The 57,671-nt window shown below is 42.0% G+C and carries 51 protein-coding genes and 1 tRNA gene (1 of these 52 cut by a window edge); 31 read left to right on the plus strand and 21 right to left on the minus strand.

Going from position 1 to position 57,671, the window contains the following annotated elements:
- Positions 1-128: 128 nt before the first annotated feature.
- The 3 genes from VR862_RS02580 to VR862_RS02590 all read right to left on the minus strand — a co-directional run bounded on the left by VR862_RS02580 (position 129) and on the right by VR862_RS02590 (position 4,585).
- Complete coding sequence (locus VR862_RS02580; protein ID WP_324719381.1) at positions 129-3,113, minus strand: histidine kinase; 2,985 nt, start codon at positions 3,111-3,113, stop codon at positions 129-131.
- On the minus strand, positions 3,091-3,843 hold the full coding sequence (locus VR862_RS02585; protein WP_324719382.1) for a LytR/AlgR family response regulator transcription factor: 753 nt from the start codon (positions 3,841-3,843) through the stop codon (positions 3,091-3,093). The genes VR862_RS02580 and VR862_RS02585 overlap by 23 nt, the downstream gene beginning before the upstream one ends.
- A 283-nt stretch (positions 3,844-4,126) precedes the next feature.
- Positions 4,127-4,585: a CBS domain-containing protein gene (locus tag VR862_RS02590; protein ID WP_324719383.1), complete on the minus strand. Its 459-nt coding sequence runs from the start codon at positions 4,583-4,585 to the stop codon at positions 4,127-4,129.
- A gap of 167 nt (positions 4,586-4,752) precedes the next feature.
- Between VR862_RS02590 and VR862_RS02595 the strand changes: the two genes are divergently transcribed.
- Positions 4,753-5,781 (plus strand): M28 family metallopeptidase, encoded by a 1,029-nt coding sequence (locus tag VR862_RS02595; RefSeq protein WP_324719384.1) that lies wholly within the window; start codon positions 4,753-4,755, stop codon positions 5,779-5,781.
- A gap of 225 nt (positions 5,782-6,006) precedes the next feature.
- On the opposite strand, the gene VR862_RS02600 is transcribed toward VR862_RS02595, so the two are convergent.
- The 3 genes from VR862_RS02600 to VR862_RS02610 all read right to left on the minus strand — a co-directional run bounded on the left by VR862_RS02600 (position 6,007) and on the right by VR862_RS02610 (position 8,654).
- Positions 6,007-6,082, minus strand: a tRNA-His gene (locus VR862_RS02600).
- Between the two features lie 62 nt (positions 6,083-6,144).
- Positions 6,145-6,861, minus strand: a complete 717-nt coding sequence (gene bshB1 / locus VR862_RS02605; protein WP_324719385.1) for a bacillithiol biosynthesis deacetylase BshB1 — start codon at positions 6,859-6,861, stop codon at positions 6,145-6,147.
- 620 nt (positions 6,862-7,481) lie between these two features.
- Positions 7,482-8,654 carry a trans-sulfuration enzyme family protein gene (locus VR862_RS02610; protein WP_324719386.1) on the minus strand — a complete coding sequence of 391 codons (1,173 nt, stop codon included), beginning with the start codon at positions 8,652-8,654 and terminating at the stop codon, positions 7,482-7,484.
- Between the two features lie 129 nt (positions 8,655-8,783).
- On the opposite strand from VR862_RS02610, the gene hutI reads away from it, so the two are divergent.
- The 9 genes from hutI to VR862_RS02655 all read left to right on the plus strand — a co-directional run bounded on the left by hutI (position 8,784) and on the right by VR862_RS02655 (position 17,984).
- Positions 8,784-10,019, plus strand: a complete 1,236-nt coding sequence (gene hutI, locus VR862_RS02615) for an imidazolonepropionase (protein ID WP_324719637.1) — start codon at positions 8,784-8,786, stop codon at positions 10,017-10,019.
- Complete coding sequence (locus VR862_RS02620; RefSeq protein WP_324719387.1) at positions 10,020-11,015, plus strand: formimidoylglutamase; 996 nt, start codon at positions 10,020-10,022, stop codon at positions 11,013-11,015.
- Positions 11,008-11,355 (plus strand): DUF1622 domain-containing protein, encoded by a 348-nt coding sequence (locus tag VR862_RS02625; protein ID WP_324719388.1) that lies wholly within the window; start codon positions 11,008-11,010, stop codon positions 11,353-11,355. The genes VR862_RS02620 and VR862_RS02625 overlap by 8 nt, the downstream gene beginning before the upstream one ends.
- A 5-nt stretch (positions 11,356-11,360) precedes the next feature.
- Positions 11,361-11,819, plus strand: coding sequence for a GNAT family N-acetyltransferase (locus VR862_RS02630; protein WP_324719389.1), 459 nt, complete (start codon positions 11,361-11,363; stop codon positions 11,817-11,819).
- 64 nt (positions 11,820-11,883) lie between these two features.
- Positions 11,884-12,687: an MBL fold metallo-hydrolase gene (locus VR862_RS02635; RefSeq protein ID WP_324719390.1), complete on the plus strand. Its 804-nt coding sequence runs from the start codon at positions 11,884-11,886 to the stop codon at positions 12,685-12,687.
- Positions 12,688-12,745: 58 nt separating this feature from the next.
- A complete protein-coding gene (locus VR862_RS02640) occupies positions 12,746-14,062 on the plus strand; it encodes a DUF2254 domain-containing protein (protein WP_324719391.1) in 1,317 nt (438 codons plus the stop codon).
- Between the two features lie 221 nt (positions 14,063-14,283).
- Positions 14,284-17,349: a ligand-binding sensor domain-containing protein gene (locus tag VR862_RS02645; RefSeq protein WP_324719392.1), complete on the plus strand. Its 3,066-nt coding sequence runs from the start codon at positions 14,284-14,286 to the stop codon at positions 17,347-17,349.
- 39 nt (positions 17,350-17,388) lie between these two features.
- Positions 17,389-17,673, plus strand: coding sequence for a response regulator (locus tag VR862_RS02650; RefSeq protein ID WP_324719393.1), 285 nt, complete (start codon positions 17,389-17,391; stop codon positions 17,671-17,673).
- Entirely contained in the window at positions 17,652-17,984 is a 333-nt protein-coding gene (locus VR862_RS02655) for a response regulator transcription factor (protein ID WP_324719394.1), read from the plus strand. The genes VR862_RS02650 and VR862_RS02655 overlap by 22 nt, the downstream gene beginning before the upstream one ends.
- 85 nt (positions 17,985-18,069) lie before the next feature.
- On the opposite strand, the gene ettA is transcribed toward VR862_RS02655, so the two are convergent.
- Complete coding sequence (gene ettA / locus VR862_RS02660; RefSeq protein WP_324719395.1) at positions 18,070-19,758, minus strand: energy-dependent translational throttle protein EttA; 1,689 nt, start codon at positions 19,756-19,758, stop codon at positions 18,070-18,072.
- Positions 19,759-19,871: 113 nt separating this feature from the next.
- On the minus strand, positions 19,872-20,351 hold the full coding sequence (locus VR862_RS02665) for a DinB family protein (RefSeq protein WP_324719396.1): 480 nt from the start codon (positions 20,349-20,351) through the stop codon (positions 19,872-19,874).
- 87 nt (positions 20,352-20,438) lie between these two features.
- Here VR862_RS02665 and VR862_RS02670 point away from each other — a divergent pair, with 87 nt between their 5' ends.
- A complete protein-coding gene (locus VR862_RS02670) occupies positions 20,439-21,104 on the plus strand; it encodes a hypothetical protein (RefSeq protein ID WP_324719397.1) in 666 nt (221 codons plus the stop codon).
- An 86-nt stretch (positions 21,105-21,190) separates the two neighbouring features.
- Here VR862_RS02670 and VR862_RS02675 read toward each other — a convergent pair whose 3' ends face one another.
- Positions 21,191-21,370 carry a CAL67264 family membrane protein gene (locus VR862_RS02675; RefSeq protein ID WP_324719398.1) on the minus strand — a complete coding sequence of 60 codons (180 nt, stop codon included), beginning with the start codon at positions 21,368-21,370 and terminating at the stop codon, positions 21,191-21,193.
- A 223-nt stretch (positions 21,371-21,593) separates the two neighbouring features.
- On the opposite strand from VR862_RS02675, the gene VR862_RS02680 reads away from it, so the two are divergent.
- The 4 genes from VR862_RS02680 (at position 21,594) to VR862_RS02695 (ending at position 26,294) form a co-directional block, all read left to right on the plus strand.
- The gene (locus VR862_RS02680; RefSeq protein ID WP_324719399.1) at positions 21,594-23,222 is read left to right on the plus strand and encodes an acyl-CoA carboxylase subunit beta; all 1,629 of its coding nucleotides are present in this window, start codon (positions 21,594-21,596) and stop codon (positions 23,220-23,222) included.
- 3 nt (positions 23,223-23,225) lie between these two features.
- Positions 23,226-24,131: a hypothetical protein gene (locus tag VR862_RS02685; RefSeq protein ID WP_324719400.1), complete on the plus strand. Its 906-nt coding sequence runs from the start codon at positions 23,226-23,228 to the stop codon at positions 24,129-24,131.
- A gap of 5 nt (positions 24,132-24,136) precedes the next feature.
- Positions 24,137-25,774: a M1 family metallopeptidase gene (locus tag VR862_RS02690; protein WP_324719401.1), complete on the plus strand. Its 1,638-nt coding sequence runs from the start codon at positions 24,137-24,139 to the stop codon at positions 25,772-25,774.
- Positions 25,775-25,871: 97 nt separating this feature from the next.
- A complete protein-coding gene (locus tag VR862_RS02695) occupies positions 25,872-26,294 on the plus strand; it encodes a DoxX family protein (protein WP_324719402.1) in 423 nt (140 codons plus the stop codon).
- A gap of 1 nt (position 26,295) precedes the next feature.
- Here VR862_RS02695 and VR862_RS02700 read toward each other — a convergent pair whose 3' ends face one another.
- The 6 genes from VR862_RS02700 to holA all read right to left on the minus strand — a co-directional run bounded on the left by VR862_RS02700 (position 26,296) and on the right by holA (position 32,189).
- The gene (locus tag VR862_RS02700; RefSeq protein ID WP_324719403.1) at positions 26,296-27,396 is read right to left on the minus strand and encodes an AMP-binding protein; all 1,101 of its coding nucleotides are present in this window, start codon (positions 27,394-27,396) and stop codon (positions 26,296-26,298) included.
- A 55-nt stretch (positions 27,397-27,451) separates the two neighbouring features.
- Positions 27,452-28,402, minus strand: coding sequence for a CPBP family intramembrane glutamic endopeptidase (locus VR862_RS02705; RefSeq protein ID WP_324719404.1), 951 nt, complete (start codon positions 28,400-28,402; stop codon positions 27,452-27,454).
- Positions 28,403-28,410: 8 nt separating this feature from the next.
- Positions 28,411-29,445, minus strand: coding sequence for an o-succinylbenzoate synthase (locus VR862_RS02710; protein WP_324719405.1), 1,035 nt, complete (start codon positions 29,443-29,445; stop codon positions 28,411-28,413).
- An 85-nt stretch (positions 29,446-29,530) separates the two neighbouring features.
- Positions 29,531-30,211: a metal-dependent hydrolase gene (locus VR862_RS02715; protein WP_324719406.1), complete on the minus strand. Its 681-nt coding sequence runs from the start codon at positions 30,209-30,211 to the stop codon at positions 29,531-29,533.
- A gap of 70 nt (positions 30,212-30,281) precedes the next feature.
- Positions 30,282-31,184 carry a 1,4-dihydroxy-2-naphthoate octaprenyltransferase gene (menA, locus tag VR862_RS02720; RefSeq protein WP_324719407.1) on the minus strand — a complete coding sequence of 301 codons (903 nt, stop codon included), beginning with the start codon at positions 31,182-31,184 and terminating at the stop codon, positions 30,282-30,284.
- On the minus strand, positions 31,185-32,189 hold the full coding sequence (gene holA, locus VR862_RS02725) for a DNA polymerase III subunit delta (RefSeq protein ID WP_324719408.1): 1,005 nt from the start codon (positions 32,187-32,189) through the stop codon (positions 31,185-31,187). It lies immediately after the preceding gene.
- A gap of 63 nt (positions 32,190-32,252) precedes the next feature.
- Between holA and VR862_RS02730 the strand changes: the two genes are divergently transcribed.
- The 4 genes from VR862_RS02730 to VR862_RS02745 all read left to right on the plus strand — a co-directional run bounded on the left by VR862_RS02730 (position 32,253) and on the right by VR862_RS02745 (position 35,962).
- On the plus strand, positions 32,253-32,696 hold the full coding sequence (locus VR862_RS02730; protein WP_324719409.1) for a type I restriction enzyme HsdR N-terminal domain-containing protein: 444 nt from the start codon (positions 32,253-32,255) through the stop codon (positions 32,694-32,696).
- A 59-nt stretch (positions 32,697-32,755) separates the two neighbouring features.
- The gene (locus tag VR862_RS02735; RefSeq protein ID WP_324719410.1) at positions 32,756-33,745 is read left to right on the plus strand and encodes a glycosyltransferase family 2 protein; all 990 of its coding nucleotides are present in this window, start codon (positions 32,756-32,758) and stop codon (positions 33,743-33,745) included.
- A 95-nt stretch (positions 33,746-33,840) separates the two neighbouring features.
- A complete protein-coding gene (locus VR862_RS02740) occupies positions 33,841-34,674 on the plus strand; it encodes an OmpA/MotB family protein (RefSeq protein WP_324719411.1) in 834 nt (277 codons plus the stop codon).
- A gap of 175 nt (positions 34,675-34,849) precedes the next feature.
- Positions 34,850-35,962: a M48 family metalloprotease gene (locus VR862_RS02745; protein WP_324719412.1), complete on the plus strand. Its 1,113-nt coding sequence runs from the start codon at positions 34,850-34,852 to the stop codon at positions 35,960-35,962.
- Here VR862_RS02745 and VR862_RS02750 read toward each other — a convergent pair.
- From VR862_RS02750 to VR862_RS02760, 3 genes are all read right to left on the minus strand, one after another.
- Positions 35,948-36,568: an L-threonylcarbamoyladenylate synthase gene (locus VR862_RS02750; RefSeq protein ID WP_324719413.1), complete on the minus strand. Its 621-nt coding sequence runs from the start codon at positions 36,566-36,568 to the stop codon at positions 35,948-35,950. The genes VR862_RS02745 and VR862_RS02750 overlap by 15 nt on opposite strands.
- A gap of 71 nt (positions 36,569-36,639) precedes the next feature.
- Positions 36,640-36,852 carry a hypervirulence associated TUDOR domain-containing protein gene (locus VR862_RS02755; protein ID WP_324719414.1) on the minus strand — a complete coding sequence of 71 codons (213 nt, stop codon included), beginning with the start codon at positions 36,850-36,852 and terminating at the stop codon, positions 36,640-36,642.
- 62 nt (positions 36,853-36,914) lie between these two features.
- A complete protein-coding gene (locus VR862_RS02760; protein WP_324719415.1) occupies positions 36,915-39,239 on the minus strand; it encodes an ATP-dependent helicase in 2,325 nt (774 codons plus the stop codon).
- A 181-nt stretch (positions 39,240-39,420) separates the two neighbouring features.
- Here VR862_RS02760 and VR862_RS02765 point away from each other — a divergent pair, with 181 nt between their 5' ends.
- Entirely contained in the window at positions 39,421-41,040 is a 1,620-nt protein-coding gene (locus VR862_RS02765) for an FMN-binding glutamate synthase family protein (protein WP_324719416.1), read from the plus strand.
- A 7-nt stretch (positions 41,041-41,047) separates the two neighbouring features.
- Positions 41,048-41,569, plus strand: a complete 522-nt coding sequence (locus tag VR862_RS02770) for a DUF7935 family protein (RefSeq protein WP_324719417.1) — start codon at positions 41,048-41,050, stop codon at positions 41,567-41,569.
- A 115-nt stretch (positions 41,570-41,684) separates the two neighbouring features.
- Here VR862_RS02770 and VR862_RS02775 read toward each other — a convergent pair whose 3' ends face one another.
- On the minus strand, positions 41,685-43,712 hold the full coding sequence (locus VR862_RS02775; protein ID WP_324719418.1) for a M1 family metallopeptidase: 2,028 nt from the start codon (positions 43,710-43,712) through the stop codon (positions 41,685-41,687).
- Between the two features lie 76 nt (positions 43,713-43,788).
- Here VR862_RS02775 and recG point away from each other — a divergent pair, with 76 nt between their 5' ends.
- The 6 genes from recG (at position 43,789) to pheT (ending at position 52,422) form a co-directional block, all read left to right on the plus strand.
- Positions 43,789-45,894: an ATP-dependent DNA helicase RecG gene (gene recG, locus VR862_RS02780; RefSeq protein WP_324719419.1), complete on the plus strand. Its 2,106-nt coding sequence runs from the start codon at positions 43,789-43,791 to the stop codon at positions 45,892-45,894.
- A gap of 209 nt (positions 45,895-46,103) precedes the next feature.
- Positions 46,104-46,478, plus strand: a complete 375-nt coding sequence (locus tag VR862_RS02785; RefSeq protein WP_324719420.1) for a hypothetical protein — start codon at positions 46,104-46,106, stop codon at positions 46,476-46,478.
- 580 nt (positions 46,479-47,058) lie between these two features.
- Positions 47,059-47,976, plus strand: a complete 918-nt coding sequence (locus VR862_RS02790; RefSeq protein ID WP_324719421.1) for a hypothetical protein — start codon at positions 47,059-47,061, stop codon at positions 47,974-47,976.
- Positions 47,977-48,459: 483 nt separating this feature from the next.
- Positions 48,460-49,272 carry a hypothetical protein gene (locus tag VR862_RS02795; protein WP_324719422.1) on the plus strand — a complete coding sequence of 271 codons (813 nt, stop codon included), beginning with the start codon at positions 48,460-48,462 and terminating at the stop codon, positions 49,270-49,272.
- 138 nt (positions 49,273-49,410) lie between these two features.
- Positions 49,411-49,890, plus strand: coding sequence for a hypothetical protein (locus VR862_RS02800; protein WP_324719423.1), 480 nt, complete (start codon positions 49,411-49,413; stop codon positions 49,888-49,890).
- Positions 49,891-49,998: 108 nt separating this feature from the next.
- The gene (gene pheT, locus VR862_RS02805; RefSeq protein WP_324719424.1) at positions 49,999-52,422 is read left to right on the plus strand and encodes a phenylalanine--tRNA ligase subunit beta; all 2,424 of its coding nucleotides are present in this window, start codon (positions 49,999-50,001) and stop codon (positions 52,420-52,422) included.
- Positions 52,423-52,476: 54 nt separating this feature from the next.
- On the opposite strand, the gene VR862_RS02810 is transcribed toward pheT, so the two are convergent.
- A complete protein-coding gene (locus tag VR862_RS02810; protein ID WP_324719426.1) occupies positions 52,477-53,064 on the minus strand; it encodes a DUF4136 domain-containing protein in 588 nt (195 codons plus the stop codon).
- 194 nt (positions 53,065-53,258) lie between these two features.
- Between VR862_RS02810 and VR862_RS02815 the strand changes: the two genes are divergently transcribed.
- The 3 genes from VR862_RS02815 to VR862_RS02825 all read left to right on the plus strand — a co-directional run bounded on the left by VR862_RS02815 (position 53,259) and on the right by VR862_RS02825 (position 54,497).
- Complete coding sequence (locus tag VR862_RS02815) at positions 53,259-53,984, plus strand: hypothetical protein (RefSeq protein ID WP_324719427.1); 726 nt, start codon at positions 53,259-53,261, stop codon at positions 53,982-53,984.
- A 76-nt stretch (positions 53,985-54,060) separates the two neighbouring features.
- Entirely contained in the window at positions 54,061-54,297 is a 237-nt protein-coding gene (locus VR862_RS02820; protein ID WP_324719428.1) for a putative signal transducing protein, read from the plus strand.
- 5 nt (positions 54,298-54,302) lie between these two features.
- Positions 54,303-54,497, plus strand: coding sequence for a hypothetical protein (locus VR862_RS02825; protein WP_324719429.1), 195 nt, complete (start codon positions 54,303-54,305; stop codon positions 54,495-54,497).
- Between the two features lie 80 nt (positions 54,498-54,577).
- Here VR862_RS02825 and VR862_RS02830 read toward each other — a convergent pair whose 3' ends face one another.
- Positions 54,578-56,203, minus strand: a complete 1,626-nt coding sequence (locus VR862_RS02830; protein ID WP_324719430.1) for an ABC-F family ATP-binding cassette domain-containing protein — start codon at positions 56,201-56,203, stop codon at positions 54,578-54,580.
- Between the two features lie 187 nt (positions 56,204-56,390).
- Between VR862_RS02830 and VR862_RS02835 the strand changes: the two genes are divergently transcribed.
- Positions 56,391-57,671 carry the 5' portion of a TlpA family protein disulfide reductase gene (locus tag VR862_RS02835; RefSeq protein ID WP_324719431.1) on the plus strand. 132 nt of this gene lie beyond the right edge of the window, so only the first 1,281 of its 1,413 coding nucleotides appear in the window; its start codon is at positions 56,391-56,393; its stop codon lies beyond the right edge, outside the window.

Consider the following 57,671-nt stretch of genomic DNA (forward strand, 5'->3'; position numbering starts at 1 on the left):
ACGTAAATTTTACAAGCAGCTCATTTCAGATTTAAGCTGCCACTTTCTCTAATTTCCATCAAAATTAAATTAAATGGGAGCATCTACAACTGCCATTTAGTTAACGTGCGGAATTTCCAAGTAAACGTTTAAACCTGTAATCTTAGAACAAGGGTGGTGCCTTTACCCTTAACTGCACTTATACGTACTGTCTTCTCCAGGTCGTACCCCAACAAGGTGAGGCGCTCTTTAACCAGTTTTATGCCTTTGGAGTTGTGTAGTTTATTAGAAGTGTCGGCTTGGAACCCAACTCCGTTATCTTTGATTTTGCATTCCAGAATATCTCCCGGCAACAGCTTAAAAGATATTTCTAAGGTGGGATCTTCAATATTATTTGGGAATGCATGAACAAAAACATTTTCTACAAAGGTCTGTAACAACATCGTAGGGATTTCAACTTCATAAACATCCAGCTCCTTATCAATGTCGAAAATAACCTTCACCGCATTATTGAACCTGGTATTTTCTACCCGGGTATAGGACTGCAAATATTCGATTTCTTCAATAAGCAAAATGGTTGGCCGGGTACAATGGTCCAGGTTTAGCCTGATCAACTTGGCGAAATCCCCAAGAAAAAGGTTAGCATTATCAATATCACTGTCTAAAATGTAGTTCTGAATGGAATTCATGGCATTGAAAATGAAGTGCGGATTCATTTGTGCGAGCAGGGCTTCCATCTTAGTCTCTTCAAAACGCTTTTGAATTATCCTTTTTTGTGCTTCGAAGCGTTTGTTTTGCCTTATCTGGATCTTGTAAACACTAAATACCACAAGCAATATGGCACACAGGATCAACAGGAAGAACCACCAGGTTTTCCAAAAAGGCTGAAGTATTGACAACCTCAATAGTGGCTGTGTATAACTTAAGCCGGTGCTTTGATCCAGTACTCTTACAGTGATCTCATAATCATTGGGTGTCAAAAAAGGTAAAAAGATCTCAGGCTTATCGGTGGGAAGGCTCCAATTGTCCTTTTCATTTAGCTTGTATTGATACTTTAACTTATTTGGAAAAGGATGTGAGTTTGTGCCAAACCTCAAAAGCACGGTGTTTTGGTTATGAGCCAGTTCTAATTCCTCTTGTTCGGATCTTTGCTGTGAGAGAAGTTCATTGTTGTTGATAAAGATCTCTTTGATCTCTAAGTCCTCAACCAAATTGCATTCCTTGAACAAGCTTTTAAGATCCAGGCTGTAGTATCCATTATTACTACCAATGTTTAAATGGTCCCCATTGACCTCTGCACCATGTAATGGTTGTTTAAGCCCTTGTTCCTCATCCAGGAATATTTTCCTGTCATCTTTGAATAAGGTCAGACCTTTTTCTGTTCCCACTATGAGATTTCCCCGGTATTCCTTTAGAAATGAAATGGTGTTTCCCTGTATGTTGGCCCGTGGAATTTTTTGCAAAAGCTTAAACTCGGGGTCATCTTTAAGGATGAAAACATCTCCGAATTCACTAGATACCGCCAGGTCTTCTCCCAGGGTGGTCATATGCCTTAATTTCTTTTCTTCCCAGGAATCGTCGACCACATAAGATTTGAACTTGTCATTCTCCCAGACATAGAGTCCGGAAAAAACCGACAGGAAATAGGTTTTGTCATTCTTCTGTAAAGAATTCACAACCATTGTTGGTGTCGAGGGATCTTCCGGATGGAAACTGGTATAGCTGAAAGAATCCAGATCATTATAGATCCTTACTCCCCCATACGGATTGGTTTCTATAAGCTTTCCGGTTGGGGTAAAATTGATTTCTTCTGAATGTACGGGCAGGTAACGCAGCAATTCGCCTGAATTATTAATTGCAAAAATTCCTATGTTGGTGTTCACCCAGAATACATTTCCGAAGACTTTTATATCATAAAATCCTATGTTTTCTGCCTTTGTTGAATAATCCAGTTCGTAAAAATGATCCTCATGTCGGGGTAAGGGCAGTTTCGTTTTTCTAACATAGTTCTCCTGCCATTTCTTTAGTTGTTGCAGGGATATCTTTTTTTCGTTGCTCCCAGCCTTTAAACTGATGCCATCGCTAAGTAGCACGGCAGAACTATTTTCAGTTCTGGCAAATCCAAGGACGTTGATCCCGTCTATTTCATTGAATTTGATCTGAGGGTCAAGCACGACCTCAAACAGTCCGGCATCTTTGGTGCCAACGTACAATCTTTCAAAGGTGGGGTTATAGGCAAGGCAAAGAACTTCCCTGCTCGGGATGTCGAATTGAGATGCCCTGGAGATCATCTTATTGTCTTTTATTTCAAAAATCCCCCCGTTAGTATCATAGATTCCCCAGGCCCCCGCAAAAATCCTGTTGTCACTCGTTTTGATATAATTCCAGATTATGGAAGTTCCGAGCCTTTTTTCTGAATCGGAATTACCTTTATCAACAAATTCAGCCAGGGAATTTTTGCTGAAGAATCCTTTATTACTACTGTAGATACTATCCTTCTCGACCAATACAGAATAAATAGGAACTTTGTCATTTACCCTGACCAGTATTGGCCGGTCATTTTCAAAAGAGATCTTAAAGACTCCTGAAATATATGAGGCTACATAAACCTGATTCTGGTAGATGAAAAAATCCTGAATTCTGAAAAGTTCATTCCCGGCAGAATATTTTAAGGAGTGGACTTTAAAAGAATTAATGTCGACCACAGAAATACCGTCACTGGTTCCCACGAACATTTTGTTACCTCTTGAGAACAGGCTTGTAATTTCGTTATGAACTAAACCATCAATTCCGGAAATCACTTTGAAGTCGCGGCCGTTAAAAATGCTGATCCCGGCGCCGTAACTCCCAAACCACAAATTCTTGTTGCTGTCTTCTGCAATGGCCCAACAGCTGTTCAAGGCTAAGCCATCCTCTTCAAAAAAGTATTTGAAGTCATCGTTCTCTTTTTTAACCACCCCATTTTCAGTTCCGATCCATAGAACATTATTGCTGTCAACCAGTAACGATCTCACAGCATTATTCGGCAGTTCATTGGCTGCAGTGTAGTTCTTAACGGGATAATTTTGAGAAAACGCTGAATTAAACCATAAAAAGAAGAAGCAGCAAAATTTAATGACTTTGTAAAATGGCATTTATGAATTCTTCTTCTTTTCGAAAAGAAACAGGAAGTCTCTCCCCATTGGTTAACTCTACTTCCTTGTTGGCCTTATGGTATCTTGTAACGTAGTTCAAGTTGATGACGTAGCTCTTATGTATTCTTTGGAAAGAATTTCCAGGGAGAATTTCTTCCACATATTTCAGGGTTTTGGAAGCTGTTTTAGTGATGCCGTCAATCTTCTTAATGCAACAATAATTACTTTCAGCCCTGCAATATAAGATTTGATTTGCATGGATAAGCTCAAATCCTTCTACTGTGGGAAAGGCTATCTTACTTACGTTCTGATCGTTTACATTGAGATTTTCAAGTAAAAGGGATAGTTTCTTTTGAGCTGAATTTCCGTCAGTTTTGGCCTCAAATCTCTTAATGGCATCAGCAAGTTCCAGACTGTTTATCGGCTTCAGCAGGTAATCCAGTGCACTGCGCTTAATGGCCTTAATTGCGAATTGATTATAAGCAGTGGTAAAGATCACTTCAAAGTTGACAACATCAAAATGCCTGAATAGTTCAAAGCCGTTCTTCTCGGGCATCTGAATGTCCAGAAAAACAAGCTCCGGTTCATATCTTTTAATTGCAAGTACCCCCGAGTCGACTGAACTGCATTTGTCCACAATCCAAAATTTATTAGGAAAGTACCTGTTCAGCGTTTTCTCAAGTAAACTTTGCGCGTTTACCTCGTCGTCAATGATCAGTGCTTTTATCATAGTATAAAACTACAATTAAAAAGAAAAATCGCGATCCTCTTTGCAAAGAAAAACCCGCAGCTTTCAATGCGGGGGAATGGCTTTGATCAAAATCTCATTTTATTGAGAGAGCTTAGCCTTACAAAAAATCGGATGAATGACACATCCTGAAGAAATTTCCTACTGCACCTGTTAAATAGAGGTTAAACAACTACAGCAGGTATTTATCTGTAGGAAGAAATGGCTTAACTTGACAAAAAGGAAATTCGCCTGCAAAGGCACCACAGGTGAGAAGAGTCTCCCCCTACATAACTCTTCTCACTTTTTTCTTCTCCAGATCTTCATTTTGTTCCTGAAGAAAGAACCGGATAACATCTGTTGTGGTAACGATACCTGTAAGGCAGTCATTATCAACCACAGGCAAGGCATGGAATTCGTGCTTAAGGAATAGCTCTGCTGCTTCGGCAACCGTATGTTGTGAAGTGATACAGACCACCTTTTTGGTCATGACCTGTTCTACCGAGAACATATTATAAACAGTTGTTTCCACGTCCTCTCCGTCTGCATCAACGGCATCGGCAAAGGAGATCCGAAGGAGATCGTTGAGACTCACCATTCCTACAATTCGCTCATTATCGACAACAGGCAAATGCCTTATGTGATTTTTTTTCATAATGGACTCAGCAGTCGAAAGATCATTGGAAAGGGATAGTCTCAAAATATTCTTTGTCATGATCTGGGATACAGGAACATCATTTTTCATAAGACCAGGTATTATATCATTCACTTAAAAATACGATAAATTGCTCTCAAATGCTATCGCCTCAGCATAATTCTTTAGAAAAATTCCCGCCTCAACTCCCCGGGCCAAATTAAATTCTAAGGAAATCTCTTATCTTGCCACTCTTATTAAAAAACCTAAAACTTAATATGAAAAAAGTATTGTTATTTTCTCTTGCTGTAAGTTTGCTGGCTTGTAAGGCACAGCAGCCGCGGGATATCTCTGAGGCTAATCCAATGGAGTACGCCAAAACCATCACTGCTCAAGAACTAAAGGACCACCTCTACACCTTTGCAAGTGATGAATTTGAAGGAAGGGAAACCGGCGAACCGGGGCAAAAAATGGCGGCCGAATATCTCAAAAAAGAATATAAAAGCCTGGACATTGCTTCTCCCTTGGGAGGAGATGATTACTTCCAGGAAGTCCCCGGCAGTTTTTTCACCCGAGGAAAAGTGAATGATACCGAAAATGTTCTTGCCTTCATTCAGGGCAGTAGCATGCCACAGGAAGTTCTGGTGATCTCATCTCATTATGATCATGTGGGGATAGATGATGAAGGAAACATCTACAATGGTGCCGACGACGATGGATCGGGTACAGTGGCGATCCTTGAAATAGCCGAAGCTTTCAAAAAGGCACAGGAAGATGGCTATACTCCAAAACGTTCGATCCTGTTCCTGAATGTAACCGGGGAAGAAAAAGGTCTTGTTGGTTCCCGCTTTTACACCGAAAATCCTGTTTTCCCTCTAGCAAATACTGTAGCTAATCTCAATATCGACATGATTGGCCGCATAGGAAATGATATGGAAAGTGCAGGAGATTACGTTTACCTTATTGGCAGCGATAAATTAAGCACCGAACTTCATGAACTAAGTGAAAATGTAAATGAAAAGTACCTGAACCTCAATTTGGATTACACCTATAATGATGAGAATGATCCTAACAGGTTTTACTATCGAAGTGACCACTACAATTTCGCAAAACATGATATCCCGATCATTTTCTACTTCAACGGAGTTCATGAAGATTATCACCGTCCCACCGACACTCCAGATAAGATCGAATACGACCTACTGGCTAAACGGGCACAACTGGTGTTCCTTACGGCCTGGGAAGTTGCAAATCGTGACGCCCGACCTTTTGTAGATAAACCCACTCTTTCTGCAAAAACTGAATAGGTAAAAACAGCATTTTTTAAAAGACCTCACTGGTTTCAGAAACCTGTGAGGTCTTTTTTATTAAATACCTGAAACAAAAAAAGCTCCTTGTTTTCACAAGAAGCTTTCCGGGTGGAAGACCGGGTTCCCTTCGACTGCGCTCAGGACAGGCTTCTCACCCTCTTCATTCTTAAAAAGAATTTTCAGAAACAAAAAAAAGCTCCCTGTTTTCACAAGAAGCTTTCCGGGTGGAAGACCGGGTTCGAACCGGCGACCTCTGGAACCACAATCCAGCGCTCTAACCAGCTGAGCTACAACCACCATTTTAATCGGACGCAAATGTAGTATAAATCCTTTCTTTTACAAAAGAAAAAAATCGAATTTTTACAGAAGATCGAACAGCGAATCTACCGCCACGTGACGGTTCACGTTAAATCCTTCGGCGTATTCCACGTTGATTAGACGACCTAAATCCCTGGCTCTGTAGGTGATGCTGTCAAAGAAATTACTGCTGGAAATGGGAGTTTCGGGTTCTTTACTGTTCTCATCCCAGAATTGAGATTGATATGCTTTTACAGATTCCATTTTTTTATCCATGAATCCGGTGACATCCACCACCACATCTGGTTCAAGATTTTTCCATTGTATGTAGTGAAAAACGTTCTTAGGGCGCCAGGCCTTTTGAGAATTTCCGTTGTAGATGGTCTCAATTTTCCTTAGTCCGCTTAGGAAGCAGGCATCGGCCACCAGTTTGGCACCTTTGCCGTGGTCAATATGCCTGTCATCGATTGCGTTACAAAGCACGAGTTCCGGTCTGTATTTTCTAATGATTTTAATGATCTCCAGTTGATGAGCCACGTTGTTTACAAAGAATCCGTCGCTGAATTCCAGGTTCTCCCGCATTGAAAGCCCCAGGATCTTTGCAGCATCTTCCGCCTCTTTGTCTCTAATTTCGGCTGTACCACGGGTTCCCAGTTCACCTCTTGTAAGATCCAGAACCCCGACTTTTTTACCGCGGGAGATCTCTTTTGCAAGAGTTGCAGAGCAACTGAGTTCAACATCATCGGGATGGGCACCAATGGCCAATATGTCTAATTTCATTTTTTATTAATTTCTCTTCTGTGGTTTAGAAAACCCACAAATACCTGATTATTTTTTTAATTTTCTGTAGTCTTGGCTCTTGTCTCTTGATTCTTGTCTCTATTTTGAGCCACGGATTCACTGATAATTTCCTATTACATTCTTCTTTAAACTTATGCCGCTCCTCCGGAGCTCATTATGCGACTCATTTATTATGCTACCGACATGTCGCTCCTCCGGAGCTTCTCACCTTTGTGCTATATGTTGCTACCTATCTATCGCTCCTCCGGAGCTTGATTCTAAATATTTTGTACAATGATCATAACAACCTGGTCACTATATTGATCCGCGGAAATAAATTATTCCCATAAACCTGAACACTGATCACCGACCACTGAACACTTGTCTTGGCTCTTGTCCCTACCGACATGTCGCTCCTCCGGAGCTTTTCACCTTTATGCTATATGTTGCTACCCACCTGTCGCTCCTCCGGAGCTTGTTTTCAAAGGGACTAAACAGTAGGGAGTTTCGACCTAAATTACAATCCTTATAAATTTATCCCTGAACACTGATCACCGACCACTGCCCACTAGCCTCAAGTCTTCTACCAACTATGAACTATCAACTATAAACTACAAACCCTACAGCCTCACATCCAGCATATCTTTCCTTGTTTCCTCAAGTGCCTGTTCTATATCGGCAATTAGATCCTCAGGTTCTTCGATACCTACAGAGAACCTCATAAGGTTATCGCTTATGCCCTGCTCTGCCCTTTCTTCAGGGGTTAAAAGTGCATGGGAGGTTTTGGCAGGTGAAAGGATTGTGGATTCAACTCCGGCTAAACTCATGGAAGGTTTTATAAGCTTTAGATACTTCATAAATGCCTCGGAATCCAGCTCATTAAGCTCGAAAGACAACATGCCCCCAAAACCCTGCATTTGCTTTTTCGCCAGCTCATGACCTTCATGGGAAGGCAATCCCGGATAATAAACTTTCTTTACCAGTTCATTTCCTTCCAGAAATTCGGCTAATTTCTGAGCATTCTCATTCTGTGCCCTTACCCGCAATCCCATAGTTTTCAAGCTGCGTTCTAAAAGCCAGACAGTATAATCGCTGAGGCTTCCGCCAAAATTCTTTGCAAGCTGAAAGATCCTGTCGATATATTCTTCAGAAGAGATCACAGTTCCCGCAAGGATATCGCTGTGCCCGCCCATATATTTTGTAGCGGAATGGATAACGACATCTATTCCAAAGTCAATTGGGTTCTGGTTTACAGGAGAAGCAAAAGTATTGTCTATCATACTCACGAGGCCGTGCTTCCTGGCCAGGCCGGCAACGGCTTCAAGGTCGGTAATGGTAAGCAACGGATTTGAGGGAGTTTCAATATAAATCACTTTCGTCTGGTCGCAGATCTCAGCTTCAAAAGCTTCCGCAGAAAGATCTTTTGCAAAGGAATATTCGATCCCAAACTTCTCAAATTCCTCGACCACTAAATTACTTGTGCCCCCGTATAAAGTTCGCTGTAACACCACGTGATCTCCCTTGTGTAGAAAGGCAAAAAGCGCAGTACTTACGGCAGCCATTCCGCTACCGAAAATAAGAGCAGCCTCCCCGTGTTCCAGTGCAGCCATCTTCTTCGCCAGGGCGTGCTGGTTTGGGGTATTAAAATATCGGGGATAGCGTTTTACCTCCACATCTTCATAAGCGTAAGATGTAGACATAAAAAGTGGTGAAACCGCACCGCGAAACTGTTCATCCTTTAGCTCTCCCACATGGGTGCAAATAGTATTTAGACCTGGTTTTTTATGAGTCATAATTGTTGGAAAAAATTCTTTCCTAAGGTAAAAATAATTACTGAAAAAGAAGGGATCCCAAAAATGCCATTTTTGGAAGGTATCGTCGGCAGGCCCTGCAAATTCTCGGCACTTTTCTATCTTTACGATATGAAACTTATCTTTAAAAACATAAAGCAGCTCATACAGGTGCGGGAGGAGACACTTAAGCCTCTCAAGGGCAGTGAGATGAAAGAACTTCCCTTGATCGACAATGCCTGGTTACTCGTGGAGGATGGGAAAATTGCCGACTTCGGAAAGATGTCCCAAATCCCCACTTTTGAAGGAGTAGCTGAAGTAGATGCCTCGGGTAAATTCCTGTTGCCGGGCTGGATCGATTCGCATACCCACCTTGTCTACGCCGGAAATCGCGAACAGGAATTCATTGACCGCATTAACGGACTCACCTATGAAGAGATAGCCGAAAAGGGCGGAGGAATAGTGAATTCGGCTAAAAAGCTGCAGGAAACTTCTGAAGATGATCTCTACGTGCAATCGGCCAAACGTTTGGAGGAGGTGATGAAGATGGGAACCACGGCAATCGAGATCAAATCGGGATATGGATTAACCACCGAAGCCGAGCTAAAGATGTTAAAGGTGATAAGGAAGCTGCGGGACAATTATGATCTTCCTGTAAAAGCGACCTTTTTGGGAGCACATGCAATTCCGCCGGAATATAAAAATGACAAAGAAGGTTACCTTAACCTGCTTATTAACGAAATGATGCCAAAGATCGCCGGGGAAGGACTGGCAGAATATGTGGATATTTTCTGTGAAAAAGGCTATTTCAGCGTTGAGGATACCCACAGGGTCTTGGAAGCAGGAAAGAAAAATGGTTTGACTCCAAAGATCCATGTGAACCAGTTCAATGCCATTGGCGGAATAAAAGCTGCTGTGGAGCACAACGCCCTTTCTGTAGATCATCTTGAAGTGATGCAGCCCGAAGATCTTGAAGTCTTGAAGAACAGTGACACCATGCCTGTTGCCCTTCCCTCCTGCTCTCTTTTCCTGAGCATTCCCTATACACCGGCCCGCGATATCATTGACGCCGGATTACCACTGGCACTGGCTACCGACTACAACCCGGGAAGCACTCCCAATGGAAATATGAACCTTGTGATCTCCCTTGCCTGCATAAAAATGAAGATGAATCCCGAAGAGGCTATTAACGCTGCTACTATTAATGCGGCCTATGCAATGGGAATTCTTGACACCCACGGCAGTATCACGAAAGGTAAGGCCGCAAACCTCATCCTCACCGATGCTATCCCTTCCTACGGATTTCTGCCCTATTCCTTTGGCGCCAATCATATCAACTCGGTTTATGTTAACGGAAAAAAGATTTAAATGAGTCAGCTGAAGTTTTATTCCGAAAGACAGATCTCCAAACTGCTTTCCATCAGGCCGGGAGAAACAAAGCTGGGAGATAAAATTCAGGTTGCAGCAAGAATTGAGGATCTTCAAAAATCCGAAGCCGAATTCGTCATTTTTGGTATCCCTGAAGATATCGGAGTGCGGGCGAACTACGGCAAACCCGGAACTTCAACTGCCTGGACCGAATTTTTGAAGTCTTTTCTCAACGTGCAGGAAAACCTGTTCAATTCAGGTACAAATATTTTGCTGCTCGGGGAAGTGAATACTTCAGCATTGATGCAAAAAGCGGGAAATATTGATGTTTCAGATCCCAATTACGTACAAAAGCTGGGAAATCTTGTGGAGCTATTAGATTCCGCAGTAAGTGAACTGGTCAAAAAGGTGATCCTGGCAGGAAAATTTCCTGTAATCATAGGCGGAGGCCACAATAACGCCTTCGGAAATATCAAAGGAGCTTCAGAAGCAACAGGACATTCCATAAATGTGCTGAACATCGATGCTCATACAGACCTAAGACAGCTCGAACACCGGCACAGTGGGAACGGCTTTAGTTATGCCTTCAAAAATGGCTTTTTAGAGAGGTATTCTGTTTTTGGTTTGCATAAGAACTATACTCCGCAGTATATTTTTGAGGAAATGCATGCTTCCGAAGCCTTTAAGTACAGCCTTTTTGAGGAGCTTTTGAAGCATAACCGGAAAGATACTTTTAGAGACCACCTGAATTTTGTAAATGGAAAGAAATTCGGGCTCGAACTGGATTGTGATGCCATTGCAAATTTTCCAAGCAGCGCAGTTTCACCTTCGGGTTTTACACTGGAAGAGACCCGGACACTGATAAGGGAGGCGGCGAAAGAGAAAAATTGTTGTTATCTTCACGTCTGTGAGGCTATAGCTACTGTTGATTTCCCTACCGGTAAAGCCTTAAGCTATTTGGTGACAGATTTTCTAAATGAGAGAAAGCATGCATGAAACAGTACAATATTACGTAGATATTGCAGCTCTGATCATTGAGGTTACAGGAGTTTTAGTAATGATCATCGGGCCACTTTTCGCGCTGTACAGATATTTTTTTGACAGGCATGAGGACGGCAGCTCTTATCGCACTTTTAGACATGATCTCGGAAAAGCTATTCTTTTAGGACTGGAATTTTTAGTAGCGGCTGACATTATAGCTTCAGTGAGTACCTCCCCTACTATGGACCGTGTACTGGTTCTTGGCCTTATTGTTTTAATCAGAACTTTTTTAAGCCTTTCTTTGCAGGTAGAACTGGAGGGCAAGTGGCCCTGGCAGAGAGATGAAATTGGTTAGTTAAAATGAAAATTATTTCCTTTAATCCTAAATACGCGGATAAATTTAGGGACCTCAACATTGAATGGCTGGAAAAATATTTTTGGGTCGAGCCTCATGATGAAGAAGTCTTAGGTAAACCCGAAAAATATATCATTGAGCCCGGAGGGACGATCTTTTTTGTTCTTGAAAATAAAAAGGTCATTGGAACAGTTGCTTTAATGAAGATCGAAGATGGCATTTTTGAATTAACAAAAATGGCCGTAGTACCTGCGGCACAGGGGAAAAATGTTGGTCAGCAGTTAATGCAACACACTCTTGACTACGCCCGGAGCAAAGGCTGGAAAAAGCTGATCATTTTTTCCAATCGCAAACTGGAGAACGCAATTCATATCTACAAGAAGTACGGATTTCGGGAAATCCCCATAGGAGAAAACAATCCATACGCCCGGGGCGACATAAAAATGGAGCTTCCCCTTTCTTAAAGTACTATTAAATCTATGGTGAAAAGTTTCATTTTTAGTTAGTTTTAGTTCAAACTGAATAATTATGAAACGAATACTACTGATTTTTCTAATTTCTGCCGTTAGCTTTTCCTGTAAAGACGAGAACAGGGAAATCCCTGAAGTAACAGGCGAAGACGTGATGGAGGGAGAAACTGCAGCCACTGAGGAACCTGCGGAAATTGAGGTCAATCCTATCTCTCATGCCACAGCGGTGATTAACTGGGGGGAAACCGTTATTTATGTTGATCCTGTTGGGGGTGCTGAAGCTTTTTCGGCAATGGAAAGGCCAGATATGGTCCTCATCACCGATATCCACGGAGACCATTTGAGTGCCGAAACCTTAGGCGCACTTAACTTACAGAATATCCCGGTGATCGCACCACAAGCAGTAAAAGATGAGTTGCCCGATTCTCTGGCAACAAAGATCACTGTCATGAACAACGGAGAGATGCGGGATCAAAACGGGATCTCTATTGAAGCTATTCCCATGTACAACCTTCGAGACGAAGCCAAACAATTCCACCCAAAAGGCCGTGGCAATGGATATGTTCTCGAAAATGACGGACAACGCCTTTATATCGCAGGAGATACCGAAGACATTCCTGAAATGCGTAACCTTCAGGATATCGACATAGCACTGGTGCCAATGAATTTACCCTATACAATGCCTGTTGATGCCGCTGCAGATGCAGTTATTGAATTTGCGCCCGATAAGGTTTATCCTTACCACTTTAGAGGCCAGGACGGGAAAGCCGATGTGGAACGATTTAAACAGCTGGTCAATGAAGGCGATCAGGAAGTGGAAGTAGTAATGGCGAACTGGTATCCTGAAGACTCAGATCAATAGTTGCCAAAAATGACATTTTTGACCCCGCTCTTTGCGGGGTTTTATTTATCTCAATTCGATGAAGTCCCTATTCTCCGGTTTTTACTCTTTTTACCATAAGATTAAAGGCAAAATAGCTTTTTATCCTTCTCTCTTTGCACTATCAGGATTGTTATTTGCTTTCCTGATGATGTTCCTGGAAGACAGGGGAATTTCAGATTATTTGTCAGAAAACATTCCGGTGCTGGTGGTAAGCAATGGAGATACCGCTCATGTTATCCTTAGCGCCTGTATCACCGGCCTTATTTCCATGATGGTCTTTAGCTTTTCCATGGTGATGGTTTTGCTCAACCAGGCTTCCACAAATTATTCACCAAGACTGCTGCCGGGTTTGATCTCCGACCATAAACACCAGATCATCCTGGGGATCTACCTCTCAAGTATTCTCTATTGCATCTTTATTCTATTCTATATTCAACCAACCGGTGCTGAATATGAAGTCCCCGGCTTTTCGGTCCTGTTGGGCGTTCTTGCAACAGTTATTTGCATATACGCTTTCATCTATTTCATTCATACCATTTCACAAAGCATACAGATCACCTTTATTCTGGATGATATCTATTTATCGGCAAAGAAAAGACTCCACCAGGTACTTGAATGGGATGAAAATGCTCCCGACTCTTTTCCTGAAACTTCCGGCTGGTATGAATATTACAACAAGGACAGCGGTTACTTCAGAGACATCAACAGGGATAAGCTTCTCGAGTTTTGCAAAGACAAAAAATCCATGATCGATATCCTGCCGGTGAGAGGAATGTTTGCACTTCAGGGAATTCCTTTATTCCGGAGCAAAAAGGCTCTGACAGAACAGGAAATACAGAAGGTCTTCACCTATTTCCACTTTTCCCGGGAGGAACTGGTAAGTACTAACTATGTTCTGGCTTTCAAGCAGATCGCTGAAGTCCTGGCTAAAGCCATGTCACCCGGAATAAATGATCCCGGGACAGCCATGAACGCCATTGATTATTTAACAGAACTTCTTAGAATTAGAATGCGGTTAAGCGACCATAGTTTTATTTGTGAAAATGGAAAGGCGTATGCACAGGAACGGGTAGTGAAATTCGATGAACTGTTATATAACCTCATAGCCTCCATTCGTACCTACTGTAAAAATGATATTGTAGTGGTTCAAAAGATTGGACAGATGTTTGACTATTTGCAAAAACAAGAAGCTAAAGAAAGTTCTTACTACCAAACCCTCAAAACGGAGGCAGAAAGATTATTATATGATGCTCACCATTCCCTGGATAACAAAAGTGACCAGGATGTCATAAGGAGAATGGCAAATAATCTGGGGGTTGAGCTAAAATTTGGACAGGGTGATGTAAATGAATAAATTACGCGGCTATTCCACTCCTGCCCCACCTGCACTCTTACACACTTTTATTTCTCCTTAATCTTTACGGAAAAGCATAAAAAAAGCTCAGACAAGGAAGGTTTCGTAAAATTGTTTTTTCCGGAAAAACCTTAATTATTTCCTAAAATTTTCATCTGAAATAATTAGTTTTAGCCAAGAATTCAGTTTAAAACGACAGTAAGCAGGACATCAGGCCCGGTATGTTTAGACCTTTCCTTTTCTTTCTATTCAGCTTTATTTTCTCCTTCGGAATAGCTCAAACTCCAGAATTTCCTGTACCTGATACTTTGAGAGTTTCAAATGTTGCTCAAAAGCAGGGGCTTTCACAGCTCAACGTCCTGCAGTTTGATTTCGACGAAAATGGCTATCTATGGGCCGGTACCGAGGACGGACTCAACCGGTTCAACGGATATACCATGGAAACCTTTTCTCAGAACAGTGTAAATGGCACAGGACTGACAGATGACCACATCCGCGGACTTTTCTATGCCAATGATACCCTGTGGCTGGGCACAAACACCCATTCCCTGCAGGCCTATATTCCTTCAGAAGATAAATTCATTCACTACAAGGAGCATCCAAAGATCGCTGCAGATGCTTCCCTGAGCTATGCCCATGGAATTTATGAGGTAAATGACAGGTACCTACTGTTGAGCACCTTAAAGAACTGTATACTTATCGACAGAAGTTCAGGCGAAATCCACACAATTCCCTTACCCAAACCTTCTGTCAACGATTATGTACTGAGTCTTGTTTATCACTCAGAAAATGAAATTTGGCTGGGGACGTATTTCAATGGAGTTCTTCGGCTAAATCTTGAAAATAAGAGCATTGAAGACATGGAAAGCTTCAACGGTCTTGATGGAAATCCAATATATACTTTCCAGGAAACATCTCAAAAAGAAATATTGATCGGCACGCAGGAAGGCCTGTTTTTGTATTCCCTTCTTTCCGAAGAATTAGAACCTGTTAAGATCAACGATCAAAAGACGGGAATCAGAAGTTTTTATGACTGGAACGAGGATTATTTCCTGCTGGGCTGTACAAGCGGCCTGGGCTTTTTGAATAAGGAAACCTATGAATTCAAAAAAGTGATTCTTGCAGGATATGATAAAGAAATTTATTCACCTGTCGAAGTGCTTGATATTAAACAGGATTCTACTCATGGAGTCTGGATGTCTTCCCAGGGAAAAGGTTTGTTCTATTACCACCCTGCCAGACAAAAATTTACTCCAAAAAGAATTGATCTGAAAAATGAGCCTGAAAAAGAATACATCAGTATATTCAACTTTTTGAGAGAGGATGATACCCTGTGGATGACCACCACCATTGGCTATGTCAAGCACGATCTCAGGGAAAATACGTATAAGCTATACCGGACAGATCGTTTGGGCTACACCCTGGTCAAAGATATGCAGGACCAAATATGGGGTGGCGGCTTTAATCAGGGGCTTGAGAAATATGACCGGTCAAAGGATATGTTTATAGAGGTTACTCTCCAAACCGGCATAAGCGACAGGGACGTGGCAGAGATCATCCCACTGAGTAAGGACAGTTTATGGGTAAGCACCTGGTCTTCGGGGATCTACTCGGTAAATCCCGGGACTTTTCAATCCCATCCTGTTCAAATTAACGGAAATGAACTGCACCGTACCCGCGCTTCCTTTATCGATAGGGATGGAACAATTTGGCTGGGAGCCGATGACGGTCTCTATCATGTTAAGGCCCGGGAGACCATCAAGTATGAACATGATCCCGACAAAGAAAATTCTCTTAGTAATAACCGGGTCTTTAGTATCACCCGCGATGAAAAGAATAATCTTTGGATTGGAACAGCCAAAGGTCTTAACCGGCTCGACCTTAAGAGTGGTAGAATAACCCGTTACATGGAACAGGCAGGTTTACCCAATGACTTTATCTACGGGGTACTTACCGACAACAACAATGACGTTTGGGTAAGCACTAACAAAGGACTTTCAAAACTCAACACAGCTACCGGCACCTTTACAAATTTTACTGAACAGGACGGGCTGCAGAATGATGAATTCAATGGAAAGGCGGCTTATAAGGACAGCCTGGATTATCTCTATTTTGGAGGTATGAACGGATTTAATATTTTTCACGCAGATAGCATTCCGGTCAATGAATATGTGGGTAAAACCATAATTGAAAAGGTGGAGCTCTTTGGAAATCCAATTGACCGCAATATTATCTATACCGATACACTTTCTTTTGATCATGATGAGAATGTAATTACTTTCAACTATTCCTCCCTCAATTATCTTCTTCCGGAAAAAAACAGGTACCAATTCAAAATGCTTGGTTTTGACAAAGACTGGCGCCCTGTTACCAAAGAGAGAAGTACCACCTATACCAACTTAAATCCCGGCACCTATACCTTCATGGTCAAGGGCAGCAATAATGATCTCAAATGGGGAGCACCAGATTCTTTGGTACTTACCATTCGCGCTCCCTGGTATGAAAGCACCTTTTTTAGAATTTTCCTGGTGTTAGCATTGTTACTGTTGATTACCAGCTTTTTTCTTTTTCGCTACAATCAGAAGAAAAAGGAAAACATCCGCCTGCAAAAAATGGTGGATGGTAGAACTGCAGAGCTCAAGAGGTCCAATGATGACCTTAGTGCGGCTATGAACCTTGCAAAAGAGCAAAAGGAGAACATAGGGTTTCTAATGCAGGAACTCAACCACGGGGTAAAGAACAACCTGCAATTGATCGCCAGTCTGCTGGATATTCAAAAGGAAAGCATAACAGATAAGCTGGCAAAAAATAATCTGGAAGCTGCCCAAAACAGGTTATTTACAATAGCGACCATCCACGATTTGTTGAGTGAAAAAAGGCCGGGAGAAAACTTTAAACTTGACCTTTTCATTTCTATCCTTGCCAGGGAACTGGTTCACTTTATGGATGCACAGGTCGTTCTCAATTTCGATCTAAAGCCACTGGATGTTCACAAAAAATGTGTTACCCCTTTGGGAATAATCATAAATGAATTGGTCACTAACACTCTTAAGCATGCTTTTCCTGAAAATCAAACCCACAAAGAGATCAACATTTCCCTGCAAAAAGTAGGTGCTCTGGCTATATTAAAGTACAGCGACAATGGAATCGGCATGCCGGAAGATCTACAAAACAGGGAAAGTACGCTGGGTTTAAGCCTTATAAAAAATCTTGCACAACAGCTAAAGGGAGATATGGAAATTAAAAATGCAGATGGTACTTGTATAATAATTCAATTTCAATGTTAGTAGATAAGTTTTTTATAACTTAAAGCAGAATCTTTTTTTATGAACAGGATCCTATTGGTTGAAGATGAAATAATTATTGCTGAAAGTCTAAGGCTTTTTTTGAAAAAGAACTCCTATGAAGCTACTATAGCTACTAATGGAGAAAAAGCTATTCAAAATCTGAAGGACCTTGCTTTTGACGGAGTAATTTGTGACATCAACCTGCAGGAGAAAATGAATGGGATAGAGATCATTCAACAATTCCATGACCTGGAAAACATGGGCCTGTTATCTTCCTCACGGCTTACTCAAACCCGCAGGTCATGGAAAACGCAGAAGCCGTAACTCCTTATGCTTATATTATCAAACCTTTCAATAACCAGCAATTACTTACCACTCTTAATCTGGCGATAAAAAACAGGGCAAACTTTTCCCCGCCTCCGGCAAATAATCAACTAACAGAACAGCTAAGTCAGCGGGAGATCCAGATCCTTCAACTGCTTGCTACCGGAAAGACCAATAAAGATGTTGGGAAAGAACTTTACATCTCTAAATTCACTGTAGACACCCATGTAAAGAACATTAAAGAAAAGCTCAATCTAAACAAAAAAGGAGAGCTCATAAGATTTGTGCTTGCTAATCGTCTTGAGTCTTAGATCTTTTTTCTTCTTAAAAAAAAAATCCATTAGAAGCTGAAAGATTTCAGCCTCTAACGGATTCTTCAATTTATCTTTATCAGGTTTATCTAACCAGTTTCTTGTACTTGATCCTTTTTGGAGCCACATCTCCAAGACGTTTTTTCCTGTTCTCTTCGTATTCAGAGAAGCTACCTTCAAAGAAATAGACTTCAGAATTTCCTTCAAAGGCCAGAATGTGCGTACAAACCCTGTCCATAAACCAACGGTCGTGGGAAATAATTACTGCACAGCCGGCAAAATTCTCCAGACCTTCCTCCAGGGCACGTAGCGTGTTCACATCCAGGTCGTTAGTAGGCTCATCCAGCAGCAGCACGTTTCCTTCTTCCTTTAAGGTCATCGCAAGGTGGAGTCTGTTTCTCTCCCCTCCCGAAAGCTTGCTCACTTTTTTATTTTGCTCACTTCCGCTGAAGTTGAACCTGCTTAAGTATGCCCTGGAATTCACTTGCCTGCCACCCATCATGATTAACTCCTGCTCATCACTGAAATTCTGCCAGATAGTTTTCTCAGGATCAATGTTGGTGTGACTTTGATCAACGTAGGCAATCTTTGCAGTATCCCCTACCTCAAATGTTCCTTTATCTGGCTGCTCCTCTCCCATGATCATTTTGAAAATAGTGGTCTTACCTGCTCCGTTAGGCCCAATGATACCCACAATTCCTGCCTGGGGAAGTTTGAAGTTGAGATCATCATACAACAACTTGTCTCCAAAAGCCTTGCTTACTCCCTGTGCCTCAATTACGTTCGTACCAAGACGTGGCCCGTTGGGGATATAGATCTCCAGCTGCTCGTCCATTTGCTTCTGGTCCTGGCTAAGGAGCTTGTCGTAGTTATTAAGACGTGCTTTTTGTTTCGCCTGTCTTCCTTTGGGAGCCATTCTGGACCATTCAAGCTCTCGCTCTAAAGTCTTCTGGCGTTTGCTGGCCTGCTTTTGCTCAAGTGCCAGTCTTTTTGCCTTTTGATCGAGCCATGACGAGTAGTTCCCTTTCCATGGAATTCCTTCTCCCCTGTCGAGTTCCAGGATCCAGCCGGCAACATTATCGAGGAAATAACGGTCGTGAGTTACGGCGATCACAGTTCCTTTATATTGCTGAAGGTGTTGCTCCAGCCAAAGAACAGATTCTGCATCCAGGTGGTTGGTAGGCTCATCCAAAAGTAGCACATCGGGCTCCTGAAGCAGAAGTCGGCAAAGCGCCACTCTTCTTCTTTCACCTCCCGAAAGGACTCCAATCTTCTTATCGGGCTCGGGAGTTCTAAGAGCATCCATGGCTATCTCCAGCTTGGTATCCAGTTCCCAGGCATTACTTGCATCGATCTTATCCTGAAGCGCAGCCTGCTTGTCCATAAGCTTCTGCATCTTATCGGGATCTTCGTAAACTTCCGGAAGCCCGAACATGTCGTTGATCTTGTTGTACTCTTCAAGAATAGCAACAGTTTCGGCTGCACCTTCCTTAACTACTTCCAGCACCGTCTTATCATCATCCAACTTTGGCTCCTGTTCGAGATATCCCACAGAATATCCCGGAGCGAAAACCACATCGCCCTGGTAATTCTTTTCTTCCCCGGCAATAATACGCAGCAAGGTGGATTTACCCGAACCGTTCAATCCAAGGATCCCGATCTTTGCCCCGTAAAAGAAACTTAGGTAAATATTCTTAAGTACCGGCGTATTTGCTCCCTGATACGTCTTTGTGACGCCCGACATGGAGAAAATCACTTTCTTATCATCTGCCATAAAATGCTGTTTTTCAATTTGTTTTCTAAAGATTATAAAATCTTCTTCTTATTCCACTTAAGAGACAAATATCACAATTTTAGAATTGATTCTATTGCTGCTTCCAAATAATTTCAGGAGGAATAAAGTCCGAGGTGCCTCAGGATGATCAAAAGCTGCCCGCTGTGATAGGAAGTATGTTCAATGACCAGCAGAATTTCCCTGAAAAGAGTATGTTTCTCGCTGGAAGGAACTTTATCATTGAGACCGGCTTCTTCAGAATTAATAAGTTGCCTTAGTTTTTGACGATCTTCAAAAAAGGCATTTTTGAGAGCTTTCCATTCCGCCGCATCTCGTGGTCCCTGTTGTTGAGACCAATATTCCGCCGGCCAGTGTGGTGCGCTATAATCTACTTCTGTACAATAGCTCAAAATGTCCCGCTGGGTGTACCAGATGTGATAAAAAAGTTCATAAAATGAATATGGAAGATCATGTGGCCTAACGGAGAGTTGATCGAATGGTATAAGGTTTAGCATTTCATCAACAGTCAGGAAAGCTTCCCCTCCAAAAAGGTGCTTTGAGAGCGTCTTCTTCAAACCGAATTCTGCAGGCATAACCACTTTTTCTCAAAAATACCTAATTGTGGGGATTGCTAAGTAATTTAGAAACAGATAAATTACTGCTTCATTTGATAGGATATAATGATCAAATTAAAAATTACCTTTTCCGGTTTTGTTCTCCTGGCCTTTTTTTCAATGCAGACAGTTTTTGCCCAGGAAACTATAGAGCCTGTTGAAGAGAGAGATTACAAGGTGAGACCGGTACGGCTGGGACTTAAATTAGGATTTCCCAATGTTATAGGAGGAAATATTGAATATGTCACTCCTTTGTTTAACGACAGGCTGGCGGTAAATGTAGATTACTCCAATATTAGATCTGACTGGTTCCTGGCTGAAGAAGACGACGACACCGAAACTACCGAACTTAATTTCTCGTACCTGGAAGGGGGGCTGAACTACTATTTCTTCAAGGCAGGAAAAGGCTTGTACGGAGGGTTGAGTTACGGCAGGTTCAAATTCGAAGGACAAACCTCTGTTGAAAAGGACGGGCAGGAAGGGATAGGAGAAATAGATTACTCCCATAGTTCGATAGGTATTAAATTAGGAGCAAAGATCGGTGGCCTGTTCTACCTGAGACCGGAAATTGGCTATGCATTCGATTCTATGCCTGAAACAGTAGATTACACAGCCAATTATGAAGATGGAACCTCTGAAAGAGAGACCTACGATTTGGTTGAAGAATTAGCCGTGCCAGATATCTTCTTCAAAGGATTCATGGCCAATATAGGTATTGGCTTTGCATTTTAGATTATTTGGATAACCAGGAGAGGGGGTGAAAAATGTTTTACCCCCTCTTTAATTTATGTGGTATGCTGCCCTTAAAATGGCTGTTATTAAACTCTACCCTTTAATGCATTAAAGGCCCAGGACATCACAAAAAAACCTATTCCCACGGTAGAAAAGCCTATTGCGTAATCCTGATATTTAAGCACTCCTAAAAGAACCAGGGCAATACCTATTAATAATGTGCAAAAAGATGCCCATGCAAAAATTGAATTTTTGTTCATTCCCATAATACCAGCAAGTAATTTAGTTAATGCAGTTATTGCTAACAGGCGGTAAAAGTAATAATGTGTAGCAACCGCTTCTATGACAAAGATCGCATTTTAATATGTTTTTATAAAGATTTTTAGTTCAGGGCTTTTTGTATTTTAGCAACCATTGAAAAATCTGCAATTTTTGAAATACTTGAAAAAACCAGATTTGAGATCATAAACCGACTATTTTACTGTATCAATGGATATTGAATTCAACAAGAACGAAGACCACAACAAACTATTAGTTTCAGATTTAAAACAACGCCTCAAACAGGTAAAACTCGGAGGCGGAGAAAAAAAGATCGCCAAACATCACGCTAAAGGAAAGATGACTGCCCGGGAACGGGTAGATTATTTGCTGGATGATGAATCCGATTCGATTGAAATCGGAGCTTTTGCAGGAGAAGGAATGTACAAAGAGCATGGAGGGTGCCCTGGTGGCGGAGTCGTTGTAAAGATTGGGAAGATCTCCGGTCAACAGTGTATTGTAGTCGCTAATGATGCTACGGTTAAAGCAGGTGCATGGTTCCCAATAACAGCAAAAAAGAACCTTCGGGCGCAGGAAATAGCTATAGAAAACAAACTTCCTATTATTTACCTGGTAGATTCGGCGGGAGTTTATCTGCCAATGCAGGATGAGATCTTCCCCGATAAGGAACATTTTGGGAGGATCTTTAGAAATAATGCCGTAATGAGTAGCATGGGAATCACCCAAATTTCAGCGGTTATGGGAAGCTGTGTAGCGGGGGGAGCTTACCTTCCAATCATGAGCGATGAAGCCCTGATAGTAGAAAAAACCGGAAGTATCTTTCTTGCAGGAAGCTATCTTGTAAAAGCTGCTATAGGAGAATCAATAGACAATGAAACCCTGGGAGGAGCTACTACTCACAGTGAAATTAGCGGTGTGACCGACTATAAAGCTAAAGACGACAAAGATGCACTCGACACCATCAAAGGCTTGATGGATAAGATTGGCAGCTATGAGAAAGCAGGCTATAACAGGAAACAACCTAAGAAACCTGCCAAAGATCCAAAAGAGATCTATGGTATTCTCCCAAAGCTGCGTCATGAGCAGTATGATATGCGTGAAATCATAGCAAGGCTGGTGGATGATTCAGAATTCCAGGAATATAAGGAAGGATACGGGCAAACCATTATAACAGCTTATGCCAGGATTGACGGCTGGGCGGTTGGAATCGTTGCCAATCAGCGCAAGATCGTCAAAAATGCCAAAAAAGAGATGCAGTTTGGCGGCGTGATCTATTCAGACTCTGCCGATAAAGCTACCCGCTTTATAGCCAACTGCAACCAAAAGAAAATTCCGCTGGTGTTCCTTCAGGATGTGACAGGATTTATGGTAGGCAGTAAAAGTGAACACGGTGGCATTATAAAAGATGGTGCAAAAATGGTTAATGCGGTGAGCAATTCGGTAGTACCAAAATTCACAGTGATCATTGGAAACTCGTATGGCGCAGGTAACTACGCTATGTGCGGAAAAGCTTATGATCCCCGACTCATTTTCGCCTGGCCTAGTGCCGAGCTGGCAGTAATGGGTGGAACTCAGGCTGCAAAAGTGCTCGCTCAAATCGAGACTGCAGCTATGGAAAAGAAAGGTGAAAAGGTCGACGCCGAAAAAGAGAAAAAAGTATTTGAAGAAATAAAAGCGAGGTATGACCGCCAAACTTCAGCCTATTACGCCGCAGCCCATCTATGGACAGATGCTGTAATAGATCCCCTGGAGACAAGAAAATGGATCTCGACAGGGATCGAAGCGGCAGATCACGCTCCAATTGAAAAAGATTTTAACCTGGGAGTGATCCAAACCTGATCTATGAAATTCCTGTGCATCACTGTCGTCTGCGTTCTTTTTAGTCTTTCCGGCTTTAGCCAGAACATACCTGAAGGGATGGAGAACAGAAAAATAAAGAGGTACATCCCAATAGAACATATTAGGGAAAAAGGGCTGATCCTGACAAAACAAGATTCTCTCAACTTCCATTTTCGTGACAGGGATACGCTCGTACTGGTTTCCCCTGCTCTTGAATTTCATTTTCCTGAAGGTATACGGGTACAGATAAAACCACAGGATTCTCTCTTCATTGAAAAATACAAGGAGACGGTTTATGGACCCCGGACCAGAAGGGATAGAAATAAACAAAGCCTTAAGATCTGGAGGAATGGGATCCGGTTATATTTTGATCCTTCTGTTCCAAAAAGGCATCAAAAGGAATTACTAAAGTTCGCTGAAGATCTGGACTCCAGGGTGGACTCTCTGACCATTAGCAAAGTGAGGAAAAGAGAAGATGCGAATTACCTGGTCTTCTACAGGAATAGTGACGAAGACTTCGACCTGGACCCCAGAATATCGGATAAAAGATCGGGCTACTATCTCAACTGGTCTAAAAATAAGGATATAACGAGAGGCTCCCTTAAAATCAACACATACGCTTACGAAGATAAAGAGGCAGTCCTTAAAGATCTTAAAATGCGGTTTTTTGAGACCCTTGGTTATTTTAAATATGCCGGGAAACTGCCCTGTGGAAGCCTGTTATCTGCCTGCAGGGGTGAAAAAGAACTATCCGAAGAAGATCTCGAAATTCTGAAATATCACTACTCCTATCAAAACTGTTATGGGATAGGTTTAAAAGCATTTGAAGCTCAACATGAACACCGCCGGCAAAGATTTGCCGAATATCCTTACATTATGATGTATGTTTCTCATCCCATTGAACAGTGATCTTTATGAAAAATAGTATTCTTCTTTTAATATTCCTTTCCTGTAGCACATTAGCTGCCCAGGTAGTCACCAGCAATCGCCTGTTCACTGAAGCAGATACCCTTAGAGGTTCTTTGCGAGCAGAAAGAGCTTACGATGTATTTAAATATAACCTTCAGGTAAAGGTTGAACCCGAGGAACGGTATATATCTGGCTTCAACGGCATAACTTTTAAAGCTGAAAAAGATCTGCCTGTAATGCAGGTAGACCTCTTTGCGAACATGAGGGTTGATTCTATAATTTTCCGCGGAAAGAGAATGGATTTTAAGCGGCGTCACAATGCGGTTTTCATAGATCTGGAGCCCGTGGTTAAGCAGAATGAGAAAGATTCCATCAGGTTCTTTTATTCCGGAAACCCTATTGTTGCCAAAAATGCACCCTGGGATGGAGGTTTTGTTTTTGACAAGGACCGGCAGGGAAACCATTGGATCGCAGTGGCCGTTCAGGGAACCGGAGCCAGCCTCTGGTACCCTAATAAGGACCATCAAAGCGATGAACCCGAGGAAGCTCTTATAGGCATTGCTGTACCTAATGATCTCATGAACGTATCCAATGGCCGTTTTGTAGGCAAAGAGATCCTCGACGATGGCTTTACCCGCTGGAACTGGAAAGTGAGCAATCCCATCAATAATTATAATATTGTGGTCAATATTGGGAACTATGTTCATTTTGACGACCAGTTCCGCCATCTGGATCTGGATTATTATGTGCTGCCTTACAATCTAGAAAAGGCTAAAGAGCAATTTGAAGAGGTGAAGTTCATGATGAACTGTTTTTATGAGAAATTCGGAGCTTATCCCTTTGAAAGTGATGGATTCAAACTGGTCGAAACTCCTTACCTGGGCATGGAGCACCAAAGTGCAGTTGCATATGGCAACCAGTTCCAAAAAGGGTATCTGGGAAGGGATCTCAGCGGGACAGGTGTGGGTCTAAAGTGGGATTTTATCATAATCCATGAAACGGGTCACGAATGGTTTGGGAACAGCATAACAGCAAAAGATATTGCCGATATGTGGATCCACGAAGGTTTTACTTCATATTCTGAAGCTGTTTACATAGAGTGCAGGTGGGGGAAAGAAGAAGCCCTGAAATACATACAGGGAATAAGAAACAACATAGCCAATACCAAAAAGATCATCGGTACATACGGGGTCAATAGTGAAGGTTCGGGAGATATGTACTATAAGGGATCCAACCTCCTCAATAACATAAGAAGCATTTATAATGACGATGAGCTATGGTGGAAAACACTTAAAGATTACACAGAAACTTATCGTCACAAGACCATTACAACAAAAACTACTGAAGATTTCTTCAATGCTGCCATAGATTATGACCTGCAGCCTGTCTTTGATCAATATCTGCGTCATGCTGCTTTACCCGAACTACAATTCAAAAAAGAAGGAAAAAATGTTCAATACAGGTGGCAAGCTGATGTTGCGGGATTTGATATGCCCGTTGACATCGTGATCAACGGAAAGGAGATCAGGATACATCCTACTCAAAAATGGCAAAAACTCGAACAGAGAGTAGAGTTAGTCGACGCAATTGAAGTTAAAGAAGCGGAGTTCTACATCAGGCGCAAAAACCTGAAGGAGGTTTAAAAGGTTCATCTATAAGATCTTGACTCATTTATTCTGAGAATAATTCTGGCGTAATTTATTAATTTTCAGTAAATTATAGCTTCAAACATTTGGAGTTATGATGACGATCAAATCCTTAAACAAATGGGCCAATGCGCATACATATTATCCGCTTGACCTGCTGAGAATTGCTTTAGGAGTTTTCTTCTTCTTAAAAGGAATTCAGTTCATTTCACAAACCCACATGCTTACAGAACTCATTGGGCCTCTTAAAGGCTATGGTGGTGTAATGCTGGCAATTCATTACATAGCGCCTGTTCATTTGGTGGGTGGATTGCTCATTGCTTTTGGTTTGCTCACCCGCTGGGCACTGGTAGCACAAATACCAATTTTACTGGGCGCGATCCTGATTAATTTTGTAGGGCTAATGAACTGGGGCAACCTGTTGCTTGCACTGGTAATTCTTGCCGTGAGTGTGTTCTTTATCTTTTACGGTTCCGGAAAACATTCAGTGGATTATTACCTCAAAATGAAGATGTAACCTAGATCATTCTACTCTTCAAGGTGTTGGCGCGATGAATTTTTCCGTTGGGGGTTTCTTCAAATTTCTCAACGAAGTAGATCTTTTTGGGTACTTCAAATTTACCAAGTTTTCGGCATGCCTTGATCTCCCGTTCAAGATTGTGGAGTGCAACTTCAGAAAATTCGCTTTCCACCATCAATATCAACTTTTCACCCAGGGCAGGATCTGGTAAAGAAGTGACAAAGAACCTGTGCGCAATTATTGGAGCCAGTTTAGCTTCAATTTCTTCGGGATGTAGCTTCACACCTCCTGAATTTATAATGTTGTCGATCCTTCCTTTCCAAATAAAACTCTTTTCTGAAACCAGGTCTACAACATCATTAGTGACCAGGATTTCATCTGAAAGTTGTGGTGCATCAATCACCAAACAGCTTCTATCATCCACATCGATCTTTACATTAGGCAATGTTGTAAAAGGCACGGGCTCTTCCCCGCTCTTTTTAGCCGGGTTGATACGGCGCGCGGCTATATGAGAAACGGTTTCGGTCATGCCGTAGGTTTCATAGACCTCTGTACCTATCCCCTGCACCAGGTTGCGAAGATTGGCAGATACCGCTCCACCACCTACGATGAGCTTCTTTATGAGATGTAAACGACTGAGGGAATTATCCAGTTGAAAAGGGGTCATTGCACAAAAGTCATAGATCTTGAAAATACGATCCAGCGGATTTGCTTTTGGAAGTTCCAGATCCAGCTTCCAGCCCAGGAGCATTGCGCGTACCAGCATCATTTTACCTGCAATGAAATTCACCGGGAGACAGTGCAGTGCGGTGATCCCCTGGCCCAGGTCAAAATACTTAGCGGTTGCCCTGGCACTGTTGATCATTTGCTGCTTCTTGATATGAATTCTTTTTGGTGGCCCGGTAGATCCAGATGTTCTGACTTCTACATAATCTTTATCATTAAGCCAGTCCAGCAAAAAATTTCCTGCCTGGCCTTCATACGGCTCTCCTTCCTTGATAAGGCTATAAGCTACCGCAGCCAGATCTTCATTGTTGTAGAATAAACCATTAAGCCTGAATTCGGGATGTGTTTCAGGTAAACTGAACTTATCTTGCATAACTTTAATAAAGTTTAACGCTTAAGACTTAAAGTTAACAAATTGTACAGGAATATTAAATTTCTTCAGAATACTTTAAGGTTTGAGGCGGCGGCGGACTTACTTTTCCAAACAATTTTTCGCGCCAGTTACTCCACTTGTAGGTCCTGGCCATCAAAAAGAGAAATATAGGGTACACCACAAAAATGGGAAGGAGAATATCCAATCCCGCAGAAGGTTCTGAAACATCTTTAAGGACAGAGTTAGTTTCAAAGGCGGTCCAGTCTGCTGTTATTAATAAAGCTCCTACAAGGTTATTACCGGCATGAAATCCTAACGCAAGTTCAAGCCCCTCATCCATAAGGGTCATGATCCCGAGGAGCAGACCTGTTCCTATATAGTAGACCATGATGATATAACCCAGTTTTTCAACTTCAGGATTCCACAAGTGCAGGCTTCCAAAGATCACCGAGGTCACTATTAACGGCACCCACCTGTTCCCGGCAAGAACTCCGATCCCCTGCATCAAATAACCTCTGAAGAGATATTCTTCAAAGCTCGTTTGTAACGGCACCATAATGAAGGCAATGGCAGCAAGAATAAGGAAAGGTATCATCTGGAAGTTCCACAGAAAATCTTCTGGACGTAAATTATAGTCTATTACCGTCGTCACTATGGTGAATACAGCAATAATACTGAAGCCAAACAAGAAGCGGCCCCAGTCTACCTTTTTCCGGGTTGTGGTTGCCTCCTTTATCTTTTGCTCATGTAGGAACCTTATAACAAACAGAAGTGCGGCAAGTCCCACTGCAAAAGACAGTAGAAGCAAAAAGAACGAGAGGTTGGAGTCCAGGACCTGCATCATTTCTGCCTGGGTAAGGTTTAAAATTTCAGGCCCTGCTTCAAAGAAAAGAGCTGCCATAAAGGGCAAAGCCCCAAATAACTGCCAGGCCAGGAAAATAATTACCAGGCCAATAACATATCGCCACCATTCGGTTTTTGCATTGTAGGCTTGCTTAATGAACATGATATAATCTATAGGTTAAAATTCCATTTTTGAGAAGGATTGTACCGCAACTCTCCCTTTGATACCTGCAGGGGAGATTCAAAGTTATTGGTGTACAGACCTCCTGTTCCCAGCCCCTGTGGCATAGGATTGTCTAAAGTGTAGGTGAATTGTGCAATAGCATTCAATCCCACATTACTTTCCAATGCACTTGTGATCCACCAGTGCGTCTCCCGCTTTTCCAGCAGATCTATCCATTCCTGCGTCCCCTTCATTCCACCAATTAAGCTGGGTTTAAAAATCAGGTATTGAGGTTCTATTGTTTGTAAGAGCTTTTTCTTTTCTGTTACATCGGTCACGCCTATTAGTTCTTCATCAAGAGCTATTGGCAGTGGAGAAGCCTTGCACAGCCGGGCCATTTCTTCTGCCTGGCCTTGTTTTATGGGTTGTTCTATACTGTGGAGATCCAATTCGCTCAACCGCTTCAGTTTCTCGAGAGCTTCAGCCGGAGAGAAAGCGCCGTTGGCATCCACTCTTATCTCTATTTCTTCTGAAGTAAATTCCCGGCGAATATATTTCAGAAGATCAATTTCAGTTTCAAAATCAATGGCTCCGATCTTCAGCTTGATACATCTAAAGCCACCTTCGATCTTTTGAATGATCTGTTCTTTCATGAACTGCTCCTCTCCCATCCAAACGAGTCCGTTTATAGATATAGCCGCTTCGCCCCGGGTAAAGTCTGAAGGAAACAGCACAAAGGGATCATTTGCAGCAAGCGACCTGAAGGCCATTTCCAGCCCAAACTGAATGCTGGGAAATTCTCGTAACTCCTCCCACAGCTTTTCTTCCCCCAAAGCAATATTTTCACAAACCCACTTCAGCTTTTCTTCATAATCCGGCCGGTCGTCAAAGCTAAGGCTTCTTAAGATACCGCATTCTCCAATTCCTGTCTTCCCATCTCTTTCCAAAATCAAGAACCAGGTTTCCTTTTGAGTAAGAACGCCCCGGGAGGTTCCGCTGGGGCGCTTAAAGTTGAGAATATACTTGCTGTATCGGGCGTTCATGCAGGGAATTGTAATGGTAAATACTAAATAAAAAAATAGAAAGTCTTAAAAAGGACAATGTTAGCTACTAACTATCAAATAAATATTATAGCTCAATACTTTCTCCTGCTTCCAGCAACATAAGATCTTTTCCTTTTTCGTAGAATTTTCGCTTTGCCTCCTCATGATCTATTTCAATATATCCAAAAGTGTCGTAGTGACAACCAAGCACTTTATCGCATTCTACAAAATCACTCGCCACAATAGCGTCATCCACTCCCATAGTAAAGTTGTCCCCTATAGGGAGAATAGCAAGATCCAGCTTTGTGTGCATGGGGATAAGTTTCATATCCATTGTTAGGGCAGTATCTCCCGCAATGTAAATATTTTTGTGTTCCCCTTCAATTACAAATCCGCCGGGTTGCCCGCCGTAGCTTCCATCGGGAAATGAACTGGTATGAATGGCATTCACATATTTTACGGTTCCAAAATCAAAGCTCCATTTCCCACCATGATTTAATGGATGTACCTCCAGCCCTTTGCTTTCGTAATGAGATGTGATCTCATAGTTACTTATGATCACAGCTCCCGTTCTTTTAGCTATTGCCTCTGCGTCCAGAGTATGGTCCTGGTGAGCATGGGTGAGCAGGATGTAGTCTGCCTTTAGGTCCTCAATATTCACCTTGTCCTTTACCTTATCATTTCCTGTAATGAAAGGATCTATTAACAGGGTTATTCCTTTGACTTCAATTGAAAAAGTACTGTGTGCGTATTGCGTAATTTTCATGATGTGGTATTTTCAAAACAAATTACAAAATCTACCAAAAATTACCTTCCGAAAAAGGCATTTTTGGGACCTATAATACCTGACCTAAGGAAAAGAGAAGCGCCAAAAGAAAGGTTCCCAGGGCAAGTTTCTTTAATTCGGGATCCAGCAGAACGGGATTTTTATTTTCCATTACCCTCTTTAAATGCATCAAAAGCGGATAAAATGCCACCAGATAAAAAATGTCATCAATCCCCGTAAAAGAAAAGGCCGAAAACATTATGATACAGGTAAAGGCTGCCAGCAACAGAAAATAATGATATTGTTTGGCATTTTTGACACCCATCTTCACAACAAGTGTATTCTTGCCGGCCTTAGCATCGGCTGCACAATCGCGCATGTTGTTCAGGTTGAGAACTCCTGCACTTAAGAACCCGATGGTCGCGGCAGGCAGCAACACCCTCCAATCCCATTCCAGGGAATAAAGAAAATAGCAACCGTAAACGCCTACCATTCCAAAAAATACAAAGACAAAGACATCACCCAGGCCGCGATAGCCATAGGCAGAATCTCCTACTGTATATTTCACGGCAGCGGCAATGGCAGCAATACCCAGAAGCAGGAAGATAATTCCATAAAAAAGACTTCGGGTTCCAAAGGCGATATAAATAAGAGTAACCGCAAAGATGAAGGTAAGTATTCCCGTCGTCACCATGCCGTAGTACATCTCTTTGCGGCTTATCAATCCGCTTTGCAAGGTGCGTTCAGGACCTACCCGCTCTTCATTATCTGTTCCTTTTACAAAATCCCCATAATCGTTTGCGAAATTTGACAGGATCTGTAAACCTAAAGTTGTCGCGAGAGCAAGAGCAAAGATCACAGCATTGAACTCCCCCTGAGCCACAGCTATGGAGCTGCCCACCAGGATCCCCGAAATGGAAAGCGGAAGTGTTCTTAATCTTGCTGCACTTACCCAGCTGTCAATATTTGCCATTTAATTCATTATTTTAAACAGGAGCTCCTTTAATAGATCTCCCTGTGGAACATTTGCAGCCCCTACTCCTTTTCCTTTCACATCTGTATCTCTCAAAAATGAGATAATACTGCTCACTTTTTTCATATTGTAATTACGGGCAGCTGTCACGTAATCTTTAACAAAGAACTTATTCACCTTCAGGGTTCTTGCCACATTGAGTTCAGATCTATCTGTAAGGGCATGGTATTGCTGTAGCTGAGAAAAGAAGCTGAAGAGCAGCCCCACCGTCACCACCATAGGATGATCCTTTTCATTTTGTGAGAAGTAATTGATTATTCGGTGTGCCTTTAGCGTATCCTTCATCCCAATTGCCTTACGCAGCTCAAAAATGTTGAAATCCTTACTTATCCCAATGTTTTCTTCAATGAGTTCTGGAGTGATGATAGTTCCCTTTGGTGCTATTAGCTGAAGTTTTTTCAGCTCATTGTCGATCTTGTCTAACTGGTTCCCTAAAAACTCCAGCAGCATTTGTGCAGCTTTAGGTGATATTTGATAGCCTCTCGAATGCATTTCTTTTTGTATCCAGTCAACTACCTGATTTTCATACAACCGCTTGTTCTCATAAAGCACTCCTGTCTTAGCGACAGCCTTGTAGAGTTTCTTTCGCTTATCCAGTTTTTTATACTTGTAATTGAAGACAAGGACGGTCGAAGGCTGCGGATTTTCGGCATAGGATGTTAACTGTTCAATGCTGCGGGAGAGATCCTGGGCCTCCTTTACAATGATCACCTGCCTTTCGGCCATCATGGGAAAACGCTTGGCATTACCTACAATATCATCAATGCTTACATCACGACCGTACAAAACCATTTGATTAAACCCCTTTTCATCTTCCTGCAGTACGTTATCCTCAATATAATCGGAGATCTTATCAATGAAATAAGGCTCCTCTCCCGTTAAAAAATAGATGGGTTTTACATCTCCTTTTTTAATGGCAGTTACAATATTTTTTACGTCATCCATTTACAGCTGGTTTTCCGAAGGGGTTGAAGAGATCTTTCTTCTGAAAAAATTCTACTTTTGAGCATGCTTGAACTTAACTTCCCCCGGTACTCATTTCGGCTCAAAAATAGCGAAAATAAAGTAGCTGTTTTTGATGAGCTTCGGAAAAAATTTGTTTTGTTAACGCCCGAAGAATGGGTGCGTCAACATGTGGTACAGTTTCTTCTACAGGAAAAGAATTTCCCTAAAAGTCTGCTCAATGTCGAAAAACAGCTGAAGATACACGACCTTATCAAGAGATACGATGTGCTTGCATACCGACCCGATGGCAGCATTCATCTTGTGGTGGAGTGTAAAGCTGCTTCGGTGCCTATAACGCAGGATACCTTTGATCAAATAGCCCGCTACAATCTCGCACTACAGGCCGATTACCTTATGGTGACCAATGGGCTGCAGCATTATTTTTGTCAGCTCGACTATGAAGCGGAAAAATATCACTTCCTCCCCGATCTTCCGGAATGGTCATGAAAAATACCTTTTTTGACAGCTTAACTTCCTATACTTCAATTTTCCTTTAATTTGCAACAGTGAAAACAGCAGTCGTAATACTCAACTGGAATGGGAAAGCTTTGCTGGAGCAATTTCTTCCTTCGGTTGTTGAACATTCCCCGGAAGCCACAATTTATGTGGCCGATAATGCTTCCACAGACGATTCTGTTTCTTTTCTTCAAAAAGCTTTTCCGCAGGTAAGAATCATTCAGAATCAAGTGAATGGCGGATTTGCAAAGGGCTATAACGAGGCCCTGGCAGGTCTTAAAGAAGATATTTTTGTTTTGTTGAACAGTGATGTGGAAGTGACTCCAGGCTGGTTGCCTCCATTGCTGGATGAAATGAAGAATGGCAAGGTAGCGGCAGTCCAGCCAAAGATCCTCAACTACCGGAAAAAAGATCACTTTGAATATGCAGGCGCGGCAGGTGGTTTTATTGATGCTTTAGGTTATCCCTATTGCCGCGGAAGGATCTTTGATACCCTGGAAAAAGACCTCGGCCAATACGATGAGAATCACGAGGTATTCTGGGCATCGGGAGCCTGCATGATGGTAAGGAGAATTGACTTCATGAAAGCAGGAGGATTTGATGAAGATTTCTTTGCACACCAGGAAGAAATAGACCTTTGCTGGCGTTTTTTTAACATGAACAGGAAGGTGAAAGCTGTTGGTGGATCAAGGGTGTATCACCTCGGGGGAGGAACCTTGAACAGCATGCATCCCCGTAAGACATTTTTAAACTTTAGGAACAGCTTGTTCGTGCTACTAAAGAATGCTCCAAAAAAGCAGCTTTTCCTGTTGATTTTTTTCCGTTTGATCCTCGACGGACTTGCGGGAATAAAATTTATTTTTGAGCTAAAACCCTCACACACAGCTGCTATTTTAAAAGCGCATGGTAATTTTTACCTCCAGTTCAGAAAAATGTTGAAAAAAAGGAACAATCTTCAAAAAAGCACAAAATATTATCATAAAACCTCCGTTGTATGGGCATATTATCTGCGGGGAAACAGGACGTTTGAAAAGCTATAAATAATTTCGGTTAAAGTGCTATTTAAATTTCTCAGTGAGCTCAGATTTTGTACTTTTGACTCGTTTAACATTTAATCACAACAATTTAAAGAATTATGAAAAAATTCATGCTTTTATCGGCAACTGCTGCCCTCCTTCTTTCTTCATGTGTTTCTCAGAAGAAATATGCCGAGCTGGAAGCTCAACAAAAGGAGACTCAGGACAAGTTAAACACTGCGACAGTAAAGCTTAACTCCTGTCTTGACGAAAAGGAAAGATTGAACCAACAAATAAATCAACTTAGTAACCAGAACACAGCCTTGTTGAACAACGTGGGTGATCTTGCTACTTTGTCTAAGAAAGAAGCCGAAAACCTTGAACGTTCTTTGGAAAGTATCAAGGAGAAAGATATGAAGATCCAGCGTATGCAGGATGCCATTACCAAGAAAGATTCTGTAACTCTTGCTTTGGTAACCAGCTTAAAAGGCGCTCTTGGAAATATCAATGACGAAGACATCCAGATCAACGTAGAGAAAGGTGTGGTATATGTTTCTATTTCTGATAAACTTCTATTCGAAAGTGGAAAGTACAACGTTACTCCACGTGCTAAAGAAGTACTTGGAAAAGTTGCTACTGTTGTTAAGAACAGACCAAATATTGAATTCATGGTTGAAGGTCACACAGATGACAAACCAATTAGAAATGCAGTTCTTCAGGACAACTGGGATCTTTCTGTAAAAAGAGCTACTTCTGTAGTACGCGTTCTTCAGGAAGAGCACGGTGTTGAGCCACAAAGAATGACTGCTGCAGGTAGAAGTTACTATGTACCTGTTGCTTCTAACGAAACTGCTGAAGGTAGAGCTAAGAACAGAAGAACACGTATTGTGATCCTTCCAAAGCTTGATCAGTTCTACAACCTTATTGAAGAAGGAATGAAGACTGCTGAATAAGCAATTTCACCTTTTCTTATTAAAGCCCGGCACCTGCCGGGCTTTTTTTATTCTTACATTTGAACCCTCTCTCCTACAACTTTAACATGTTAATTTTCAGTTAATTACAATATCAAGAAGTAGATTCCTTTATTTTTACCATTCCCCTACCCCAAAAATCTTAAAAGAATCTGCTATGTTACGTCTCTGCAAAAAACTGCTGGTGCCGCTGCTTTACTCTATTGTGTTTGTAGCCTGTGAACCTGAACAGCCTGAAACTTCACTAGAAGCATACCTGAAGCCTACCAGTTCCCAACTTGTTTCTCATAAAACCCTTTCTGATAAATCGATTGCTCCCAGTATCCAGCTGATTTCCGAGAACCTGCAGGAGGCAGTGCTCAATGCTATTGTTCCAACCGAATGTGGGGCTACAAAATTTTCGGAAGTACAATGGAAACACTTTACTGCACTTGCAGCAGACTCTGTCGCAATGGCAAATTTTCAGCAGTACATACACCTAAACCGTTATGCTCCTTTTCTGCCCATTGGGGAACAGTATTTTGGTAAAAATGGGGAACACACTCAACTGGTTCAAAGACTCGTAAGAGATCTGGAGAGGTTTTGGGACATGGACAAAGAAATACAGGTCTATGGACAGCACAACGAGACTCTAAATAACAAAGATAAACTCATAGATATTCTATGGTACCTAATCGAAGATGTAGAAGAAAAGGAACACCTTATCCCCCTGGCCGAAGAGATCCTCTACTACAACAGCATCTCCGCGGTTTTACTGGAGTCCCCATTTATTTCCAGTGATGGATATGCCTCTTACAACGGGAGAATTGTCATTGGAGATGGTCTTATTCAACTTTTTGCGGAGACCGGCCTGGAGGAAGAAATAGTCTGGACAGGGATCCTGACTCATGAATGGGCACACCAGATCCAGTTCCAGCATATGGATCTCTGGTATCCGCTGGCTTTTGACAGTGCGGCAGAAAGAACCAGAACATTGGAACTGGAAGCCGACTTCTTTTCGGGATATTATATGACCCATAAACGTGGTGCAACATATAACTGGAAAAGAGCAGAAGAATTCTTTGAACTTTTTTATCAGGCAGGAGATTGTTCTTTTGAATTTGAACAACATCATGGTACACCCCTTCAGAGAAAACAGGCTTCCTATGAAGGATACCTGCTGGCCGAAGCAGCTAAAAAGAAAGGACATATACTTTCCCCCCGGGAATTACATGATTATTTCGAACAAAAGGTACTTCCAGATGTTCTGGAACAACTAGAGTATCTCTAAACTACCTTTACCTTCCCTGATCACCTCGGGTTCGGGAGTAGTAAGATCTATTACCGTAGAAGGGATATTATCTCCGTACCCACCGTCGATAACAATATCTACCAGATGATCCCATTTTTCAAGGATGAGCTCGGGATCTGTAGTATATTCCAGAACCTCGTCATCATCACGAATAGATGTGGAGACAATAGGGTTACCCAGGCCGGCGACGAGCGCCCTGCAGATGTTGTTATCGGGAACCCGGATACCAACAGTTTTCTTCTTTCTAAAAACCGATGGCAAATTGTTGTTCCCCGGAAGAACGAAGGTGTAAGGACCGGGTAAATTCCGCTTGAGGATCTTAAAAGTTGGAGTATCTATCTGCCTTACATAATCTGAAAGGTTGCTCAGACTTTCACAGATAAAGGAAAAGTTGGCCTTTTCTAACTTGACCCCTCGAACCTGAGCTATTCGCTCCAGAGCTGCATTATTCGTTATATCACAACCCAGACCATAAACTGTGTCCGTAGGATAAATAATAAGGCCTCCATCTCTTAAGGCCTCCACAACTCTTTTTATTTCCTTTGGATTTGGGTTCTCTTCATAGATCCTGATTAACTCTGCCATAGTTGTAATTATTTAAATGCACCAAAAATTACAAAAAATTCAGGGCCTTTTGATATAACTTTCAGGAAAAATTAGTCCTTTCTCTCTACTTCGCTTTCAAGCTTAAGAACTTCATTTCCGTTTTCCTGCTTTATGTACAGAGCTTTGTTATCAGGTTTTCCCTTGCGGGTGACCTTTGTCCCTTTGATTGTGTGGGTGACTTCATGATCAAAGGTATCTTCTACCTTCCCGGTAGCTGTTCCCTTGCCCCATTTCCATGTTACTTCTGTTCCTTCTCTTATCATTTTTTATTTTTAAAATTAAAAAGAAGAACCAGCTTAACCTAAAGAATAACATATACTTAACCTCAGGAAAGTACTTTGAGCTTAGCGAATTTGAGGAGTAGTTTTTTAATTCCGCCATTCTCGAAATTGATCTCAGCTTTTTTATCCTGCCCTACCCCTTCTATGCTCAGGACTTTTCCTTTTCCAAATCTCATATGCTCTACCTCATCTCCTGCCTCCAGTTTCACAGCAGGACCAGAAGGTACCGGAGCATTCGGAGAAGTGGCCGGCCGCAGTTTCCTCAGCTTCCGGAGTTGTTCATCTGTAGGTTTATGAGACGGTGGCGGCGTCCCGTTCACAGGCTTGGTTTGGCGGAATTTACTTTTATCCACTTCCCCAAATATATCGGTATCTATTAGGGGTTTGTATTTATATTCATCCTGAGGGACCATAAATTCGAGAAACTTGTCATCGATCTCCTCTATGAATCTACTCGGTTCGGCGTCCACTAATTTCCCCCAGCGATAGCGCGACTGGGTATAGGTGAGAAAAGCTTTTTTCTCTGCCCGGGTGAGCGCTACATAAAAGAGACGGCGTTCTTCCTCAAGTTCAGATCTTGTGTTCATACTCATGGCCGAAGGAAAAAGATCCTCTTCCATTCCAACGATATACACAAAAGGAAATTCCAGTCCTTTTGCCAGGTGAATGGTCATCAAAGCAACCCTGTCATCATCGCCTGAATCTTTATCCATATCGGTGGCAAGGGCAACATCTTCCAGGAATTCTGTAAGGGATCCTGTGGCATCTGCAAGTTCTTTCTGGCCTTCCACAAAATCCCGCATCCCGTTAAGCAGTTCTTCAATGTTTTCGATTCGGGCAATACCCTCGGGAGTCCCATCTTTTTTGAGCTCCTGAAGCAAACCGGTCTTCTTTGCAACATTCTCGGCTATAGTGAAGGCATCGGCTGTTTCATTCATGATCTGGAAACTTTTGATCATGTTGACAAAGTTCTCCAGCTTATTTTTGGTACCCCTGTTTATCTTGAGATCGATCCTGTCCAGATTTTCAATGATCTCAAAAATGGATCTTTTATAATGGTTCGCTGCAATTGTTAAGCGGTCTACAGTAGTTTGACCGATCCCACGGGCGGGGTAATTGATCACCCGCTTAAGGGCCTCCTCATCTTTCGGGTTGATCACTAATCGCAAATATGAGAGAACATCTTTGATCTCCTTGCGCTGGTAAAATGAAAGTCCGCCATAAATTCGATACGGAATATCTTTTTTTCGAAGAGCATCTTCCATGGCCCTACTCTGGGCATTGGTGCGGTAAAGAATTGCAAAGTCTCCATTCTTCAACTGCTGCTCCATTTTATTCTCAAAAATGGAACTCGCAACAAACCTTCCTTCCTCCCCATCGGTAAGCAACCTGTTCACCACGATCTTTGGACCATCCTCATTCGCCGTCCATACCACCTTTTCCAGCCTGGTCTTGTTCTTTTCGATAATGGAGTTAGCAGCCTCCACGATATTTTTAGAAGAACGATAATTCTGTTCAAGACGGTAAGTCTGTACGTCGTCATAATCCTTCTGAAAATTCAGGATATTGTTGATGTTAGCCCCTCGAAAAGCATAGATACTCTGCGCATCATCTCCTACCACACATATATTCTGAAATTTATCTGAAAGTGCTTTCACAATAAGATATTGTGAGTGGTTAGTATCCTGATACTCGTCAACCAGGATATACCTGAAGCGATTCTGATACTTCTGAAGCACATCTGGAAACCTGTTGAGCAATTCATTGGTCTTGAGCAAGAGATCATCAAAATCCATTGCCCCCGCCTTGAAACACCTGTCGACATATTCCCTGTAGATCTCACCCAGGCGCGGCTTTTTCGACATGGCATCGGCCTCCATAAGTTCCGGATTCTGGAAATAAGCTTTTACTGTGATCAAACTATTCTTATAGGAAGAGATGCGGGAATAGACCTGCTTGTATTTGTAGACATCCTTATCCAGCCCCATTTCTTTTATGATTGCCGAAATAAGCCGCTGGGAATCCTGAGTGTCGTAAATCGTAAAGTTCGAGGGATACCCAAGCTTATCGGCTTCGAAACGCAGCATTTTAGCAAAGATGGAGTGAAAGGTTCCCATCCACAGGTTCTTGGCTTCGCTATTCCCCACGATCTTTGCAATACGCGTCTTCATTTCACGGGCTGCCTTATTAGTAAAGGTAAGTGCCAAAATATTAAAGGCATCAACTCCCTGGCTCATAAGGTAGGCTATGCGATAGGTAAGAACACGTGTCTTGCCCGATCCCGCACCTGCAATTACGATCATAGCTCCGTCTTTTTGCAAGACCGGAGCCCTCTGTGCATCATTCAGTTCGGCTAAATAGGATTCCAATTTTATCTTCTTTTGAACGGTGAAAATAAGTAAAATGAGCTAAAAACCGAACCCCGCGGTTGTTTCTTTTTAACCTTTACGAGACTCCTTTTTCAGGCATTTTACAATTTTTTTAAAGAAATTAATTTTGGAGCTGCTGCTTTATAAACTAACTTTTGGTTTTTAGCCAAAAACTTGTTTTATGGATAATGTTCTTGAGTTTCTGGGAGATCTCTCCTGGTGGGTATGGCTCCTTGTTTTTTTCGTCCTGGTGGTCATTTATGATATATACATTAATAAGAAACACACCATCCTGCACAACTTTCCTTTAGTGGGTCACTTCAGGTACATGCTCGAGAGCATTGGCCCCGAACTACGGCAGTATATCGTTGCAGGTAACAGGGAAGAACTGCCTTTCAATCGCATTGAACGGGGCTGGGTATATGCATCATCCAAAAATGAGAATAATTACGAAGGTTTTGGTACAGACCAGGATATCAATGAAGTAAATTATGTCTTTATCAACAATGCGGTCATCCCTTACCACATGCCTGAAAAGCATATCAATCGTGAGGATCCATATTTCCTGGCCTGCGCGAAGGTCATTGGAGAACATCACAACAGGCGTCGCCCCTTTAGACCCGCTTCGGTCATCAACGTTTCGGCTATGAGCTTTGGCTCTTTAAGTGCCCGGGCCATTGAATCCCTCAACATTGGCTGTAAAAAATCCTACGCTTTCCATAATACTGGAGAAGGTGGATTATCACCCTATCATAAGAAAGGTGCCGATGTCGTGTTCCAGATTGGGACGGGATACTTTGGCGTTAGAAATCCCGATGGCAGTTTTTCCATGGAAAAGCTTGTAAAAATGGTTGAGGAATATCCCAGCATTCGCGCTATCGAGATAAAACTCTCTCAGGGTGCCAAACCGGGAAAGGGTGGGGTACTTCCGGCTTCTAAAATCACCCGGGAAATTTCTGAGATCAGGCATGTACCAATGGGTAAGGACGTGCTTTCCCCTCCTTCCCACAGCACCTTTAGCAATATGCAGGAGATGGTGGACTGGATCGAAGAAATTGCTGAACATACGGGACTTCCTGTTGGAGTAAAAGCTGCAATAGGTAAGCTTGATGAATGGCGCGAATTAGCAAGTATTATGGTCGAAACCAATCGGGGTCCGGATTTTATTTCTGTCGACGGCGGTGAAGGTGGAACGGGAGCAGCTCCGCCAAGTTTTGCCGACCACGTGGCCTTACCCTGGTTGTATGGATTTACAGATCTCTACCAGATCTTCCAGGCCAGAGATCTCACCAATAAGATCGTGTTCATTGGTAGCGCCAAACTCGGTTTTCCCGCCAAAGCCGCTATGGCTTTTGCTTTGGGGGTTGACTGCATTAGTGTTGCCAGGGAAGCAATGCTTAGTATTGGATGTATACAGGCACAATCCTGCCACACCAACACCTGCCCTACCGGGGTGGCTACCCAGAACCGATGGTTGCAGGCAGGAATTAATGTGAAAAACAAAGCCGAAAGAGTGAATTACTACTTCAATAACTTTCGAAAAGAATTGCTGGAGATCACACATGCCTGCGGCTATGAACATCCCTGCCAGTTCACCATGGATGATGTAGAGATCAACCTGGGCGACAGATTCATTGCCCAGACCCTTGCCGAAACCTTTAAGTACAACAAAACAAAAGTTCCATTTGATTCTGTTGCTACTTTAGCAGGATGTCTTAACTTAGGGGGCTCCTATAGAAAAGGAGAAGAAACCGATGTGAAAGAGGTAGAAACCGAAGACACCTCGGTCTCAGATCAATAATAATTTTATGACAGAAGATTCTATTTTACAGTTGTTGTTCTACCTCCTACCTGCTGTTGTGGTAGGAATAATCGCCTTTTATTTCTTTAACCTCCATACTCAAAATGAGGAGCGGCGGCGCCGGTTTTTGCTTCACAAGGAATCTCAAAAACACGCCCTTCCATTAAGGCTGCAGGCCTATGAGAGAATGGCTCTCTTTCTTGAAAGAATTTCGCCGGGAAATCTCCTTGTACGAGTAAAACCTGCCGGAAATTCAAAAGAGGCCTATACCAATCTTTTGATCAAGAGCATTGAACAAGAATTTGAGCACAACCTGGCACAACAGATCTACATTAGCGATGAATGCTGGAATGTGATCAAGGCTTCTAAAAATGCTACGATCACCAACATCAGGAAGACTGCCGCCCGGGAAGACATTAACACAGCCGATGATTTGCGGCAACAAATAGTGACTTCCCTTATAGACCAGCAGCCACCAAGCGAAACGGGACTTTCATATATCAAGAAAGAAGTCAAGAATTTGTGGTGATTTCTTAGAACCCAGGAAGGCCAAAAGTCAAGCCTGAAAATTATTGGGCTACTCCTGTTTATACCTATCCTGCAAAATTCAGAAGCTAAAGGATCTTTAAACTGTTTTTGATCGATTAGTTACTGCCAAGGGACGGCTTGATCGTCTCAAGCAGCTTTTTGGCAAAATCCCTGAACCGGTAATTATGATGTTTTGTTGCATCTTCAAGGTTGCGCAGACTTTCTTCATCAAAGGCATTTAACTGGTACAGGTATCCAAATGCATTCTCCCGTACCTGAAATCTGTTGTGAGAAGCAGTGTACCCTCTTAGCTCCTGAATATACTGCTGCTTTAGAGCTGTCTCTACTTCGGGCGTTGCCAGACTCAACGTTAGCCAAAGCGTCCTGATGTTCTTGTCCAGAAAGCCCTCTGTTCCTTCCAGTTTTTGAAGGTAATCCAGGCGGTTTTCAGGAAAGGAGTTCCATAAGTTGAAGAGCGCCATTTCCCGGGTCAGGTAGGATTCATCTGAAAGCAAACTTTCGTACTCCGATTTCAATTGCTCCGGAACCTGTTGCAGGGAAAATGCGATGGCCTGCCGGGTAAAAAGATTACCACTTGAAAATGCCTTTTTGTAGAGGTCCAGGACCTCAACAGGATCCTCCAACGCGAGCTGTAGCACGGCTTCCTGACCTAAATAATCATTGACGGGAAAGCTTAGCGCTCTTAACAGGAGATTCTTCTTTTCTGAAACCGGCAGTGGCTTAGCTGCAGCCAGCTCCAGGTATTTTTGTATAAAAGGAGACTTCTTTAAAGATTCCAGAGCCTCAGTTCCCTGAAAAGCTGATTGCTTTAGCCAGTCCTCCACAAAACGGGAAAGGTCCTGTCCACTCGCCGTCTCCATTTCGGAAATGAGATCTTCTGTAGTTGCCGTCGAGTATTTATATTTTTCCAAATAATTCTTTACCGCTTTATCAAAAGCTGCCTTTCCTATTTTCTCTCTAATAATATGTAATGCCCAGGCTCCCTTTTGATAATAAGTCAGCGAACTGGCACCTTCAGAAACCACAGCCTGTCCTTTCCCGGTGTCGCTCAAATTTTTCAGCTCTTCGGCTGTTTTGAAAAGCTTCCGGTAAAAATAATCCTCTCCAAAAATCTCTTTTTCGGCAAGTAATGCGTAATAGGTTGAAAATCCTTCCTGAAGCCAGTGATCTTCGGGCCTTTCCGCAGTCACAAGATTCCCAAACCACTGGTGAGCAAGCTCATGGGCATTTACGTTGACGTAATTTTGATCATTATAGCCAATGGAATCCACCAAGAATATATCAGAAAAAATAGTAGTTCCCGTATTTTCCATTCCGGCATAAAGAAAATCCCGAACAGGGATCTGCTTGTAGTTTTGCCAGGGATAAGGAACGCCTGTTTCTCTTTCAAAAAAGTTCATCAAAAATGTACTGTGGCGGTAGGTTGGTTCCACGCGATCTTCCATCCCCACAGGAAAATAGAACTGCATGGCAGTGCCTGTCGTCAGATCGGTTACCTCACTGAAATTTCCTGCAGCGACGGCGACTAGATAGCTACTCATGGGCATCTTCATATCGAACTGCCATAGAGAAAGAGAGTCATTTACCTGCTCCTTTTTCACCAGTTCTCCATTGGAAATAAGCACGTCCTTAGAGGGACAAATGAAGCTGAGATCAAATTCCAATTTTTCTGAAGGATCATCAAAACTGGGAAGCCAGTGCGAAGTATATCTACCCTGCCCCTGTGTCCACACCTGGAAATCCTGTTCCTCTATCCCTTGCGGCTTCTTGGGAATAAAGTACATGGCCTGTTCCGGAGTTGCGGAATATTTCAGCTTTAACTCCTGATCCTTTCCCAAAGGCATGTCACCCGTGATCCAAAATTTCTTTTTATCACTTCCGAAGTCGATAGGTTCATTATTCAGAAACACTTCAGAAAAATTCATTTTTTGAGCGTCTATAAAAAGGCTGTCTACCTGCTCTAAAATGTCGAATTCGAAGATAATTTCTCCTGAAACTGCCTTTTTTGAAGGGTTAATTGTGATCACTCCCTCTAGTTTGGTGAAATCTACCGGCGCCGGCTGTTGTGCAGAGACAAAAAAGCTGAAAAGTGCCGCCGGCAGGAAGAAAAAGGAATTTTTCATATTTCAAATATAAGCTACCTGTCGCAATCCCGGAAAAACTCGCCTTCCTAAAAGGCTTTTTTTTATCTTCGTTTCCATGAATGCCAGTCTGCTGCAAACCCCCATTGACTACCTGAAGGGCATTGGTCCCAACAGGGCAGATATTCTTCGGAAGGAGATTGGTGTTCACACTTACGGAGACCTGCTCAATTTTTTTCCCAACCGTTATCTTGACAAGACCAGGTTCTATAAGATCAGGGAACTCGAAAGGAATTCTGCCGAGGTTCAAATTGTCGGCAAAATTGTGCACCTGCGAACAGTAGAGCAAAAGAAAGGTAAACGTCTTGTGGCCGATTTCGTTGATGACTCCGGAAAAATAGAACTTGTTTGGTTTAGGGGTCAAAAATGGATCCGGGAAAACCTGAAGATCAACACTCCTTACGTCATCTACGGAAAAACCAACTGGTATAACGGAGTTTTTAGTATGCCCCATCCGGAAATGGAACTGGTGGAGGATTATAAAAAACAACTGCGAACCGCGATGCAACCCGTTTATCCTTCTACAGAAAAACTTGCGAAAGCCGGGGTAACCAACCGGGTGATAAGCCGCTGCGTACAACAACTTTTTCTCGAAAGTGGCGGTAAGTTCGTGGATCCTCTCCCCGAAGGCATAAAGGAGGAACTACATTTGTTACCAAAAGCAGAAGCTTTATTCAACGCCCACTTTCCAAAGAGTCAGGAGTTGTTGGCTAAAGCCCAGTTCAGGCTAAAGTTTGAAGAGCTGTTCTACATTCAGCTGCAGCTGTTAATGAAGAACCTGATAAGGAAGAAAAAGATAAAAGGCTTTCCTTTTGAAGAGGTGGGAACACACTTCAGCGAATTTTACGAGAAGTATCTTCCATTTGAATTGACCAATGCTCAAAAAAGAGTAATTAAAGAGATACGGCAGGATCTTGGTAGCGGTGCCCAGATGAACAGGTTGTTGCAGGGGGATGTTGGATCTGGAAAAACGATTGTGGCCTTGATGAGCGTTTTGTTAGCGCTGGACAACGGTTTTCAAGCCTGTCTTATGGCTCCTACAGAAATTCTTGCTATTCAGCACTTTAACGGAATTTCGGAACTGATTGCAGATCTGGGGATTAATGTCAGGCTCCTCACGGGTTCTTCAAAGACTGCAGAAAGAAGGGAGATCCACGAAGCTCTGGAAAGCGGAGAACTACATTTATTGATAGGTACCCATGCCCTGCTCGAAGAAAAAGTAAAGTTCCATAATCTCGGGCTTGCTATTATAGATGAGCAGCACCGCTTTGGAGTGGCACAGCGGGCAAGACTTTGGAAAAAGAATCACCTGCCGCCTCACGTCCTTGTAATGACCGCCACTCCTATTCCCCGTACGCTGGCCATGAGCCTTTACGGCGACCTCGACGTTTCGGTAATCGATGAACTGCCGCCGGGAAGAAAAGAGATCAAGACCGTTCACAGGTATGATAGTAACAGGCTCAAAGTATTCCGGTTTATTCGTGATGAAATAAGGAAAGGCAGACAGGTCTATGTCGTATACCCCCTTATACAGGAATCTGAGACCATGGATTACAAAGACCTCATGGACGGCTATGAGAGTATTGCCCGGGAATTCCCTATGCCCGAATTCCAGATCTCCATCGTACACGGACAGATGAAGCCGGCCGACAAGGATTATGAGATGGACCGGTTTGTAAAGGGTGAAACCCAGATCATGGTGGCTACTACGGTAATTGAGGTCGGGGTAAATGTTCCCAATGCCAGCGTGATGATCATTGAGAGTGCAGAGCGTTTTGGACTCTCTCAATTACACCAGCTGCGAGGTCGCGTGGGCCGTGGCGCTGAGCAGAGTTTTTGCATCCTTATGACCGGCCATAAACTTTCCAATGACAGCAAGACCCGCCTTGAAACTATGGTTCGTACGTCTGACGGATTCGAGATCGCAGAAGTAGATTTAAAGCTTAGAGGTCCCGGGGATCTAATGGGAACTCAGCAAAGCGGAGTCCTCAACCTAAAGATTGCCGACATCGTTAGGGACAATGACATTTTAAAGACCGCCCGTCACTGTGCTTTACAACTTTTAAAGGAAGATCCTAACCTGCAAATGGAGAAGAACAGGATTGTAAAATTTACCTATTCCCAACTGGTCAAGGAGAAAACCATCTGGAATTATATCAGTTAATTCCCACACGTCGACTTTTCTTACAATCTCATCAAATAACTGAGAAGGTTACAACTCATTCTTTACTTTAGCTCAGTTTGTTTAATTAACCAAAATTACCTTATAAAAAATCTTATTACTTTTTGTAGCTGTAACCTTGGCAGTTTCTAGCGCCAAGCCTGTGGAAAATAATCTCTTGGATTATCTTAACGCCAGGTCGGGCAGTAAGAATGATACTACTGCTGCAGAAACTGCAGATCCATTGGGAGTTCTATGCGGGAAAATCGGGAAATCTTAGAGGTACGCTGGCAATCTGGAATGATTGCAACAACCTTTATGTCGAGATTACGTCAAGTGAAGAACATCCTGATGAAGTTTTCATCTGGTTTTTAGATGAGCTTACAACTTTAAATGATGGCAATAACCAGGTGCAGAATGAGCCGAATGTATTCGTTGATGGACCAATAGATTTGCTTTGGATGTTCCCTGTTGCCAATTTTGATCCTAATGAAGAACTACTTATTTACGTCCAAGCATACGGAGATTACACGGGAGAAATAACTCAGGAAAGAATATCGTATACTGATTTTGGATTTCACTTTTGATGATTGTAACTGCTCCAACGAACTATTAGCAAATTTGTCTTGTACAGAAAATCGACTTCTAGAATTTACTTTTACAGCCGCGGAAGCAGGATCAGTGGTTATTCAGGGAGGTCTTTACTAAAGGAACTGAGATTATTTCCAAAGCCAGTAACTTTTTAGAACCTGATGAGAACCATCAATAAATCTTAAATTCTAAATCTAGAGTTACGAGATGGGAAGGAGATATAGAAGCTTGCGAAGTGGTTATCATTACTCTAGAGTTTACTGGGGGTAACGGCGTGGGTGATTGGTCAGCTAAGAAAGAGGGAAGAAATTTTTGATGAAACAGGAAACATTAATTGTTCTGTGGATTATAATCGACCTTAATATGATTATAAGGCCCCACTCCGGGGCCTTTTGGCACAAGGAATTTTTCAATAATTCTTAATTCCTCCATATAAAAAGGTAGTATTCTTACAAAAATTTTAAAAATTTTAGTCATGGAATTCCTTCAACGACTATTCTCTCCTGACATCGAAATCATCAAAACTGCTTTAAGCTATTTATTACATTCGTTCTCCTAATTATAAAATAAATTGAGATGAAAAAACTATTACTATTATTGTTGCTTGCCACTGCAACCTTATCTTGTTCAGTTGAACCAATTGAAGATGAGAAATTAATTGTTCCCAAGTTTGACATTGAAACAATAGAGGCTCAATACGATGCTACTGCTGTCTGCGGAAGCGATATCTATGTAGAGGTGTGTTCAAACGCTATTAACAATCCTACTGTTTTGGGATTTAGAAACTTTTATCGGGCTCAGATAATGCTTTACAGTAGTTTACCCACTAATGGCACCTTTAACCCTACGATGGAAACTTTGCTTGCACAATATCAGCAGGGTGAAACCTATCTACCTACCGACTATACTGTTGTTGCAGGAGATTGCGGGACGGTCACTATAGAAATTGCGGCTCAAATTATCCAAAGTAGAAATGCTGAAGCAGGGACAATTGCTGATTTATCAGGTGTGTGTACAGACCAGCCTGTTATTGATCTTAACAGTCTTGTTGGTCCGGAAGCCATAGAAGGTGGAGTATTTACAGCTGCTCCTGGGGTACTGGACGGTTCTACATTTGATCCGGCTATAGGAGCAGGTACTTATACCATTACCTATACCGTAGACAAAAGAGTGAAATGTGTTGAGGGTTCGGATTCAATATCATTTACTATAAGTGTAAGTGAGGGATATAAAGCAAATGACATTTCTAAAACACTTTGCTCTTCTCAAATCAATAATCCCACCCTTAGTGGTTTTTCAGCGTATTACAAAAATCAGATAATTTTGCACACCAATCTTCCTACCAATGGAAGCTGGAATCCTTCTATGCAACAACTACTAAACCAATTTAATCAGGAAGGTGGTACCGGAATTTTTACCAGCACCTACACAATTGATACGAAATGCGGCCTTTATTCTGTGGAAGTTGCTGTTGATGTACAAGAATGCAACTAATTGTTAGGATAGCAAGTAAACCTGAAATTAAGAAGGTCGTCTACTAATAAGTGGACGACCTTTTTTATGTACTCATGGAGAAATGACCTCCAAGTTTTCAGTTCTTTTACCCTTTATCTACTTTTCTTTTCCGGAAAAACTTTAAAGACTGCTTTACTATTGCCACTACCTATTTTTTTTAGAAGGCTCTGAACTGAAGATGATCAAAGATAATTTTTAAGCAAATTCTATCTTCTTCACAACGTAGGAATTTTTCTTCTTTACACTAATAATTATTCACAATAACTTAACAGGATAAACCAATATTTAAGAAGTAATTTATAGAAGTACTTCATAATAAAAAATAAATAATCTTAAAATAAATTAAATAAAATGCTTTTGAACAGCAATTAATTCCATGATATCGATAAAAAAGGGAAAAACGAGATCATAGGCTGATCTTATTGTAATTTTCTAGTGTTTAACCATTTAAAATAAAGAATTATGAAAAAGCTACTTTTACTGCTCCTGCCTATGTTATTATTAACTTCCTGTTCCATTGAAGAACCTGAAGTCAGTGAGGATTCGATTAAAGATCTCAACGCATCTTTTCAAGCTGAAGGATGCGATATTGTTATTCTTGAATATTTTGGAGACTACGGTCAACTACATATAACTAATGACAATGAAAACCTTTATCTTTTAATTGCTGCTGAAGATGGATTTGCTTTAGAAAATCTCAAGCTACACATAGCCGAAGACTATTCAGGATTTCCTACTGTAGGAAAAGGAAATTTACCTCCCGGTCAAATGGAAATAAATCTTGATTTTAGTCCTTCAGTACAATATCACGAATTAGTTTTTTCATTAGAAGAATTAAATTTTGGAGATAATCAGAAGATCGTATTAGCAGCAAAAGGAGATTTTACTGATGGAACAGAGTCTTATGCTTCATGGGTAGGTGATATTCAGGGACCAAATGGAAATTGGTTCTACATGAATTATGACATTCAGGAGTGCCCTATTGTAGAAGATCCTTGTGAAAATTACTACAGTAATGTCTCTTCTACTCTTTGTACTGCTCAAGTTGACGATATTTCCCTCCTAGGCGTAACAAACTATTATAAGAATCAAATTTTTTTAAGTACCAGCCTAAAAACTATTACAGGTACTTTTAATCCTACAATGGCCGAGCTGCTAGACCAAATAAAGAGTGGTAGTTTGGCTGGGGAATATAATACAGTATATACCGTAGATACTCCTGAATGCGGATTTGTCTCTTTTGAAATCTCTGTTTTGGTTAATGAATGTTTATGATTAACATATATGGATGTATAAAAAAGCTTCTTTTGGGGCTTTTTTAATTTTGAGGGATTTCCCCATTTTTATTCTGGTGCTTCGGCTGCTCTTTCCAAGGGCTCCAGTGATGACTGGGAGAAAAATACGCTTAATCCTATGACCAGGAGCAAAATGGCCAAACTTGATAAAAAACACAAGCAGATGGATTTTCTGCTCGGCGACTGGAATATAGATGCTACTGCTTATGAAGACGGCAAAGAAGCCACAAAGATGAAGACAAAGGATAAGATCGAATTTGATGAGGAGATAAACTCCATAGTAATTCACCATTACAATGAACAGAATGAACGCGACGGCGTGAGGATCATTACTTATGATGCACTGGATGATGAATTTGAGGTCGCTTATTTTAATTCCGACAGATTAAGAGGGATCGAGGTTTCTAAAATGAAAATGAAAACCTTAAGTGATAATCATTTTGAGCTAGTGGATATCTTTACAACAAGAGAAGGCGAAGAAATGCAGTTAAAGCACGAGATAAAAAAGATCTCAGACAATGAACTGGATTGGGTGATCATGGAAGAGAACGACAATAATGAATGGGAAAGAGTTTATGCTATGAATATGACCAAATAGACGCTTTATTTCGAATAATTTTAAAGGAAGGAGAGCTCATTCTCCTTCCTTTTTTATTATGCCAAAATCATTCGTAATACTATCTTTGCAGCTGGAAAAAATTATTCAATGAAGATTTCATATAACTGGCTCAGACAATTTATAAAGATTAATCGCAGTCCTGAAGAAACAGGGGAATTGCTGACAGATCTGGGTCTGGAGGTAGAAGGAATTCATGAGTTTCAGAGTGTAAAAGGCAGCCTGAAAGGAATTGTTGTTGGCGAGGTGCTTACTTGTGAGCAACATCCCAATGCCGATCGCCTCAAAGTTACTACAGTGAACCTGGGTAATGGCGAGCCGGTACAGATCGTTTGTGGTGCACCCAATGTGGCAGCAGGGCAAAAGGTACCGGTAGCAACTGTAGGAACTACCCTTTATGATGAAAAAGGAAGCCCGTGGGAGATCAAGAAGAGTAAGATTCGTGGAGAGAGCAGTCACGGGATGATCTGTGCAGAAGATGAGCTGGGGTTGGGGCAAAGTCATGATGGCATTATGATCCTTGATGAAGATCTGGAGCCCGGAACACCTGCAGCAAAACTTTTTGAAATTGAAGATGATCTTGTTTTTGAAATAGGTTTAACACCCAACCGTGCCGATGCTATGAGCCACTGGGGAGTAGCCCGGGACCTCAAAGCAGGTTTACAGCAACAGGGAGAGAACCAGGAGTTGATAACCCCATCGGTGAGCAGTTTCCACGTGGACAGCCGCAGCCGAAAAATTCCTGTGAAGATCACAAATGCCGAACTTGCACCGCGGTACTGTGGTGTAACTATTTCTGGCGTGGAAATCAAAGAATCTCCTAAATGGCTTCAAAACCGGCTTAAATCGATAGGCATCACTCCAAAGAACAACGTGGTAGACATTACAAATTATGTGATGCACGAACTGGGACAACCTCTGCATGCCTTTGATGCCGACAGAATCACGGGAAATGAGATCATTGTTAAAACCCTGGATTCCGGAACAAAATTTACCACCCTTGACGAGATAGAAAGAGAGCTTCATGAAGAAGATCTTATGATCTGTGATGCAGAGAAACCTTTGGCTATTGCCGGAGTCTTTGGAGGTATAGGAAGCGGAGTTACTTCAGGAACAACAAATCTTTTTATTGAAAGCGCATACTTCAATCCCGTTACTGTAAGAAAAACAGCAAAACGCCATGGTTTGAATACAGATGCTTCCTTTAGATATGAACGAGGTATAGATCCAAATATCACCGAATATGCTCTTAAGCGCGCCGTTCTATTGATTCAGGAATTGGCAGGAGGAAGCGTCTCCAGTGATATCGATGATCATTACCCAAAGAAGATCGAAGATTTTCCAGTGTTCCTGACATTTGAAAAGATCAATACCCTAATAGGCCAAAATCTTTCTAAGGAAACTATCAAATCAATTCTGGCCTCTCTGGAAATCAGGGTCAATAACGTTACCGAAACCGGGATGGGACTTACGATCCCTCCATACCGTGTGGATGTAAAGCGCGAAGCCGACGTTATAGAAGAGATCCTCAGGGTTTATGGCTATAATAATATTGAATTCGGGGAAAAGATCAACGCATCTGTTGCCAATTCAACTCGTTTTGAAGATTACAAGCTTCAAAATTTAATTGCCGGGCAGCTCGTAGGCCAGGGATTCTTTGAAAGCATGGCAAATTCTCTTACTACGCCTGCTTATATGGGCTTGAGCGACCAGCTTAAGGAAGAACATGCCGTAAAGATGCTCAATCCCCTTAGCCAGGAGCTTTCGGTATTGAGGCAGTCCATGTTGTTTTCGGGTCTTGAGGCCGTAAGCTACAATCTGAACAGGAAACGTGCAGATCTCAAATTTTTCGAATTCGGAAAGACCTACCACAACTATGGCAACAGGGAGGAGCAAAAACATCTTTCGATCTTCCTTTCCGGAAACCGCAACAGGGAAACCTGGGCAAATAAGGTACAGAAGGGGGATTTCTTCTATCTTAAAGGTGTAGTTACTTCAGTTTTAGAGAGATTGGGTATTTCCAGCATAAAAACCTCGCCTGTCAAAAATGATATTTTTTCTGAAGGTATTTCTATCACCCATAACAAGACCAGGCTCGTGGATTTTGGGGTGGTCAAAAAGAAAATCCTGAAGAAATTCGACATTGGGCAGGAAGTACTATATGCCGACTTTAACTGGGATCTAGTTGTGGAGACCTCCAAAAATCAGCAGCATAAGTTCAGGGAAATTTCTAAATTTCAGGCTGTGAGAAGGGACTTTGCCCTTCTTCTGGACAATTCGGTAAAATTTGAGGAGATCCATGAGATTGCCTTTAGAACCGAAAAGGACCTGCTTAAGGAAGTAAATCTTTTCGATGTGTATGAAGGTGCCAACCTTCCGGAAGGAAAGAAGAGCTACGCGGTAAGTTTTATTCTTCAGGATGAGAAGAAAACCCTTACCGATAAGCAGATCGATAAAATCATGAACAAACTTCAGCAAAACCTGGAAAAACAACTGGGAGCTGAGCTTAGATAAAAAGAAAGGCTGTTCGAAAGGAACAGCCTTTTTTAATTGGATCAGCAATTGCTTTTATCTCGGTAGCTTCTCAAAAATAGCATCTACGTAAGATCTTATTTCATCGTCCAGGTTACCCGGTGCTACAAGATCTTCGGCTTTACCTCTCCACACGATCTCATTGGTCCTGCGGTCGATAAGGTCAATCACTATAGTACCTTCCTTATACGGCACCTGTTCTATTCCATTTCCAACGATTCTTGGCACCGTAAAATAGTTATTGTAGGCATAATTTCTGTAATACGGCCCAACATAAAATCCGGGACGATAATAACTATAGTTGGTATATACAGGATTCGCGTTTACCGCCATTTCCTCATCAAGCATAAGGTGATAATACACTAATAGATCGGGTTGATTACGGTCAAGCCGATAGTTGAGATCCTGCATGTTCTTACGTATCTCGTCTATCACAATTTCATTGACCAGTGCGTTGTTATAATTGGAAGTCTGGATCGTGTCCTGGTTTGGTAAAAAGGCATAACTGTTATAGCTATTAAGACTCTTCGCAGTTCTTTTATTGGCATCCACTTTTGGGCCGCAGGAAGTTAGGAGAATACCTGCCATAAAAGTTAAGCTTAAAAAGTATCGGAAAAATTTCATATTACAAGATTTTAAGGTTCACTTTTCAAGATAAGGTTAATCTCTATCCCTGAAAAATTGAGGCTGAAGGTTTAAAATGAATTTAACCATAGCGTCTTAAAATTAACACCGGGTTCCTTAATAAATAGCCAAAAATGAGAGTTTTGCAAGTTTTGTTGTTATTACCTATTTTTAGAAGCTAAATGAAAATGAACATGTTGCTAGAGAGAATTAACCTCCAGAGGAGAATGGAGTTGCTGCGCGAAAAGGAGATGAAGGAACAGGAGGTTCTGGAGGAAGTGAAGAGAATTCTCGAAAGGGAAATTACTTCAGAAGAAAATATTCTCAGTCGAATTTCTGAAACAGACCCCGAAAAAGATGTTGCTAATCCCTTGATTTTTGACCTGCTGGAGAGCAACAGGATCTTCCATCTCTCCCAGATCAAAAAGATCTGTATTGATTACAGATTGCGCTTTTTGTATACCAGGTACTTTAAAGGAGATTTGCCGCAGGAAGCTCTTGCTGCAATTGAAGCATTGGAAAAACAGCACAAAATCAGGATCAAAGGCGCCAAAATGCTGGCTCCTGCTAAATACTTCCGGCTGGAAAATGCCGATGATCCAATGCTTTTCGCACCTCTTGGCAATAATTATTACTTCCTGGTCCATAAATGGGGAACCGATATGCACCCCCTGAGAAAGGTGCTCATGTGGCCCTTGAAGAACCTGGAGAATCTTTTGATCTTTAGTTTCTTTTTCAGCTTTTTGCTCACCTTTGGGATCAGAGAAGTATTTTTTTCAAAGTTTAGGGAAAATTCGCAGTTTCTTATTCTGTTTATGTATTCTTTTAAATCTGTTATTGCCCTTATCTTTTTCTACGGAATTAGCCTCGGAAAGAATTTTAGCTCCGGAAACTGGAACAGTAAGTTCTATAACGCCTAAATTCAAGTGTTAAACTGAAATTAAAAGCACCTGAAGTAAACTCCCTATTCTTAAATTTATAGGGAAATACTATATTATGAGCGAAGAAGAAGATTATAAAAGAGTTTACACCGGAAGCGAAGTAAATGTTCAACATCTGCAAAACCTACTCGAAGAAAAAGGTATTCCTACCAGGATAAGAAATGACTTTGATTCGGGTTTAAGAGCCGGTTTTGGTGGCGGGCTGCCGGGACAGGTATTGCTGTTTGCAAAATCGGAGAACTACGAAGAAGCTTTACGCATCACTAAAGAAACCTTTCCCGATAGTGACTAATGAAAATGAGTGCTGCTTCAGGTCGTAATTATTTCAACCTCTTTCTGGGAATAGCTTTTCTGGGATATGGTGGATACCGCATCTTCACTTTTGTGAATGGGGCAGAGTATACCACCTTCAGGATAATTGTAGCCATTGGATTTATTATCCTCGGAGGTTTCGATCTTTACAAATTCTTCAGGAAGGAACCAAATGCATAAAAAAAGAGGTTCCAAAAATGCCATTTTTGAAACCCCTTTCTGAACTTATTTCTCATTTCTGAGCCCGATTCTTCCCGAGCCTAGACAGCATACATCTTCTCACGTTGCTCTTTTATCTTTTTGTCACTCATGTACTCGTCAAAAGTAATGTAACGATCAATTGCTCCGTTTGGTGTGAGTTCAATTACCCTGTTTGCCACTGTTTGTGCAAACTCGTGATCATGTGTGGTGAATAACACAGTCCCCTTAAAGTTCTTGAGGGAGTTATTGAAAGCTGTAATAGATTCCAGGTCCAGGTGGTTGGTTGGCTCATCAAGCATAAGAACATTCGCTCTCATCATCATCATTCTACTCAACATACAACGCACTTTCTCTCCTCCCGATAATACTCTTGAGGTCTTTAAAGCTTCTTCCCCACTAAAGATCATCTTCCCAAGGAAGCCACGTATATAAACCTCTTCTCTCTCCTCTTCGGTCTTGGCCCATTGCCTTAACCAATCAACAAGGGTTAGATCATTATCAAAATATTCGGAATTGTCCAACGGTAAATATGATTGATTTGTAGTTACACCCCACTGGTATTTTCCTGCAACAGGTTTTTGTTTGTCATTGATGATCTCATAAAAAGCTGTGGTAGCACGGGAATCTTTTGAATATACCACTACCTTATCCCCTTTTGCAAGGTTGATATCTACTCCTTTGAAAAGAGTTTCCCCTTCAATAGAAGCTTCGAGTCCTTCAATGTTCAAGATCTGATCCCCGGCTTCCCTTTCCCTTTCAAAAATGATGGCAGGATATCTTCTGCTGGAAGGCTTGATATCATCAATGTTCAGCTTTGCGATCATCTTTTTACGGGAAGTAGCCTGTTTAGATTTGGCAACGTTGGCGCTAAAGCGACGAATGAATTCCTCAAGCTCTTTTTTCTTATCCTCAGCCTTTTTGTTCTGCTGCGCTCTTTGACGGGCAGCCAGCTGTGAAGATTCATACCAAAAAGTATAGTTACCGCTGTAGTGGTTGATCTTCCCGAAATCAATATCCGAGATATGGGTACACACGGCATCCAGGAAGTGACGGTCGTGAGACACAACTATCACCGTGTTCTCGTAGTTTGCAAGGAAGTTCTCAAGCCAGTTTATGGTCTCATAATCCAGGTCGTTTGTAGGCTCATCCATGATCAAAACATCCGGATTTCCAAACAAGGCCTGGGCCAGAAGGACCCTAACCTTTAATTTGTTGTCCAGGTCGCCCATTGAGGTGTAGTGGCTGTCTTCCTTTATGCCAAGATTCGAAAGCAGGGCTGCTGCCTCACTGTCGGCATTCCACCCGTTCATTTCTTCAAATTCCACCTGCAGTACTCCTACCCTTTCCCCATCGGCATCGGTGAAATCTTCTTTTGCATAGATCTCATCCATTTCCTTCTTGATATCGTAAAGAGGTTTGTTCCCCATGATGACCGTCTCTAATACCGGATATTCATCATAGAGGTTGTGGTTCTGCTCCAGCACAGACATCCTTTTTCCCGGCTCGAGATGGACATGTCCGGAAGTGGGTTCAGATTTTCCGCTTAATATCTTTAAGAAAGTAGATTTTCCGGCGCCATTGGCACCTATTATTCCGTAGCAATTTCCCTGAGTAAAAGTGGTATTGACCTCATCGAACAATATTCTTTTCCCAAATTGTACAGATAGATTTGAAACTGATAACATATGGTCTGATCTAAATTTTTGCAAAAGTAGCCAATTATAACCTTTCATTAAAAGATTAACTTTTATAATTACCTATTTAACGATGAGTTAACATTGAGGTGCATGCCCTGCTTCTACATTTGCTATCCCTTATTTTTGCCCTCCAGGAAGTTTGAATAGTTTAGGTTTAAATATTACTCCCCATGCCTTGCCAGCACTGCTTTTGCTGTGCCTTCACTTTTTAATTACAGGCTGTGGAAGTGCAGACGAAGATACTGTATCACATGCCTACCTTGGCGGGGAAATTCTCAATCCCACTAATGATCACATTGTAGTGAAGCACAATGGAATGGTGCTCGACACCATTTTTCTTGATGCCCAAAACCGCTTTAGCTACAAGATCGAGAATGTACAAAAAGGATTATATCTTATTCAGCACACACCCGAGACCCAGAATATTTATTTGAGTCCCGGTGACAGCTTACTCTTAAGAGCAAATACGGTAGCTTTTGATGAGTCTCTTCACTTTAGCGGAACCGGTGATGATCACAACAACTTCCTGGCCGAAATGTTTCTCCAGGACGAAGGAAATGCGCAGCTGCTTCTTTCTTTCCATGAGTACGCTCCCGGAATATTTCTTCATAAAGCCGATTCTATTAAATCCTTACGTCTCGATGCTTTGGGAAAAACCTCCAAAAAAAGAAAGTTTTCTGAAGATTTTGTCTGTCTCGCAGAAAGCATAATCGAATACGAGAACAATGACCTAAAGGAGCGTTATTCGTACCTGGTCAATAAATACTATAAAGAATATTCCAGACAATTCCCTGAAGGTTATTACGAATACAGAAGTAATGCCGATTTTAATTCTGAGAAGATGCAATGTAGCCCCGGCTACAAAAGATTCATTGAAAACTATTTGATAAACTACTCCCTGTCCTGGTGTGCCAACAGCGGTCTGGACGAAGCTGACTGCTATGATCTTAACAATGTGAACAATGTCACCTCCCGCCTCCGAAAAGCCGGAGAGTTGATCCAGGTACCAAATTTGAGGAGGACCATCCTGGAAAAGATAGCTGTGAGAGGAATTGTAATGGCCAAAAGCAGGGAAGATATCATAACAATCCTCGAGGAGTTAAAAGCGCAGGATATTCCAACTGAAGATCTCGACAAGATGCGGCAGCTTGGAACGATCCAGCTGGCTTACTTACCCGGCACTTCTCTTGCCAATGTATCTCTCCTGAATATGGAAGGGAAGCTGGTAAAGATTGGAGATGTGGTTGAAAAACCCACGGCAATTTTTTTATGGTCTGTCTTTGATGAAGGCCATGTGGAGGAGCACGAGCTTATCAGGCAGTTCAGGAAGAAATATCCCGAAGTGGATTTCATTGGGATCAATCTGGACATGGGTGAGGAACCGGCGTGGAGAGTAGCCGTTAGGCAAAATTCCTATGATTCGGGATCTGAATATCAACTTGGCGCCACGAGGATC

Source organism: Salinimicrobium aquimaris (assembly GCF_035607535.1).
GTDB lineage: Bacteria > Bacteroidota > Bacteroidia > Flavobacteriales > Flavobacteriaceae > Salinimicrobium.

Excerpts from the sequence above, each read along its gene's own strand:
- VR862_RS02580 (WP_324719381.1), bottom strand. The coding sequence starts at position 3,113 with ATGCCATTTTACAAAGTCATTAAATTTTGCTGCTTCTTCTTTTTATGG.
- VR862_RS02585 (WP_324719382.1), bottom strand. The coding sequence starts at position 3,843 with ATGATAAAAGCACTGATCATTGACGACGAGGTAAACGCGCAAAGTTTA.
- VR862_RS02590 (WP_324719383.1), bottom strand. The coding sequence starts at position 4,585 with ATGAAAAATGATGTTCCTGTATCCCAGATCATGACAAAGAATATTTTG.
- VR862_RS02595 (WP_324719384.1), top strand. The coding sequence starts at position 4,753 with ATGAAAAAAGTATTGTTATTTTCTCTTGCTGTAAGTTTGCTGGCTTGT.
- bshB1 (WP_324719385.1), bottom strand. The coding sequence starts at position 6,861 with ATGAAATTAGACATATTGGCCATTGGTGCCCATCCCGATGATGTTGAA.
- VR862_RS02610 (WP_324719386.1), bottom strand. The coding sequence starts at position 8,654 with ATGACTCATAAAAAACCAGGTCTAAATACTATTTGCACCCATGTGGGA.
- hutI (WP_324719637.1), top strand. The coding sequence starts at position 8,784 with ATGAAACTTATCTTTAAAAACATAAAGCAGCTCATACAGGTGCGGGAG.
- VR862_RS02620 (WP_324719387.1), top strand. The coding sequence starts at position 10,020 with ATGAGTCAGCTGAAGTTTTATTCCGAAAGACAGATCTCCAAACTGCTT.
- VR862_RS02625 (WP_324719388.1), top strand. The coding sequence starts at position 11,008 with ATGCATGAAACAGTACAATATTACGTAGATATTGCAGCTCTGATCATT.
- VR862_RS02630 (WP_324719389.1), top strand. The coding sequence starts at position 11,361 with ATGAAAATTATTTCCTTTAATCCTAAATACGCGGATAAATTTAGGGAC.
- VR862_RS02635 (WP_324719390.1), top strand. The coding sequence starts at position 11,884 with ATGAAACGAATACTACTGATTTTTCTAATTTCTGCCGTTAGCTTTTCC.
- VR862_RS02640 (WP_324719391.1), top strand. The coding sequence starts at position 12,746 with ATGAAGTCCCTATTCTCCGGTTTTTACTCTTTTTACCATAAGATTAAA.
- VR862_RS02645 (WP_324719392.1), top strand. The coding sequence starts at position 14,284 with ATGTTTAGACCTTTCCTTTTCTTTCTATTCAGCTTTATTTTCTCCTTC.
- VR862_RS02650 (WP_324719393.1), top strand. The coding sequence starts at position 17,389 with ATGAACAGGATCCTATTGGTTGAAGATGAAATAATTATTGCTGAAAGT.
- VR862_RS02655 (WP_324719394.1), top strand. The coding sequence starts at position 17,652 with ATGGAAAACGCAGAAGCCGTAACTCCTTATGCTTATATTATCAAACCT.
- ettA (WP_324719395.1), bottom strand. The coding sequence starts at position 19,758 with ATGGCAGATGATAAGAAAGTGATTTTCTCCATGTCGGGCGTCACAAAG.
- VR862_RS02665 (WP_324719396.1), bottom strand. The coding sequence starts at position 20,351 with ATGCCTGCAGAATTCGGTTTGAAGAAGACGCTCTCAAAGCACCTTTTT.
- VR862_RS02670 (WP_324719397.1), top strand. The coding sequence starts at position 20,439 with ATGATCAAATTAAAAATTACCTTTTCCGGTTTTGTTCTCCTGGCCTTT.
- VR862_RS02675 (WP_324719398.1), bottom strand. The coding sequence starts at position 21,370 with ATGGGAATGAACAAAAATTCAATTTTTGCATGGGCATCTTTTTGCACA.
- VR862_RS02680 (WP_324719399.1), top strand. The coding sequence starts at position 21,594 with ATGGATATTGAATTCAACAAGAACGAAGACCACAACAAACTATTAGTT.
- VR862_RS02685 (WP_324719400.1), top strand. The coding sequence starts at position 23,226 with ATGAAATTCCTGTGCATCACTGTCGTCTGCGTTCTTTTTAGTCTTTCC.
- VR862_RS02690 (WP_324719401.1), top strand. The coding sequence starts at position 24,137 with ATGAAAAATAGTATTCTTCTTTTAATATTCCTTTCCTGTAGCACATTA.
- VR862_RS02695 (WP_324719402.1), top strand. The coding sequence starts at position 25,872 with ATGATGACGATCAAATCCTTAAACAAATGGGCCAATGCGCATACATAT.
- VR862_RS02700 (WP_324719403.1), bottom strand. The coding sequence starts at position 27,396 with ATGCAAGATAAGTTCAGTTTACCTGAAACACATCCCGAATTCAGGCTT.
- VR862_RS02705 (WP_324719404.1), bottom strand. The coding sequence starts at position 28,402 with ATGTTCATTAAGCAAGCCTACAATGCAAAAACCGAATGGTGGCGATAT.
- VR862_RS02710 (WP_324719405.1), bottom strand. The coding sequence starts at position 29,445 with ATGAACGCCCGATACAGCAAGTATATTCTCAACTTTAAGCGCCCCAGC.
- VR862_RS02715 (WP_324719406.1), bottom strand. The coding sequence starts at position 30,211 with ATGAAAATTACGCAATACGCACACAGTACTTTTTCAATTGAAGTCAAA.
- menA (WP_324719407.1), bottom strand. The coding sequence starts at position 31,184 with ATGGCAAATATTGACAGCTGGGTAAGTGCAGCAAGATTAAGAACACTT.
- holA (WP_324719408.1), bottom strand. The coding sequence starts at position 32,189 with ATGGATGACGTAAAAAATATTGTAACTGCCATTAAAAAAGGAGATGTA.
- VR862_RS02730 (WP_324719409.1), top strand. The coding sequence starts at position 32,253 with ATGCTTGAACTTAACTTCCCCCGGTACTCATTTCGGCTCAAAAATAGC.
- VR862_RS02740 (WP_324719411.1), top strand. The coding sequence starts at position 33,841 with ATGAAAAAATTCATGCTTTTATCGGCAACTGCTGCCCTCCTTCTTTCT.
- VR862_RS02745 (WP_324719412.1), top strand. The coding sequence starts at position 34,850 with ATGTTACGTCTCTGCAAAAAACTGCTGGTGCCGCTGCTTTACTCTATT.
- VR862_RS02750 (WP_324719413.1), bottom strand. The coding sequence starts at position 36,568 with ATGGCAGAGTTAATCAGGATCTATGAAGAGAACCCAAATCCAAAGGAA.
- VR862_RS02755 (WP_324719414.1), bottom strand. The coding sequence starts at position 36,852 with ATGATAAGAGAAGGAACAGAAGTAACATGGAAATGGGGCAAGGGAACA.
- VR862_RS02765 (WP_324719416.1), top strand. The coding sequence starts at position 39,421 with ATGGATAATGTTCTTGAGTTTCTGGGAGATCTCTCCTGGTGGGTATGG.
- VR862_RS02770 (WP_324719417.1), top strand. The coding sequence starts at position 41,048 with ATGACAGAAGATTCTATTTTACAGTTGTTGTTCTACCTCCTACCTGCT.
- VR862_RS02775 (WP_324719418.1), bottom strand. The coding sequence starts at position 43,712 with ATGAAAAATTCCTTTTTCTTCCTGCCGGCGGCACTTTTCAGCTTTTTT.
- recG (WP_324719419.1), top strand. The coding sequence starts at position 43,789 with ATGAATGCCAGTCTGCTGCAAACCCCCATTGACTACCTGAAGGGCATT.
- VR862_RS02785 (WP_324719420.1), top strand. The coding sequence starts at position 46,104 with ATGATACTACTGCTGCAGAAACTGCAGATCCATTGGGAGTTCTATGCG.
- VR862_RS02790 (WP_324719421.1), top strand. The coding sequence starts at position 47,059 with ATGAAAAAACTATTACTATTATTGTTGCTTGCCACTGCAACCTTATCT.
- VR862_RS02795 (WP_324719422.1), top strand. The coding sequence starts at position 48,460 with ATGAAAAAGCTACTTTTACTGCTCCTGCCTATGTTATTATTAACTTCC.
- VR862_RS02800 (WP_324719423.1), top strand. The coding sequence starts at position 49,411 with ATGACCAGGAGCAAAATGGCCAAACTTGATAAAAAACACAAGCAGATG.
- pheT (WP_324719424.1), top strand. The coding sequence starts at position 49,999 with ATGAAGATTTCATATAACTGGCTCAGACAATTTATAAAGATTAATCGC.
- VR862_RS02810 (WP_324719426.1), bottom strand. The coding sequence starts at position 53,064 with ATGAAATTTTTCCGATACTTTTTAAGCTTAACTTTTATGGCAGGTATT.
- VR862_RS02815 (WP_324719427.1), top strand. The coding sequence starts at position 53,259 with ATGTTGCTAGAGAGAATTAACCTCCAGAGGAGAATGGAGTTGCTGCGC.
- VR862_RS02820 (WP_324719428.1), top strand. The coding sequence starts at position 54,061 with ATGAGCGAAGAAGAAGATTATAAAAGAGTTTACACCGGAAGCGAAGTA.
- VR862_RS02825 (WP_324719429.1), top strand. The coding sequence starts at position 54,303 with ATGAGTGCTGCTTCAGGTCGTAATTATTTCAACCTCTTTCTGGGAATA.
- VR862_RS02830 (WP_324719430.1), bottom strand. The coding sequence starts at position 56,203 with ATGTTATCAGTTTCAAATCTATCTGTACAATTTGGGAAAAGAATATTG.